The 54,407-nt window shown below is 37.1% G+C and carries 81 protein-coding genes (1 of these 81 running past the window's edge); 18 read left to right on the top strand and 63 right to left on the bottom strand.

The window, feature by feature from the left end:
• Positions 1-286: 286 nt before the first annotated feature.
• On the bottom strand, positions 287-919 hold the full coding sequence (locus F7732_RS00665) for an NADPH-dependent F420 reductase (protein ID WP_151571803.1): 633 nt from the start codon (positions 917-919) through the stop codon (positions 287-289).
• Between the two features lie 222 nt (positions 920-1,141).
• Between F7732_RS00665 and F7732_RS00660 the strand changes: the two genes are divergently transcribed.
• The 3 genes from F7732_RS00660 to F7732_RS00650 all read left to right on the top strand — a co-directional run bounded on the left by F7732_RS00660 (position 1,142) and on the right by F7732_RS00650 (position 2,684).
• Positions 1,142-1,483: a winged helix-turn-helix transcriptional regulator gene (locus F7732_RS00660; RefSeq protein ID WP_151571802.1), complete on the top strand. Its 342-nt coding sequence runs from the start codon at positions 1,142-1,144 to the stop codon at positions 1,481-1,483.
• Positions 1,484-1,818: 335 nt separating this feature from the next.
• On the top strand, positions 1,819-2,136 hold the full coding sequence (locus F7732_RS23175) for a LacI family transcriptional regulator (protein ID WP_161598817.1): 318 nt from the start codon (positions 1,819-1,821) through the stop codon (positions 2,134-2,136).
• Positions 2,106-2,684, top strand: a complete 579-nt coding sequence (locus F7732_RS00650) for a LacI family DNA-binding transcriptional regulator (RefSeq protein WP_151571800.1) — start codon at positions 2,106-2,108, stop codon at positions 2,682-2,684. The genes F7732_RS23175 and F7732_RS00650 overlap by 31 nt, the downstream gene beginning before the upstream one ends.
• A gap of 205 nt (positions 2,685-2,889) precedes the next feature.
• On the opposite strand, the gene F7732_RS23540 is transcribed toward F7732_RS00650, so the two are convergent.
• From F7732_RS23540 to F7732_RS00635, 6 genes are all read right to left on the bottom strand, one after another.
• Positions 2,890-3,390, bottom strand: a complete 501-nt coding sequence (locus F7732_RS23540) for a transposase (RefSeq protein ID WP_476727081.1) — start codon at positions 3,388-3,390, stop codon at positions 2,890-2,892.
• Between the two features lie 40 nt (positions 3,391-3,430).
• A complete protein-coding gene (locus F7732_RS23535) occupies positions 3,431-4,153 on the bottom strand; it encodes a transposase (protein ID WP_476727080.1) in 723 nt (240 codons plus the stop codon).
• The gene (locus F7732_RS23530; RefSeq protein ID WP_476727079.1) at positions 4,150-4,389 is read right to left on the bottom strand and encodes a transposase; all 240 of its coding nucleotides are present in this window, start codon (positions 4,387-4,389) and stop codon (positions 4,150-4,152) included. Before F7732_RS23530 ends, F7732_RS23535 begins: the two co-directional genes overlap by 4 nt.
• Positions 4,390-4,552: 163 nt before the next feature.
• Positions 4,553-4,741: a helix-turn-helix domain-containing protein gene (locus F7732_RS00640; RefSeq protein ID WP_151571799.1), complete on the bottom strand. Its 189-nt coding sequence runs from the start codon at positions 4,739-4,741 to the stop codon at positions 4,553-4,555.
• Complete coding sequence (locus F7732_RS23170; RefSeq protein WP_275670900.1) at positions 4,731-4,865, bottom strand: hypothetical protein; 135 nt, start codon at positions 4,863-4,865, stop codon at positions 4,731-4,733. Before F7732_RS23170 ends, F7732_RS00640 begins: the two co-directional genes overlap by 11 nt.
• Positions 4,866-4,933: 68 nt before the next feature.
• On the bottom strand, positions 4,934-5,764 hold the full coding sequence (locus F7732_RS00635) for a hypothetical protein (RefSeq protein WP_151571798.1): 831 nt from the start codon (positions 5,762-5,764) through the stop codon (positions 4,934-4,936).
• A gap of 613 nt (positions 5,765-6,377) precedes the next feature.
• Here F7732_RS00635 and F7732_RS00630 point away from each other — a divergent pair.
• From F7732_RS00630 to F7732_RS00615, 4 genes are all read left to right on the top strand, one after another.
• Entirely contained in the window at positions 6,378-7,409 is a 1,032-nt protein-coding gene (locus F7732_RS00630) for a tyrosine-type recombinase/integrase (RefSeq protein ID WP_151571797.1), read from the top strand.
• Positions 7,400-8,488 (top strand): tyrosine-type recombinase/integrase, encoded by a 1,089-nt coding sequence (locus F7732_RS00625; RefSeq protein ID WP_151571796.1) that lies wholly within the window; start codon positions 7,400-7,402, stop codon positions 8,486-8,488. Before F7732_RS00630 ends, F7732_RS00625 begins: the two co-directional genes overlap by 10 nt.
• A complete protein-coding gene (locus tag F7732_RS00620; protein WP_151571795.1) occupies positions 8,489-9,439 on the top strand; it encodes a tyrosine-type recombinase/integrase in 951 nt (316 codons plus the stop codon). It begins immediately after the preceding gene.
• A 113-nt stretch (positions 9,440-9,552) separates the two neighbouring features.
• On the top strand, positions 9,553-10,695 hold the full coding sequence (locus F7732_RS00615) for a site-specific integrase (RefSeq protein WP_151571794.1): 1,143 nt from the start codon (positions 9,553-9,555) through the stop codon (positions 10,693-10,695).
• Between the two features lie 300 nt (positions 10,696-10,995).
• Here the strand turns inward: F7732_RS00615 and F7732_RS00610 are convergent, their stop codons facing one another.
• From F7732_RS00610 to F7732_RS00600, 3 genes are read right to left on the bottom strand one after another with little or no spacing between them, the layout of a single operon-like run.
• On the bottom strand, positions 10,996-11,415 hold the full coding sequence (locus F7732_RS00610; protein ID WP_151571793.1) for a hypothetical protein: 420 nt from the start codon (positions 11,413-11,415) through the stop codon (positions 10,996-10,998).
• Entirely contained in the window at positions 11,412-11,981 is a 570-nt protein-coding gene (locus tag F7732_RS00605; protein ID WP_240056490.1) for a replication-relaxation family protein, read from the bottom strand. Before F7732_RS00605 ends, F7732_RS00610 begins: the two co-directional genes overlap by 4 nt.
• Positions 11,929-13,200 (bottom strand): FtsK/SpoIIIE domain-containing protein, encoded by a 1,272-nt coding sequence (locus F7732_RS00600; RefSeq protein ID WP_151571792.1) that lies wholly within the window; start codon positions 13,198-13,200, stop codon positions 11,929-11,931. Before F7732_RS00600 ends, F7732_RS00605 begins: the two co-directional genes overlap by 53 nt.
• 265 nt (positions 13,201-13,465) lie before the next feature.
• Here F7732_RS00600 and F7732_RS00595 point away from each other — a divergent pair, with 265 nt between their 5' ends.
• Positions 13,466-13,663 (top strand): helix-turn-helix transcriptional regulator, encoded by a 198-nt coding sequence (locus F7732_RS00595; RefSeq protein ID WP_151571791.1) that lies wholly within the window; start codon positions 13,466-13,468, stop codon positions 13,661-13,663.
• A gap of 35 nt (positions 13,664-13,698) precedes the next feature.
• Here F7732_RS00595 and F7732_RS00590 read toward each other — a convergent pair whose 3' ends face one another.
• Both F7732_RS00590 and F7732_RS00585 read right to left on the bottom strand, forming a co-directional pair.
• Entirely contained in the window at positions 13,699-13,938 is a 240-nt protein-coding gene (locus tag F7732_RS00590) for a YolD-like family protein (RefSeq protein WP_151571790.1), read from the bottom strand.
• Positions 13,939-13,940: 2 nt separating this feature from the next.
• Positions 13,941-14,159, bottom strand: coding sequence for a hypothetical protein (locus F7732_RS00585; RefSeq protein ID WP_151571789.1), 219 nt, complete (start codon positions 14,157-14,159; stop codon positions 13,941-13,943).
• 110 nt (positions 14,160-14,269) lie between these two features.
• Between F7732_RS00585 and F7732_RS00580 the strand changes: the two genes are divergently transcribed.
• Both F7732_RS00580 and F7732_RS00575 read left to right on the top strand, forming a co-directional pair.
• Positions 14,270-14,596: a YolD-like family protein gene (locus tag F7732_RS00580; protein ID WP_151571788.1), complete on the top strand. Its 327-nt coding sequence runs from the start codon at positions 14,270-14,272 to the stop codon at positions 14,594-14,596.
• A gap of 2 nt (positions 14,597-14,598) precedes the next feature.
• Positions 14,599-14,967, top strand: a complete 369-nt coding sequence (locus F7732_RS00575) for a YhjD family protein (RefSeq protein ID WP_151571787.1) — start codon at positions 14,599-14,601, stop codon at positions 14,965-14,967.
• A 10-nt stretch (positions 14,968-14,977) separates the two neighbouring features.
• On the opposite strand, the gene F7732_RS00570 is transcribed toward F7732_RS00575, so the two are convergent.
• Positions 14,978-15,409: an MAG6450 family protein gene (locus tag F7732_RS00570; protein WP_151571786.1), complete on the bottom strand. Its 432-nt coding sequence runs from the start codon at positions 15,407-15,409 to the stop codon at positions 14,978-14,980.
• A 2-nt stretch (positions 15,410-15,411) separates the two neighbouring features.
• Complete coding sequence (locus tag F7732_RS00565) at positions 15,412-15,873, bottom strand: Panacea domain-containing protein (RefSeq protein WP_151571785.1); 462 nt, start codon at positions 15,871-15,873, stop codon at positions 15,412-15,414.
• 240 nt (positions 15,874-16,113) lie between these two features.
• Between F7732_RS00565 and F7732_RS00560 the strand changes: the two genes are divergently transcribed.
• Complete coding sequence (locus F7732_RS00560; RefSeq protein WP_151571784.1) at positions 16,114-16,296, top strand: hypothetical protein; 183 nt, start codon at positions 16,114-16,116, stop codon at positions 16,294-16,296.
• 515 nt (positions 16,297-16,811) lie between these two features.
• On the opposite strand, the gene F7732_RS00555 is transcribed toward F7732_RS00560, so the two are convergent.
• From F7732_RS00555 to xerA, 5 genes are all read right to left on the bottom strand, one after another.
• Positions 16,812-17,357, bottom strand: a complete 546-nt coding sequence (locus F7732_RS00555; protein WP_151571783.1) for a hypothetical protein — start codon at positions 17,355-17,357, stop codon at positions 16,812-16,814.
• Positions 17,358-17,496: 139 nt separating this feature from the next.
• Complete coding sequence (locus F7732_RS00550; RefSeq protein ID WP_151571782.1) at positions 17,497-18,285, bottom strand: N-acetylmuramoyl-L-alanine amidase family protein; 789 nt, start codon at positions 18,283-18,285, stop codon at positions 17,497-17,499.
• A 45-nt stretch (positions 18,286-18,330) separates the two neighbouring features.
• A complete protein-coding gene (locus F7732_RS00545) occupies positions 18,331-18,564 on the bottom strand; it encodes a phage holin (RefSeq protein WP_151571781.1) in 234 nt (77 codons plus the stop codon).
• A 1-nt stretch (position 18,565) separates the two neighbouring features.
• Complete coding sequence (locus F7732_RS00540; protein ID WP_151571780.1) at positions 18,566-18,814, bottom strand: hemolysin XhlA family protein; 249 nt, start codon at positions 18,812-18,814, stop codon at positions 18,566-18,568.
• Positions 18,815-18,922: 108 nt separating this feature from the next.
• Positions 18,923-19,912, bottom strand: coding sequence for a site-specific tyrosine recombinase/integron integrase (gene xerA / locus F7732_RS00535; protein ID WP_151571779.1), 990 nt, complete (start codon positions 19,910-19,912; stop codon positions 18,923-18,925).
• 92 nt (positions 19,913-20,004) lie between these two features.
• Between xerA and F7732_RS00530 the strand changes: the two genes are divergently transcribed.
• A complete protein-coding gene (locus F7732_RS00530) occupies positions 20,005-20,223 on the top strand; it encodes a helix-turn-helix domain-containing protein (RefSeq protein WP_151571778.1) in 219 nt (72 codons plus the stop codon).
• 160 nt (positions 20,224-20,383) lie between these two features.
• Here F7732_RS00530 and F7732_RS22760 read toward each other — a convergent pair whose 3' ends face one another.
• Entirely contained in the window at positions 20,384-20,560 is a 177-nt protein-coding gene (locus F7732_RS22760) for a hypothetical protein (RefSeq protein ID WP_192912976.1), read from the bottom strand.
• A 127-nt stretch (positions 20,561-20,687) separates the two neighbouring features.
• Here F7732_RS22760 and F7732_RS00525 point away from each other — a divergent pair, with 127 nt between their 5' ends.
• A complete protein-coding gene (locus F7732_RS00525; protein WP_151571777.1) occupies positions 20,688-20,870 on the top strand; it encodes a hypothetical protein in 183 nt (60 codons plus the stop codon).
• Between the two features lie 89 nt (positions 20,871-20,959).
• Here F7732_RS00525 and F7732_RS00520 read toward each other — a convergent pair whose 3' ends face one another.
• The 27 genes from F7732_RS00520 to F7732_RS00400 all read right to left on the bottom strand — a co-directional run bounded on the left by F7732_RS00520 (position 20,960) and on the right by F7732_RS00400 (position 43,951).
• Positions 20,960-23,488, bottom strand: a complete 2,529-nt coding sequence (locus tag F7732_RS00520; RefSeq protein ID WP_151571776.1) for a hypothetical protein — start codon at positions 23,486-23,488, stop codon at positions 20,960-20,962.
• Positions 23,489-23,507: 19 nt separating this feature from the next.
• On the bottom strand, positions 23,508-23,867 hold the full coding sequence (locus F7732_RS00515; RefSeq protein ID WP_151571775.1) for a hypothetical protein: 360 nt from the start codon (positions 23,865-23,867) through the stop codon (positions 23,508-23,510).
• Positions 23,860-23,994, bottom strand: a complete 135-nt coding sequence (locus tag F7732_RS23165; protein ID WP_275670899.1) for a hypothetical protein — start codon at positions 23,992-23,994, stop codon at positions 23,860-23,862. Before F7732_RS23165 ends, F7732_RS00515 begins: the two co-directional genes overlap by 8 nt.
• 25 nt (positions 23,995-24,019) lie before the next feature.
• Positions 24,020-25,894 (bottom strand): phage tail spike protein, encoded by a 1,875-nt coding sequence (locus F7732_RS00510; RefSeq protein WP_205068208.1) that lies wholly within the window; start codon positions 25,892-25,894, stop codon positions 24,020-24,022.
• A 44-nt stretch (positions 25,895-25,938) separates the two neighbouring features.
• Positions 25,939-27,396, bottom strand: coding sequence for a distal tail protein Dit (locus tag F7732_RS00505; RefSeq protein ID WP_151571773.1), 1,458 nt, complete (start codon positions 27,394-27,396; stop codon positions 25,939-25,941).
• Positions 27,396-30,947, bottom strand: a complete 3,552-nt coding sequence (locus F7732_RS00500) for a phage tail tape measure protein (protein WP_151571772.1) — start codon at positions 30,945-30,947, stop codon at positions 27,396-27,398. Before F7732_RS00500 ends, F7732_RS00505 begins: the two co-directional genes overlap by 1 nt.
• An 18-nt stretch (positions 30,948-30,965) precedes the next feature.
• Entirely contained in the window at positions 30,966-31,196 is a 231-nt protein-coding gene (locus F7732_RS00495) for a hypothetical protein (protein ID WP_151571771.1), read from the bottom strand.
• Positions 31,197-31,285: 89 nt separating this feature from the next.
• Positions 31,286-31,684 (bottom strand): hypothetical protein, encoded by a 399-nt coding sequence (locus tag F7732_RS00490; RefSeq protein ID WP_240056489.1) that lies wholly within the window; start codon positions 31,682-31,684, stop codon positions 31,286-31,288.
• A gap of 44 nt (positions 31,685-31,728) precedes the next feature.
• The gene (locus tag F7732_RS00485) at positions 31,729-32,283 is read right to left on the bottom strand and encodes a hypothetical protein (RefSeq protein ID WP_151571770.1); all 555 of its coding nucleotides are present in this window, start codon (positions 32,281-32,283) and stop codon (positions 31,729-31,731) included.
• A 5-nt stretch (positions 32,284-32,288) separates the two neighbouring features.
• Positions 32,289-32,699, bottom strand: a complete 411-nt coding sequence (locus tag F7732_RS00480) for a minor capsid protein (protein WP_151571769.1) — start codon at positions 32,697-32,699, stop codon at positions 32,289-32,291.
• Positions 32,700-32,708: 9 nt separating this feature from the next.
• Positions 32,709-33,152, bottom strand: a complete 444-nt coding sequence (locus F7732_RS00475; RefSeq protein ID WP_151571768.1) for an HK97 gp10 family phage protein — start codon at positions 33,150-33,152, stop codon at positions 32,709-32,711.
• On the bottom strand, positions 33,145-33,462 hold the full coding sequence (locus F7732_RS00470; RefSeq protein ID WP_151571767.1) for a hypothetical protein: 318 nt from the start codon (positions 33,460-33,462) through the stop codon (positions 33,145-33,147). The genes F7732_RS00475 and F7732_RS00470 overlap by 8 nt, the downstream gene beginning before the upstream one ends.
• Positions 33,459-33,830 (bottom strand): hypothetical protein, encoded by a 372-nt coding sequence (locus F7732_RS00465; protein ID WP_151571766.1) that lies wholly within the window; start codon positions 33,828-33,830, stop codon positions 33,459-33,461. The genes F7732_RS00470 and F7732_RS00465 overlap by 4 nt, the downstream gene beginning before the upstream one ends.
• 9 nt (positions 33,831-33,839) lie before the next feature.
• On the bottom strand, positions 33,840-34,073 hold the full coding sequence (locus tag F7732_RS00460) for a DUF7210 family protein (RefSeq protein ID WP_151571765.1): 234 nt from the start codon (positions 34,071-34,073) through the stop codon (positions 33,840-33,842).
• A gap of 58 nt (positions 34,074-34,131) precedes the next feature.
• Entirely contained in the window at positions 34,132-35,202 is a 1,071-nt protein-coding gene (locus F7732_RS00455; protein ID WP_151571764.1) for a major capsid protein, read from the bottom strand.
• A gap of 30 nt (positions 35,203-35,232) precedes the next feature.
• Complete coding sequence (locus tag F7732_RS00450) at positions 35,233-35,604, bottom strand: head decoration protein (protein WP_151571763.1); 372 nt, start codon at positions 35,602-35,604, stop codon at positions 35,233-35,235.
• A gap of 15 nt (positions 35,605-35,619) precedes the next feature.
• The gene (locus tag F7732_RS00445; protein ID WP_240056488.1) at positions 35,620-36,375 is read right to left on the bottom strand and encodes a scaffolding protein; all 756 of its coding nucleotides are present in this window, start codon (positions 36,373-36,375) and stop codon (positions 35,620-35,622) included.
• A 100-nt stretch (positions 36,376-36,475) separates the two neighbouring features.
• Positions 36,476-37,528 carry a phage minor capsid protein gene (locus F7732_RS00440; protein WP_151571762.1) on the bottom strand — a complete coding sequence of 351 codons (1,053 nt, stop codon included), beginning with the start codon at positions 37,526-37,528 and terminating at the stop codon, positions 36,476-36,478.
• Between the two features lie 2 nt (positions 37,529-37,530).
• Positions 37,531-39,024, bottom strand: a complete 1,494-nt coding sequence (locus F7732_RS00435; RefSeq protein ID WP_151571761.1) for a hypothetical protein — start codon at positions 39,022-39,024, stop codon at positions 37,531-37,533.
• A 50-nt stretch (positions 39,025-39,074) separates the two neighbouring features.
• Entirely contained in the window at positions 39,075-39,410 is a 336-nt protein-coding gene (locus F7732_RS00430) for a hypothetical protein (protein WP_151571760.1), read from the bottom strand.
• Positions 39,411-39,451: 41 nt separating this feature from the next.
• Entirely contained in the window at positions 39,452-40,711 is a 1,260-nt protein-coding gene (locus F7732_RS00425) for a PBSX family phage terminase large subunit (protein ID WP_151571759.1), read from the bottom strand.
• Complete coding sequence (locus F7732_RS00420; protein WP_151571758.1) at positions 40,708-41,526, bottom strand: terminase small subunit; 819 nt, start codon at positions 41,524-41,526, stop codon at positions 40,708-40,710. The genes F7732_RS00425 and F7732_RS00420 overlap by 4 nt, the downstream gene beginning before the upstream one ends.
• Positions 41,527-41,597: 71 nt before the next feature.
• A complete protein-coding gene (locus tag F7732_RS00415) occupies positions 41,598-42,026 on the bottom strand; it encodes a DUF3908 family protein (protein ID WP_151571757.1) in 429 nt (142 codons plus the stop codon).
• 32 nt (positions 42,027-42,058) lie between these two features.
• A complete protein-coding gene (locus F7732_RS22510; protein WP_161598816.1) occupies positions 42,059-42,208 on the bottom strand; it encodes a hypothetical protein in 150 nt (49 codons plus the stop codon).
• Positions 42,209-42,272: 64 nt separating this feature from the next.
• Positions 42,273-42,479 carry a hypothetical protein gene (locus tag F7732_RS00410; protein ID WP_151571756.1) on the bottom strand — a complete coding sequence of 69 codons (207 nt, stop codon included), beginning with the start codon at positions 42,477-42,479 and terminating at the stop codon, positions 42,273-42,275.
• Positions 42,480-42,679: 200 nt separating this feature from the next.
• The gene (locus tag F7732_RS00405) at positions 42,680-43,255 is read right to left on the bottom strand and encodes a hypothetical protein (protein ID WP_151571755.1); all 576 of its coding nucleotides are present in this window, start codon (positions 43,253-43,255) and stop codon (positions 42,680-42,682) included.
• Between the two features lie 225 nt (positions 43,256-43,480).
• Complete coding sequence (locus tag F7732_RS00400) at positions 43,481-43,951, bottom strand: sigma-70 family RNA polymerase sigma factor (RefSeq protein ID WP_240056487.1); 471 nt, start codon at positions 43,949-43,951, stop codon at positions 43,481-43,483.
• Positions 43,952-44,029: 78 nt separating this feature from the next.
• On the opposite strand from F7732_RS00400, the gene F7732_RS22755 reads away from it, so the two are divergent.
• A complete protein-coding gene (locus tag F7732_RS22755; RefSeq protein WP_192912975.1) occupies positions 44,030-44,194 on the top strand; it encodes a DUF8096 family protein in 165 nt (54 codons plus the stop codon).
• Positions 44,195-44,242: 48 nt separating this feature from the next.
• Here F7732_RS22755 and F7732_RS00395 read toward each other — a convergent pair whose 3' ends face one another.
• Positions 44,243-44,584: a hypothetical protein gene (locus tag F7732_RS00395; protein ID WP_151571753.1), complete on the bottom strand. Its 342-nt coding sequence runs from the start codon at positions 44,582-44,584 to the stop codon at positions 44,243-44,245.
• 349 nt (positions 44,585-44,933) lie between these two features.
• Positions 44,934-45,215: a hypothetical protein gene (locus F7732_RS00385; RefSeq protein ID WP_151571751.1), complete on the bottom strand. Its 282-nt coding sequence runs from the start codon at positions 45,213-45,215 to the stop codon at positions 44,934-44,936.
• Between the two features lie 107 nt (positions 45,216-45,322).
• On the opposite strand from F7732_RS00385, the gene F7732_RS00380 reads away from it, so the two are divergent.
• The 3 genes from F7732_RS00380 to F7732_RS00370 all read left to right on the top strand — a co-directional run bounded on the left by F7732_RS00380 (position 45,323) and on the right by F7732_RS00370 (position 46,999).
• On the top strand, positions 45,323-45,838 hold the full coding sequence (locus F7732_RS00380; RefSeq protein ID WP_151571750.1) for a DUF3189 family protein: 516 nt from the start codon (positions 45,323-45,325) through the stop codon (positions 45,836-45,838).
• A 215-nt stretch (positions 45,839-46,053) separates the two neighbouring features.
• Positions 46,054-46,248, top strand: a complete 195-nt coding sequence (locus F7732_RS00375; RefSeq protein ID WP_151571749.1) for a hypothetical protein — start codon at positions 46,054-46,056, stop codon at positions 46,246-46,248.
• A 268-nt stretch (positions 46,249-46,516) separates the two neighbouring features.
• On the top strand, positions 46,517-46,999 hold the full coding sequence (locus tag F7732_RS00370) for a ferritin family protein (protein WP_151572557.1): 483 nt from the start codon (positions 46,517-46,519) through the stop codon (positions 46,997-46,999).
• 36 nt (positions 47,000-47,035) lie between these two features.
• On the opposite strand, the gene F7732_RS00365 is transcribed toward F7732_RS00370, so the two are convergent.
• Positions 47,036-47,302 carry a hypothetical protein gene (locus F7732_RS00365; protein ID WP_151571748.1) on the bottom strand — a complete coding sequence of 89 codons (267 nt, stop codon included), beginning with the start codon at positions 47,300-47,302 and terminating at the stop codon, positions 47,036-47,038.
• 18 nt (positions 47,303-47,320) lie between these two features.
• Entirely contained in the window at positions 47,321-47,584 is a 264-nt protein-coding gene (locus F7732_RS00360) for a hypothetical protein (RefSeq protein ID WP_151571747.1), read from the bottom strand.
• Positions 47,585-47,681: 97 nt separating this feature from the next.
• On the opposite strand from F7732_RS00360, the gene F7732_RS22505 reads away from it, so the two are divergent.
• Positions 47,682-47,840, top strand: a complete 159-nt coding sequence (locus F7732_RS22505; RefSeq protein ID WP_161598815.1) for a hypothetical protein — start codon at positions 47,682-47,684, stop codon at positions 47,838-47,840.
• 57 nt (positions 47,841-47,897) lie between these two features.
• Here F7732_RS22505 and F7732_RS00355 read toward each other — a convergent pair whose 3' ends face one another.
• The 12 genes from F7732_RS00355 to F7732_RS00305 all read right to left on the bottom strand — a co-directional run.
• Positions 47,898-48,449, bottom strand: a complete 552-nt coding sequence (locus F7732_RS00355; RefSeq protein WP_420837664.1) for a site-specific integrase — start codon at positions 48,447-48,449, stop codon at positions 47,898-47,900.
• 5 nt (positions 48,450-48,454) lie between these two features.
• A complete protein-coding gene (locus F7732_RS00350) occupies positions 48,455-48,673 on the bottom strand; it encodes a hypothetical protein (protein WP_151571745.1) in 219 nt (72 codons plus the stop codon).
• 168 nt (positions 48,674-48,841) lie between these two features.
• Positions 48,842-49,240 carry a DUF1064 domain-containing protein gene (locus F7732_RS00345; RefSeq protein ID WP_420837663.1) on the bottom strand — a complete coding sequence of 133 codons (399 nt, stop codon included), beginning with the start codon at positions 49,238-49,240 and terminating at the stop codon, positions 48,842-48,844.
• Complete coding sequence (locus F7732_RS22500) at positions 49,203-49,379, bottom strand: DUF6011 domain-containing protein (protein WP_161598814.1); 177 nt, start codon at positions 49,377-49,379, stop codon at positions 49,203-49,205. Before F7732_RS22500 ends, F7732_RS00345 begins: the two co-directional genes overlap by 38 nt.
• A complete protein-coding gene (locus F7732_RS00340) occupies positions 49,379-49,855 on the bottom strand; it encodes a dUTP diphosphatase (RefSeq protein WP_151571744.1) in 477 nt (158 codons plus the stop codon). Before F7732_RS00340 ends, F7732_RS22500 begins: the two co-directional genes overlap by 1 nt.
• On the bottom strand, positions 49,797-50,072 hold the full coding sequence (locus F7732_RS00335; RefSeq protein WP_151571743.1) for a hypothetical protein: 276 nt from the start codon (positions 50,070-50,072) through the stop codon (positions 49,797-49,799). Before F7732_RS00335 ends, F7732_RS00340 begins: the two co-directional genes overlap by 59 nt.
• A 96-nt stretch (positions 50,073-50,168) precedes the next feature.
• Positions 50,169-50,495 (bottom strand): hypothetical protein, encoded by a 327-nt coding sequence (locus F7732_RS00330; RefSeq protein ID WP_151571742.1) that lies wholly within the window; start codon positions 50,493-50,495, stop codon positions 50,169-50,171.
• A 256-nt stretch (positions 50,496-50,751) separates the two neighbouring features.
• Positions 50,752-50,955 (bottom strand): hypothetical protein, encoded by a 204-nt coding sequence (locus F7732_RS00325; protein ID WP_151571741.1) that lies wholly within the window; start codon positions 50,953-50,955, stop codon positions 50,752-50,754.
• A 2-nt stretch (positions 50,956-50,957) separates the two neighbouring features.
• Complete coding sequence (locus F7732_RS00320; protein ID WP_151571740.1) at positions 50,958-51,821, bottom strand: DnaD domain-containing protein; 864 nt, start codon at positions 51,819-51,821, stop codon at positions 50,958-50,960.
• A 51-nt stretch (positions 51,822-51,872) separates the two neighbouring features.
• The gene (locus tag F7732_RS00315) at positions 51,873-52,574 is read right to left on the bottom strand and encodes an MBL fold metallo-hydrolase (protein ID WP_151571739.1); all 702 of its coding nucleotides are present in this window, start codon (positions 52,572-52,574) and stop codon (positions 51,873-51,875) included.
• Entirely contained in the window at positions 52,574-53,479 is a 906-nt protein-coding gene (locus F7732_RS00310) for a recombinase RecT (RefSeq protein ID WP_151571738.1), read from the bottom strand. The genes F7732_RS00315 and F7732_RS00310 overlap by 1 nt, the downstream gene beginning before the upstream one ends.
• Positions 53,480-54,407: the 3' portion of an AAA family ATPase gene (locus F7732_RS00305; protein ID WP_151571737.1), read on the bottom strand. Its footprint extends 1,058 nt past the window's final position; 928 of the gene's 1,986 nt are visible here — the last part of the coding sequence; the start codon falls outside the window, past its right edge — the gene reads right to left on this strand; its stop codon occupies positions 53,480-53,482.

Raw genomic sequence — 54,407 nt, 5'->3', positions numbered from 1 at the left:
GCTGCCTGAATCGGCAGCTGATCGTATATAAATACCCTTTAGTTTACATTATATCATTTTTTTGAGAATATAAGAAAATGTCAGTCAGTTTGCTACCGTCTTAGACAAATCATCACAATTCAATTAATTTAAGATAATTTGCAATAGAACATATAATATTAAATTATTATCATCAACTTGAGCAAATGATTGTATTAAAAAATTTGATAAAAGAAACTTCAAAAAGTCTCTTTTTCATTTTGCATGATTATTATATTCTCCTTATATTGAATATCATATTACCAAATTATTTCTTCTCATATACCTTGATATTAAAAATATCAGTATCTAGAGACTGAGTTAACGCGAAATACATCATAGCAAACTGTTCTTGCCCACGAGCAGTTGTAATATCTCCAAGATCTAACTGCGACTCTGGTGACCAGCCTAAGTCATTAAGCAATTGACCTGTTATCTCCTTGGCTTCAGCGTCATTTGCTGATATGAAAACAGTAGTTGGTGCTTCCAAGATGGAAGGCTCAACCATAATCGTAGAGGTCATAGTACAAAGTGACTTCACTACTTTTACTTTCGGAAACTCTTGCTGAAGGATCTCTGCACCAGATTTTTCTTTATATTTGAGTGAAAAATCTTCTGTCATCGCAACGGAAACATCAATTAATACTTTTCCGTTTAGGGACTCTTCTCCAATCTGCTTTAAGATATCTAGAGAAACTTCACCAAGTGTAGTATTCACAATGATATCACCAAATTCGGCTGTTTCTTTTAAACTTTTAACAGGAATCTCTAGATCGTTATGTTTTTGAGGAGTACGTGAACCTAATACAACTTCATAACCTGCATCTTTCCATTTAGCACCAAGAGTTGTTCCTGCATTACCTGTTCCTAAAATTCCGATCTTTGTATTTGATTTAACCATAATTTCCTCCTTAACATGTATTCATGTTTAGTATAACTAAACTAATTTATCGTACAAGTAGGCTTTGTTTTCATACATAGTCAAAAAAAACATACTATTATATTGAATTTTCACAGAGTATAATAAGTGTTAAAGTCTAAATTAATTATTCTTGTTCAAACAAATAAACATTTTTGATTTAATTTATGGCTAGTTCACTTAAACAGGAGTTGAAATAATCTGATGAATAATGAGCTAGACAAGGGATCTGACGGAATCATAACTACGCTAAATGTTATAGGAGGAAAGTGGAAGCCGCTTATTCTATATATTCTATTATACGACGGCACAAAACGATTTGGAGAACTTAAGCGTTCCTTACCAGGAATCTCACAAGGGATGCTTACAAATCAACTAAGAGAGCTTGAAAAAGATTGTCTTGTAGAACGTAAAGTATATAAAGAAATTCCACCCAGAGTTGAATATAGTTTGACTAAACATGCTACAACTCTTACAACAGTATTGGTCGATATGTGTGATTGGGGTTTTAAACACGCGGACTTTTTAAATGAGCCTAAATCCTAGAGCACCATTTAAATTATTTCCATAAAACTGAAAGACTCTCTGTAATTAGGGAGTCCTTTGTTCTTAATATTTTTTTCTGTGGTTTCTTCCAAAAAATCTCCCGAGAAAAAGATGAATAAATCTCAATTTCATTTTTTAATTTATATCTTTGTATTTCAATAAAAGAGCTGTTTGTGCAATCGCAATATATATTAGACAAATCTAATAGAATGAATATTGTATTTTACACCTCATATCTTGCCAGTATAAACAGAATCAATAATACTGCCATAATATTCTAGATCAGAGATAAGCAACTACCATATTTATTCCCCTTTATGCAGACCAAATTCAAAATGGGAATGCCGGAATCGGCTAGAAATCTAAAAAAACGTGAATCCAAAATGTTAGGAATGGTAATACCTGATTTTTCTAATCCTGTTTATGCAAGTATTATCCATGGCGCAGAAGACCAAGCTGCTTCAGAAGGATATAATTTACTCGTCTATAGCCTAAAACAAAAGGGATTAGATAAAAGATATTTCTCTCATCTATTAGAAGATCAAATTGATGGTCTTTTAATAGCCAACTCAGAATTGGATAATAACGATATTATAAATCTTAGCAAAACAAAAAACCATTTATCCTGGTCAATCGCTTTGTTCCTGAAATAAATAATTACGTTATTCTAGATGATGTTCAAGGTGCTAAGATTGCAACCAAACATCTTACAGACCTTGGACATCAACGCATTGCTCATATATCTGGTCCTCTATATACGGGGACTGGAATAAGTAGATTCAAAGGTTACAGAGAAGGACTACAAGAAGAACGTATTACATTTAACCCAAGCTATGTACAAGAGAGTCAATATACGGTGGAAAGCGGCTATGTGTCGATGCAAAAACTTCTAGAACTACCCACTCCTCCAACTGCAATTTTTGCTTCAAACATTATGACATGTTTAGGAGCGATGAAAGCAATTCATGATCATGGTTTAATTATTCCAAGAGATATTTCTTTAATTGGATTTCATGATGTTTTTTTTACCTCGACGCTCCAACCATCTCTTACTACAGTAAAAATGCCACTTTACAATATGGGAAGAGAATCAGTTAAGAAACTAATCGCTACTATAAACGGTGAAGAAAATGAAAATGGCCTTACAATTTCCGGTGCTTCAATAGTAATTCGTGATAGTACAAGTCCTCCTTCTATATAGTGTACGAGTGATTGAAATTGTATTATGATATTTTATAATGAAAGGCTGGGACAAATAGTCTCAGTCAATGAAAAAAAAGTGATATCGCTCGTCGATTTCACTTTTTTCTTATGTATTTTGGTCTTAGGTAGGCAAGATCTTACGCTCTTGCCGCATATTTTCTTATATTCACGGCCATTTACGCGAGGCCGATTTCGTTATCGACTTATGATTGACCGCGAATCGAAAACCGAGTGAAACCCAAATTAGCCTTCAAGAATCCAAAAACTGGCTCCACGTCTGTTTTGCGTTGACGGTAAATGGCAGCCGTTTCTTCTTCCGAAAGCTTCGTCTTTACATATTCTTTTTGCTGTTCCCATTTCTCGTTGATCATGAGTTTACGATTTGTACCTTCTTGTGCTTTTGTACAAAACGGTCGCGATGGGCAGTCTGAACAGTCCTCGCATTCATAAACCTTTAATTGTCGCTTGTAACCACTTTTATCGGAACGGGTTGAATGGTATTGAAACATGACCTTTTTGTCATTCGGACAAGTGAACGTATCACTTTCCTTATCATACTCCCAGTTACTTGTTTTGAAGGGATCTTGTTTGAACTTTTTCTTTTGCTCATTTAAGTAGTGATTATACGTAATAAGCGGTGTACAGCTGCGCTTTGTCAAAATGTCATCATAATTTTGTTCGCTTCCATAACCGGCATCTGCCACAATGTATTTCGGCAGCGAAAAGAATTCCTGTTCAATTCGGTCAAGAAAGGGGAAATGTTTTGGTATCGGTCGGGTTTGGAAACACATCATAAGCCAGTGCGTATTGTCCTTCTGTCGCGATTTGCACATTATAGCCAGCCTTTAATTGCCCGTTTTGCATATAGTAATCTTTCATTCGCATGAATGTTGCATCCTGATCCGTTTTTGAATAGCTGTTTCTTGTGCCAAACATGTTAAAATCCTTTTCATACTTCTGTTTGCGGGCAATCCAATCGTTCAGTTGTTTTACCATTTGTTTTGGTGACTTCCGTTCACTCCGAAGCTGTTTACGCTCTTCTGCATCATCAGAGCTCTCAATCTTTTGTGTATAATCATCGACTACTTCATCTAGTTGTTTGGCGACTTGCTTTAACTCTTCAATCGAAAGCTGTTCTTCATTCTCTCTTTTTATTTCAGGAATGATTTCATTTTCAAGAAGCTGGCTGTATAACTGATTAGACTTTTCAATGAGATTGGCATGGAATTTTTCAATGGCTTTCTTCCATACAAACGTAAATTTATTAGCGTTCGCCTCAATTTTTGTGCCATCAATAAAGATCGCTTCTTGATCAATCAGGTTTTCCTGAACCAGCTGACATCGGAATTGGATGAAACATCGGCGTATTAATTCTTTCATTTCGGGGTGGACACTGAACCGGTTGATCGTGCGATAGCTTGGCTCATATCCTTGTGCGAGCCACTTCATGCGGATACTATCTTTCAATAAACCTTCTTTTTTACGTCCAGAGAAAGTCGATTGTGTGTACCACATAAAATAATTTTCAGCATCATACGAGGATGGTAGGATGGACAGCCTGTCTGACGGCTAAAGGAGTGAAAAGCTTCTTGAGGAATACTTTCGACTAAATGATGGATGGAAAAGGCGATATCATTTTCTTGTAGTTTCACAGCTAAATCTAAAAGCAAAATAATTTGATTCATGTTATAATCTTTAAACATAAGGACCCTTCTTTCTGATTAAATTTGTTGTGGTGACTTTATTTTATCAGAAGTGGTCCTTATTTTTATTTATAAATGATAAAAGCCGGTGAAATTTTACAATGAGTAAAATTTCACCGGCTTTTTTATCTTGGAGGTAGGTTTTGTCCCAGCCTCACTAAGTTCATGATAAATTCCTTAACCATTCGAAAAAATCATCTCTCAATACTCTCTTACATCTACCAATTTGTACAAGTGGAAAATCGCTTCTTTTCATTAGTTCATAGGATGAAGGCTTTGATATTTTTAAGATTTTACTTATCTCCTTTGCTGTTAAAACTATCGGATATTCAAGTCTATCCTTATTTTCCATTTTTTTTATCCTCTGTATCAGTATTACTTTCTTGAGGTTTACCCGTAGAGTTCTGATTATTCTCATCTAGTTGACGCATCCATACATCAATCATATTAATTAATACCTTCCGCTTATGATTCACAAAAAAACCTCCTTTACTTTTGGTAATAGGAGGTTTTACAGAAAAGTATTTATTTTTACACAAACATTTTATAAAATGTTTACTTGCTTACTTCTGTATCGTAATTTAAACTCTTTGAGATATTCATTTAGTTCATATTTTTCTTTTTGAGAATCCCGATACGTACCAAATAATGTTAATTTATACACATCTCTAAGAAGTGCATCAGAGTAATAAATATGGCTTACTTTACTATCGAGTAGCTCGTTTAACTTTTTTAACATATGATTATCGAATGCTAGATAGGAATTAATAAATATTTCAAAGCTAAAAAAATTCACTTGTTTATCAACTCGAACTATTAATTCTCTACTATTTATTCTTGATAAAAACAAATTAGAATTATCCACTCTATATCCATTAATAATCCTATGTCGTGGACTGTTTAATGTTTCTTTACATACTTTTTTCATATCGACTACTTCACGACATGTTTTTTTATACTCATAAAAGCTGTTTATATCTACATTACGTTCAATTGGATTATCAAACATTAAAAATTCCACTGGAACATCAAAAAGAATCGCCAACTCATAATAAAAGAAACTTGTATTAATTTCTTCTTCTAGGTCATCTTTAAAATACCTTTGAATACCACTAGAAAAATCCATTAATTTGATATCCTTCTCTGTTAACCCCTGGACCTCTTTTAATGCCTTAAACCGAGAACCAATAGGTAGTTTCATAATAAATGAGTTAAACAAAAAAGTATCCCTTACAACAAATTTCATTTCTTCCCATTTTTCACGATCTTTTATCTTGTGTTTTATATAAAATTCTTCTCTCGTTAAACTCCCATACGCAAATTGCTTAATTACTCGAATTAAATCAATTGTAAAACCTTGTGGCTCGATTGCCATACTGGATCACCAGTTTGATTATAACTAGGAGAAATATCAGCAGAATGTAATACATGTTGAAACATGTAAAAAACATGCCCACTCTTTTTCACTAGACTTCCTCCTAAATTATTTACCTTCTTGAAAAGGTAAATGTAATTATTACCGATGTATTGTACAAAATTTTTATACAATAACACATCGCCTCCTTTTATATTTTACGATGGGTTTTTAAAGATTTTTAATTCCCACCACGCAAAATTGAAGCACTAAAGTTTCTTACTTATAAAACCTTTGCTGCTCAATTTGATTATTAAGGAAACGGGTTCCATCCTTTTGCCTAATCACCCTTTATTCAACTAAAGGATTTTGTCGTATTACCGAAATAATACGCAATATTTTGTATAAATATGGGTTGATTTGACAAAACTTCTCTTAAAGGCAATAAAAAAACCTTTCGAGATGATTTTTAGACACACTTGTTGTGTGTACAAAAATCAGCCCAAAAGGCTGGAGTCATTGTTACTTACTGGCCCGCGTCCTTTAAAAAGGAGCAAAAAAATGATTAATAATAATCATGATCAGATTATACATTTAATCCAAAAAATTGTAAACCAAAAAGGAGTCAAAATTAATGACTATTCCAAATCCGATATCTACTCCAAATGAAGTACAGAATAATTTCGTTTCATCTAACAAGAAAATTCCTAAAAAAGTCGAAAGAAAGAAAAAAGTTCCTAAATCAATCATTCTTGATTTAGGAAACTATTTATCAATTCTAAACTATGCCAGCGCGAAATCTTATATGGAACGTGCAGATGAATTTTTGAAATATCTTTTAACCAAAGAAAAAGTACAAGTCTGTTCTTTAAATGAAGGTCATTTAATAACCCAGGATCGCATTGCTCATTTTGAAAGCTATTTAAAAGTGCGCATATTAAATGATGAAATTACTGCACATACTGCATACAAAAAATTACAAGCAGTGAGAGTACTTTGTAAGTTTCTAGATTTTAAAAATATTACTTCTTTAAATTACTCAATACCGAAAAATATGATCCATGCTTCAAATGAGTCTAATTATTATTTTGAGTCTGAAAGGATTTTAGAGTTAATTAATAGTATAGCTTCTTCAACAAGCCCCACAAGATCAAGGGATATAGCTATTTTATTAATTTTAGTGGATACAGGCTGCAGACCAATCGAAATAGCAAACATTTCACTTGAAGATATAAGTTTATCTGAACGAACCGTATATTTATATTGCAGGAAATCTGGAAAAAGAAAGTTAAGTCTAAGTTTTGAGGTTATTTCCTTTATTAAACATTATTTAGATATTAGACCTTACTTTCAACCTACATGTGTCTTTTTATTTATTAATAAAATTGGTGGCCAACTAACATCGAAATCTATAAGAAACATAATACGGTCTGCAAACATTGAAGCATTTGGAACTTCTAAAATTAACGCAAGAGGGCTAAGACATACATATACTACTAATGCTCTTGAAAATGATAATGATTTTGATAAAGTTTCAAAAAGTCTTGGACATGCACATTGGAAATCCACATTACGATATTTAGAAAAAAGTAAAAAACGTCTAAAGAATAATACCTTACAACATAATCCTTTACAAGCTGGGATGGTGAATGATTTATGCCAATAGAATTAAAACTATCAATGGATCATAAAAAATTTTGTGAAGAACTAGGGATTAGCCAAGAGCAGTTACTTAATCTATTAAATCAAAATCAAAACAGGAACACACAGAGTCCAAAAAGCTCACCAAATGCATTAGTTGTAATCGAACAATTTCTAATAAACCTTGAAAAACAAGAGGTGTCAAAGATAAAAGCTAAAAACAGCTTCAAATATTACAAAAGCTTTTTGTCTCGATTTAAAAATTTTTTGCTAAGTACTTCGCCAGATTTACTTTTAGAAGATCTTAACCAAGAACACCTATATGACTTTTTACAGATTTGTAAACCTAGAAAATCAAATGGTGTATCTCTTGGTACGCAAAATACTTATATAGCCATATTGAAAAAGCTAGTATCTTTCTCCTTAGAGCAAGGACTTATTTCAAAAGACATAAGATATCGTTTTGAAAAAACGTCATATAGCCTCTTACCTCGTTATTTTAGTCCGAAGCAGTTAAGGACTATATTGACAAAGGCTAAAAAAAGAACACATGGATATTTATGGAGTGCAATCTTTATAACTCTATTAGGTACTGGTTTACGTGTTCATGAGTTAGTCAATCTACGTATTAAGGATTTTAATCTTCAAACACAATTAATTTATACAAAAGGTAAAGGTCAAAAAGAAAGATACGTGCCTATATATCCTGAAATAGCTAGTGTTGTTTTAAAATATTTAAAAACAACTGGTATGAAGACATGGGACATAAACAACGAAGGATACCTATTCTCACGAGATTTTGGAGTTAATAGAAACAAGGCAATATCTATTAGAAGTATCCAATATAATATGAAACAAATTATCAATGAAATGCAGCTCGAAAATCATTTTTCTGTTCATTCTTTCCGACACACTTTTGCAGTTAACGCTCTTAAAGCAAATATGCGTTTGGAATATTTATGTCAAATACTTGGACATTCATCTCCAGACACAACTGCTATTTACACCAAACTTGTCCCAAACGATTTACTCGAAGAAGTCACTCAACGTTTTCCTTTTCACTTGGAAAATTTAATTCTAGATTATTTATCGGAGGAAATATAAATGAGGATATGTGAGGAAGAAATTGAGACTTTTTTAATCCAATCGAATTATGCTAATCGTACAAAAACACAGTATAAATCCCATCTCAAAATATTTGCTAACTTTCTTTCCATCTATTCAGATACACCAAAGGAGGAACTTTATCTCAATAAAATTTATACAGTATTGGATATAAACGCAGAAATAATTGCATATAAGCCAATAAACTCCAACCTAATTGATGAATATTTTTTTCAAAATATACATAGAGGCTCTAGTTGGTTGACTATGAGCAGAAAAGCTATAGGAAGTTTTTTTAAATACTTATATAGGAAATATGATTTTGCTGACCCAACATTCACTCTCAAATTTAATATTAATAACTACCGTACAGACCGTATGCCAATAAAAATTCTAAACAAACATCAAATACTAAAACTTTTTAATTCTATCGTTACTCACAGTGAAGATATTGAATTTGAGCTTTTATTATTTACAACTCTATTAACGACCGGATGCAGAGTATCCGAGTTAATAAAGATTAAACATAGAGATATTCACTTTGAGGAAAGTACAATTGAGCTACATGACACTAAGACTAGAGTTGAACGGGTTATTGTTTTACCAATAAATTTAACAAAGGCCATCAAACTTTATATTCAAAAAATGAACACTCAATCAACCGATTTTTTATTTCCAATTGGTACCGAAGATGTTAGAAAACGCCTAAGAAGATATTTAGAATTAGGCAATCTACCTATTGTCAACGTTCACTCCTTACGGCACGCTTTTGCTACCATGTTGTTTGAGGCGGGTACTGAAATAACTTTTATTAAGCAATTATTAGGGCATAGTAAAATCTCATCAACAAAAGAATACATTCATTCAAACCATATTAGGAATCATGAAATCAGTATTCCCCAAAATGAGTCACTATTTAAAAATGCATTGAAAATTTTAAAATCTTTATAAGTTATTATTCTCATTAACAAATCAACACATTATAAATAGATAAGCAATTGGTCAAAATTATAAAAGACCACTTGCTTTCCAATGCTTAATTAATCAACTAGGAGGAAAGCAAGATGAAAGGCAGCATCAAAAAAAGAGGAAACACATACACATTTATTACAGATGGACCTAGAGATTCTATTACAGGAAAGAGAAAGCAAATATCAAGAGGTGGATTTAAAAGAAAAAAAGACGCTGAAGTCGCCTTGAGGAAATTATTATCTGAATTAGATGAAAATCAATATGCAGAAATTTCAAATGAAACATTAGCATATTATTTAAATTTCTGGTTCTCGACGCATTATCAAAAGCGTGTGAAAGAGACAACAGTAGCCAGTAGGCGATATATGATGCAAAAGCATTTAATTGATGAAAATCCTTTTTCGAAGAAGAAACTGTCAGTTATCACAACCTTTGATATAGATGCTCTCTACAATCAAAAAATTGATGAAGATTATAGCACAAGTTATATACGGAAAATTCATCAAATGTTAAACCAAGCTTTTGAACAGGCAAAGAAATGGAAGAAGGTCCTAGAGAACCCCGTAAGTGAGGCATCACCACCTTCTCTAAAAAAAGAAGAAATTAAAATCTGGTCCTTCCAAGAAGTTCATTCCTTTTTAGCCAATTGTCAAGAAGAGTGGCATAAAATTGTTTTTCATTTAGCCCTTTACACTGGGATGCGACGTGGAGAAATCCTTGGACTAAAGTGGAGTGATATAAATTTTGACAAGAAGATTATAAGCGTGAATCATTCTTTAGCGTTTGTCCCAGGTCAAGGATATAAACTATCTTCACTTAAAACCAAGAATGCAAAACGAAAAATCCCAGTCTCTACACAATTAGCTGAAATGCTCTCATTGCATAAACAGAAACAAGAAGAGCATAGAACCTTAATGGACGGCTGCTATAACGAACAAGAGCTCGTCATTTGCAGCCATCTCGGTACGACTCAAGATCCACAGAATGTTTTAAGAGTAATGAAACGGATTATTCAAACATCCGGAGTCCCACCCATTCGCTTTCACGATCTGCGGCACACACACGCTTCGATTTTAATTTCTGAGGGTGTCGATTTAGTTAAGGTGTCAAAACGGTTAGGACACGCAAACGCCAAAATCACGTTAGAGTATTACGCCCATCTAATGCCAAACGAGGATGATCAAGTAGCCGATATTTTCGATCAAGCAATGAACCGAACAAAAGAGACGTTGTGAGCATTTTGTGAGCATTTCCGATAATTGACGAGAAAACCGAGGATTCTCAAACCTTTCTGAACATAATAAAAAAGCTCCAAAACCTTGTTACACAAGGTTTTGGAACTTCCTAAAAAGTGATGATTCCGGAGGGGCTCGAACCCACGACCTCTACCCTGTCAAGGTGGCAAACATAACAGGAATGATTAAGAAGAAAAAGGATAAACCCTTGTGTAGCAAGGCTTCTCCATGATTCAAACAAGTTCTTACCGGATTAAAAAGGTGCATTGTTGACCGTGTTCGTCAACAATTCGTCAACATTTAAATTGCGCTACCAATTTCCTTAAGCACACCTAAGAGCATTGGCATGATTTGAATCAACACATATCCCAATCCTGCATTTTGAATCCCACTCCATCCACGCTCGCTTTTGCCGAGCATAAAGAAAAAACAAGAACCTACTATAATAATAGAACAAACAGGAAAACTAAGGGCTAACATTAAATCAATTAATGGATTCAAAGCATGAGCAATAACTTCTAAAGTTTTTTCACCAATAAATTGAGTTGCTGCAACAGGCACTGCTTCAGGAGTAGCTGCAAACGCTGGCTTAGCTGCTATTAAAGGGAATGCTATAGATGTGCCTATCCTTCTTGCTAATTGCCCATATTTCTTCTTAGGCTTTTCTTTCTTATAGCTGCCCGTCATAAATGCACTGATCGACATAGTTTGTGTTTTCACTTCAAATCCTCCCTTAAATAAACTTTATATTTTAACCCTTCACATAGCTGTTCTAATTTGTTCTTCCTAAAATCCGTTGTAGTTACCCAGATAAGCACAAATTGTGGATTATAAGTGGATAACTTCTTGTATTTCTTTATTTTTTGAATGTTTTGGGACATTGTTTGTTTGTAGTCAATTTCAACAAAGTGGTGGAGTTTATTGGAGATAAAGGCTGCATCTGCTATAAGGGATATGTCGTTAATGGTTATTTTTACTTCATTCTGCCAGCTGATTGGGCGGCCGCATACGATGTACAGATCGTTTCTCATTAGATAATGATTTACTTGAGCTGTCTTTTTGCGCACTTTCTCAGACAGCACCATTTCACGACCTGCTGAATTTAAATAGTAAACCTTCACTTTATTTTCCAAGAAGTGAGACAAGTATTCTTCCATGCCACTTAGGATCCGCTGGGCATTTCGCTCTTGACCAAGGCGGTGCATGCGCTGCAGTTGTTCCCTTGATAGGTAATCACATTTCTTCAAGCTTAAAAGTATTTCCTCTATTCGTTTCTGATTTTTCAATGGTTGGCGACTCCTCTCTTGGTCTAATGTTTATATAAGGCTCAATTTTCTTTTGTATTTCTTTATTGCTGATAAATGGCGTCTGCACGACTTGTGTTTTGACGTTTTTATAAATGCCGCGACCAGGTATCATTGGTAAAGATTCAGCTCCAGTTTGACCAAGCGCAGTATTAGATGCTGTAGCATCATCAAGTACATAACAAAGCCGCACAGGAATATTTCTCTTAGTCTGCTGTGGGATGGATTGGCTGGATGGATACTGGGTCCCGTAGACCAAATAGTACCCAGCTCCCCTGCCTTTTCTTGCTATATCCGTTACAACCTCCATCGCGGCCGAATCATCTGCTATGTCAGCTGCTTCATCGATTATGATAAAATGCCGATCTTTTATGCCAGATTCCTTTATATCTTCAGACCCTAGGTCAACAATTTCTTTATATGTGATATCCATTTGGCTCTGTATTTCTTTTAAAATCCCCTTGGCTGCTGCCGGCTCCCGAGTGAAATTTTTCGTTTGTTTTAGATCCTTGTAACGTTGAAAAGCAGATCCACCTTTTAAATCAATTAAGTGCAGATGAACATTTTCAGGCTGCTGGCAGATTAGAGTTGTAACTATAAGTTTTAATAGCACGCTCTTGCCAAAACCGGTTGATCCAGCAACAATTAAATGTTTGTGCTCATCAAAATCATGCCGCACAATAGAAGATCTTGTTTTTCCGACTGGAACGGACCAGGTATTCTTTTTAAGGTAAGATTCATTCCATTCATATTTGCTCTGTAACCCCTCGCTAAATATACGAATTCGCAGCATGCCGTCAAATTCAATGTCAATTTCCTTCTGAGATTTTGTACTGGTTAATAACTCCTTTAATTGTTTGAGTAATGTTTTATCAAGCTTGAGGTTCAGAATGTCGGAAAACTGGAGTTGAAAGGTTTTTTCCTTAATGTTCAAGCCATCCTCCAATACATTTTTCTTCGCAATTACTTCTTCTGATGACATTCCTAACGGTAGCTGATAAACATACTCCATTCCTCCATCAATTCTCCTTTTGCGCTGAAGCCGAATAGTTTTTACTTTGCCATCCTCTCTGATCGTCATGCCAGCGTTGTTAAAAATTCTTTGGATTTTATCTGCATCATTGGATATGCCAGTCTTTTTTAAATATGAATAACCAGCTAAACCACCCATTAAAGTTGAAGTAAGAATTTCAAAAATCAACGCCACCCCTCCTTTTAGTATTACGTAGTAATAGTTGCAAGGTAAACGAATAACAAAATACTGAAGAAATCCTTGGTAATACTAGCATTTTTGATGTCGGGTTACTGTGCACATAGAGAATTTTAAAACGACTGCAATTAGCGAATGTAAAACCGTATATCTTGCTGAATGGTAATAGATATGTGATTAAATGTTTGTCCTAACACACAAAAATTTAGAGGACAAGCATATTTTTTGAAGAATTTATAAAGCGAGGTGATTTTTCATGGAAACTAAGCTGCAGAAATATCATAAAGAGACGGGGATTAAGCAAGCCTTTATCGCTCAAAAAGTGAACCTAACACCAGGCGCATACAGTAAAATTGTTCGTGGAGAATCAATGCCTACGCTGCCAGTTGCTATCAAAATAGCCAGATTGCTTAATAAAACAGTGGAAAGTTTATGGGGAGATTTAGTGGAATAAAAAAGCTCTTCTCAAATGAGAGGAGCTTTACTTGTTTATAGTATAGAAACCTTCATTATGTCCATAAACGGGACTTTAGTAATCTCGGTGTTTTTTTCAATGTGAATTAACTTTGTGCGACTATCCATCTTTACTATATTCCCTTGAACAGGTTCTTTTTCCCAAACAATCAAGTGTACTTCTGATTTCTCAGTATGTGCCTCTGTAAGTGAATTACCAATCTCCTCTAGTTCAAATTCGTCTCTAGTTGGTCTTTTTTTCTTTACTTTAGCCATTTTTAAGCTCCTCTCCTCATTTTACGTGTTGGTGCGATCGATAAAGTGTTATTCAATTTAAATGTACGCTGCTGCCGTCGAATGAAACAATAAGCACGAAAAGAATCTTCATTAACAGTTAAAACCTTGATTTTTCGCTGACTGATATTCCCTTTGTTGTCCTGGTAAATCATTTCTAATTCTTCACCAGTTTCTGCAGCTCTCTTCAATAACCCTTTCATCGATCATACCTCCTTTGTTGTTACCATTAATTATATACGAACTTTTGTTCGTTTTCAATTGAATGAAGAACTAACGTTCGCATATAATATTGGTTAAAGGAGATGGGAATATGTTGCGTGATCGTGGTCTTAAAAAGTGGCAGGGATTTTTCATGCATGAGCACACTGGCTTACTAAAAACCACTGCCAAGGAAGAAGAAAAGCAGGATAAGCCGCAACTGGACGAACAAGAACTTGAGGAAATAGGCATTATTGTTATGGAATCGCTGAATTACACACTAGAAATAAAGATTACTGTATGGCAAGAAGGATATTTTAATGATCACATTGGAATCGTTGGCAAGGTTGATTATTTAATGAAGTATATAATTTTGGAGAAAGACGATGATAATATCCGCATAATGATTGTTGATATTACAGCTGTTGAGAGGTTATAGGCATGACAAGGATTCCAGAGGAAGATCGAGATTTAATTGAGAAGGCAATGTATCTGCCAATGGTTGTTGTAATTCTCGAAAAAGATTTTAAGGTGATTGAAAAAGCTCCTTTTAAGCTTCGACAACCATATCTAGATCTGGTGGATGAAACACTTAGGGCGGTGCAACGGGATTTAAAAGGAGTTAAGGATCAAATGAGGAAAAAACAAATGAAGGTGCAGCAGACTTCCCATGATGAGTCTTTTACGCAATTTAGCTTCATCTGGAAGGGTTATGAGGAAAAACACAACTATTTCAATCCAGCTATACGTAACAGAGTTGAAGCATTATTGAACTATTATTTGAAAAAAATAAAAACCCCTCTCACTTGAGAAGGGTTTTTTAAGCTGGACAAACAGAGTGTGTGGGGTCAAACCAAATCACATAAAAGGTGGCACGATTTTGGAATCCCCATAACCTATGGCCATCAGAAACTCTCATTTCAAATATTTCCTCTTCCTCTGAAACACTTGCAGGTAAAGAATATGCAAGACTATAGGTAGGAATCTTTTTCATTTTTATTCCATCGCTATTTCTAATTTGAGACCAAGTCATACAAGAAATTCTTTTTAGGAACTTAGAAAGTTGCTTTAAGTCTTGTTTGCCAAGATCTTGTAATTGACAGTTTTTTTCACATAGATGCAAAAAAGAAATAGTCGGGTTCTCATTAATTGTAGATACCAGCACTTCGGGTTCAGGTATTCTAGTACTGCCTTTTCTGCTTTTTGTTGTGGGTTCTTTAATTCGTTTTCTTTTATCCTTTTTCCCAGCCATTATTAATCCTCTAATTGATCCCTGTAATAAATCTTCATATGGTTGACATCTATAATATTATTACATCGTTCAGTAGGATCGTAGCCATCCCTTGCATCTATCCATGGATCTTCTTGGTGCGTGAGCTCTTCTAAGAATTTCCCATCATACTTTCCGTAGATTTCCCAGATCTCTTCTAAATGATCGAGTTGTTCTTGGGTAAAGATAGAATCTTCGAATTCTGTTACTGGTCGTAAACTTTGCCATTGATGATCTCTATATTTCTGAAAAAGGTCAGGACACACCGGTCCGTGTACCCAGGCTTCAAAGCGCTCATTAAATAATTTATTGTCCTCCAAAGCAAGATACCACGCTTGTGCATAGTAACATAACTTTTGTAACTTTAAATGAGTAATTGAGCTACCCAGTTCGGTTTTAACTCGATTTAGGAAGAAGTCAGCAACATTAAATACAGTAATTGCCATGTTATCACTCCCTTGTATTACCGTGTATTTAATTGCACTATATCATAAAAAATGATTATTGTTGCAACATTATTTATTGAAAATATAATATTATTTTTTCCAATTCTATATATTGATTCCAATTTTGTTTTTATAACTAAATGTTGATTTATTATATTTATTTTAATAATTCTATTCATAATTTTGTCACAAGGGATATTCTCCTATTTGTCTAATTAATTGGTAAAAGGAGGGATTAAATTGAAAACACCAGTTACTTTTGAAGCGAATGGATTTAAGTATGTAATAATTGCTACTAATAATCGTGTGGAAGTATCAGCGCACAGACACAACAGTGGATTTATTGGCAGAGGGAAGACTTTTCATGAGGCACTATCGAATTTAAACGAAGCAATGGAAAAAGCAGCCCCTCTCAGCGATTGAGAAGGGCTTCTTGGTGTGGAGTCATGATGTAAGAGTACTATTCCTTTTTTCCTTCAATATATCCGCAATCTAGGGAAACAAACGCAGGTCTTAAACCACCTCTAATTAACAATTACTTATTGAAATATTCCTCTCCCCAGATATGGTCAAATAAATATACCCAGATAATAATATATATAATAATAATTATTAAAATAAGATAAAATAACTGTGAAAAATTCCTCATTTTGTAAAAACATTTCCACCTAAGCATTTATAATTCTATACTATGTTATAATTATTAAAAATGAGAAAAGGAGTTTTCGATTTGTTTAAACGCCCTCTTTTACTCTTCGTCCTGCTTTTTCCAGCATTTTCTTTATTGGATTACTTTAAAAGTAACGATCCTCAACTTACGGAAAATTTAATTCGAACAGTGATTTTTGTTATCTTATATGAATTAGTTATGTGGATTATTAAAATTACTAAACCAAACAAAAAAAAGACTTCTACTGATCAGTAGAAGTCTTTTTTTGTTAACCATGCTCTATCATACAACCTATAAACATTGTAGCTAGGGTAACCCCTGTTCCTACTACACTGCCTCTAAAACCAGCACTAATAATTTTTTTTGCTGCTGTTGTATACTGCTTATCTAAAATTGCATCTACAATACCAGCTAAAGCGGCCCCAGTAACAAGAGGTCCAAAGTTATCAACAATTCCTTCATTTACACACTTGTTCATATTGTCATGATACTCAGTATGATGCATAGGTTGAATAATATTACTATCTTTAGTTTGACAAGACGCAATAATCTCATCTTCTAATCCAGCAAATTCTTCTATATCCCCAAATTCTTCTCTTAGTTTTTCTACATCAATACCTACAGTGTTTCCATACTCATCCTTAATTACTGCTTCTTCATAAACAACTTTTAAAACATTTGCTAATTCTTCTACATCTTCTTCATTAACTTGTTGTTCATTAGCTAAAGACACGGAGGGAAAGATAGTTGCCAATCCAAAAAACATTACCAATGCCAAAATCATCTGCCTGCCCATAAACTTGTTTCTAATCATAATATCACTCCTAAAAAAAATTAAGGATTTATTACCCTTATTTGTAAGTAATTTGACAAAAATACTAAAACTCCTCCAAATTTTTGGAAAAAATTTTATATTTTTTAAAACTATACTTTTGTACTACTAATTTATCACCCTATTTACCTTGAATAAATCCACGATCCACGGCTACATATAATAAACCTACTGCATCAGAGATTGTTAGTTCACCATCTCTTTGTTTATCTCTCCATTCCTTAGAGAGCGCTGGATCCTTCTGCTCGAACCTGCTTAAGACTGTGGAAACTGAATTTTTTATTGTTTGACTCGTAGGATTAAACGGCTGTGACATGATATCATCCTCCTGTTTTTGAGAGTTAGATTTTTCACTTTGCTTGAGCTTCAAACCAAAAGCAGTAACTAATCCATTTACATGGCCGCGAGCAATTGCATCTAAGAATTTATCATTTTTAAGCAATTTTGCATCTGCAGCACGGTCAATGAATAAGTTTTCAGTTAAAACTCCCGGCATATTGGACTCCCTTAACATGTGGAAATTTGCTGACTTTGCCCCACGGTCGAATACGTTATAATCTTTAATCTCAACCATTACACTACCGTGGATAGCTCTTTGAACCTTTGCTGTTCTACTGGAAACAGAAACTTTGTTGAATCTAAAATCTTCATAACCTGTACCACCGCCTGCATTGATGTGGATGGAAAATAAAAAGTCAGCTCCCCATGCGTTGGCCATGTCTGTACGTTGCTTTAAGCTTAGTGTTTTATCTGTCTCACGTGTTAAACTGACTTGCACGTCTTGGTATTGCAGCAGCATATCTCTAATCTTCTTAGAAATTGTGAGTGTTAGATCTTTTTCTCGCAAACCGTTTCCTACAGCTCCCGGATCTGTTCCGCCGTGCCCAGGATCCACCTTAATCTTAACCATTAGAAGTCAACTCCTTAATAAAATTTAAAGCCGCCCTCAGGCAGCTCATTTAGTGAGATTTTCTCTTGTTAATACTTCTTTTTGCGCTTTTCCACGTGCAGTTACATAGTTGTTTTTAAACCATGCCCATACTGCTGCAGCGCCAGTAAAGACTGTGCTGATTATTTGTCCCCAAACATCTTCACTACCTGGTATAGGATTTAGATCAGCTGCTACTAACAACTGATTGATTAAAGCTAAAATTAACACCAATGTGCGAATTAATGTACCTTTGTCCATCTCATGCTCCTCCTTTTAATACGTTATAAAAAATAGCGATTGCTCCGCCTAATACTCCGGTGCAAGTCGCTGTAATAATGGCTGCTGTTATTGTCCTTTTGAGCCACTTAGTGTCATCCTTAATTTCTTTTAGTGTGATTTGTATATTTGTAATCTGATGATCTTGTAGTAGTGTTTTTTCTTGAAGATTACGAATGTCCTGTTTCATTTCAATAATGTCCTTGTTGACCGTTTCTTTCCATAAATCCATCTGTGATCCCTCCAAGGCACTTTCCCCCTTCAAAACATTTCTATCTATCTATCTATCTATTAAAGAAAGTTGATAATAAAACTTTCATATCAAAGGCAATCACCGCCTTTAAGCGTGAAATCTTTTATGTGCTTGTTTTTTTCTTTCTTCAGACACATGTGCATAGATCATTGTTGTTGCTGGATCCTCGTGTCCCAATAGATGTTGAACGTCAGCCAGGTCTGCTCCTCTCTCCATTGCTAAAGTTGCAAAGGTATGCCGGAAGACATGAGGAGTTATTTTTTTGTTTAAGTTAGCTCTCTTTTCGATATTGTCGATTATTTCTTGAATATACCTGGTGCTAATTTTCCGGATCGGTCTGCGCTCTGTCGCAAATAAAGAACCACAGTCATCAGTCCGAGAATTCAAATACTTTTTCAGATGGTGAAGGCTAATAAAGGATAGGTAAACAGTCCTCTCCTTGTCTCCTTTTCCAATAACTTTCAAGCTCATGTTTTGGATACTTATGTCTGATCTTCTCATATTTGCAATTTCAGATAATCTGCATGCAGTAGAGTACATTACCTCAATTAAGGCTCTTTCTCTAAGAGACCTGCATGAATCCCTAACAATCTCTAATTCTTCTAGACTTAATGCTTTAGGCAGCCTTTTAGGTTTCTTGGGTGGATTGATTTTCAAAGTAGGATCTTTTAGCAGAATCTCTTCTTTAACAAGCCAACCGAAAAAACTTTTCAATACAGACAATTTACGATCAGTAGTACTAAGCATTAAAGAAGAGTCATAAGCAAGATACTTTCTAATATCCACTGTAGTTACATGCGATACTGCTTTGTCAGTAAAATTAGCAAATAAATTTAATTCTGTTTTATAACCTTCGAGTGTTAATTGTGATAAACCCTCAATTTTACGTGCATCCAAATACAGTTCTATCTTTTCTCTTAAGTCATTTTCAAGTTCCTTCTGCGATCTTCTCTCAATGTGAAAGTTTGCTAAAACTTCTTCAATCCTTAATGATAAACGTGTTAAATCTATATCTGGTTCAATCGTACAAATCGTGCTAATAAGATCGTTTGATAAGCGAGCTCCATCATTAACCATATGATCCTCTCCTTATTGATACGTTAAACGTATTGATATTTACATTGTAATGTAATACGCTATTCGTATCAATGTTAAAAAGGAGGTAAAATATGCCATATATAATCATTCGTTTAGATAAAATACTTAAAGAACGTAATATATCGCAACAGGAGTTTGCTCGAATGACCGACATAAGACAACCATCAATTAACGATATGTGCAGAAATAAAACAGTTCGATTGCCATTAGATAATTTAGCAAAGATATGCGATGTATTAAATCTAGATATCACCGATATTTTAGAATTAAAAAAAGAGTCTAAGGAATAATTCCTCAGGCTCTTCTTTATGACATTTCACAATCTTTTCTTACCGCGCAATTTCCTCCTAAGTGCTTGCATTGATACAAATACTGATAAATCACCGTTTGTAACCACTTCTTAACACTCATGCTTACAATTGCGCACTAATTACACATATAAAAAAGCACTCATTTTTCTGAGCGCTTTTTCATTCGGTATTCTTCAATCATTTGTTCCTCTTCAATAAATTCATCCAGCTTCGCATTCACCCAAGTTGAAAACTTAATTCCCTTCTTTGCTGCTAAACGATAAAACTCTTCTAGTTTGTCGGGATCAACTGTGATGTTTACTCTTTTGACTGCCATTAGACATCACCCCTTAGGGTAATTGTCTGACATTTACAAATAAATAGCAATACACACAAATGTAAACTTTAAGTCAAATGCCCAAGTCATTATGCATACACTACTCTTATAAAAGGAGCTGATGTTAATGAAATGGGATGGAGTAATCCTAGAATTTAAAGGTCTTAAATTAGAATTATTGGGAGAACCAATACTGGATTTTATCCACAATGATTTTTACCATTGTACAGCAAAAGCCATTGATGGCTATTATTACGATTTATCAGTTAGTCTCGATGAAAAAACCGTATATGACATTGCTCTAATTTAGTAACCTATTTATTCTAGGTTACTTTTTTGTTTGCCGATGCAATTATACACACTAATATACATTAATGCGCAATTTCCTCCGATAGTTGATTAACTTCTAAATTTGAAATGTGCTTTCATGCCCCAAATTTCATTTGCGTTTACAACCTTTCCATCTCCATAACTGAAATATAACTTATTGTAAGAAACGGAATTTGAAACGTTAAACTTTTTACTGATTGCATCGTCATCATATTCAACCTTCACATCAGCATAGTATCCAGAAATTTTGCCCCACAATTTAGCGTAATGTACATTGTTGACAAGTTTTCCACTTATAGGTGTATTGTGACCGTCTTGACTAACATCATAGGTATTATAATCAAAGTCCGTAATTATGCGATCAGTTATCTGCTTTGATGTATTATTGCCCTGTACAGCAAACCTTTTCGCTGAAAGCATTGCAACATTTCCAGAAGCTATTGTTAATGTTTGTAGCCATTTAAACTGCTGTCTAAGAGTAACACCATCTTTATTGAATCTGTAGTGTCTCGCTACATTCGCAATCGCTTCACTCGTTGTTCCCTGTTTGATTAATCTTGATTTATAGATTATCTCAAATTCTACACAATCGAAAAGTTTATCCACTGAGAAAGTTGTTTCGATTCCATTCACAAAATAAGTGATACTATCCATCAACTCATATCCGTGATATGTTCCTGAAAAATCAGGATAGCCGTCTACTTTAATAGCGGTTTCCCACGCTCCGCCATTTAGGAACTCATCTATTTGCGTAAAGGTTGTGCCATTAAATGTACCGAAATACCCTTTTACCAACCGCCATAAATCGAAGTTCTGATAAGTTCCTCCGTCTGTAAAAACAGGGGAATTGTAATACTTAAATTCCGTTTTGAAAAATTTATTATCTTCTCCACTTTTCAAGAAAACATCAAATTGTTTACCTGTCTCGGAATAGTTAACATACACGCTTTTTAAACCAATCCCAAGGTCTGATATATCATTTTGAATCTGTGTCACAGAGGCGTTTGTTGCTTCTATTTTATCAATAGTCTCTTTGAGTGTATAAAGAGGTTTAGTGCCATCAAACCAACCGTTAGGGTATTTAAAAAGAAGTTTTTCTAATTCTGCTTTCGTTGGCTCATTCCCCGCCCCGAACACTTTAGTTAAATTCAATACAATGAAGTTTTTAACTACAACTGGTGTCCAGTTTGATGTACGATAATCTGATATTCTAGCCCTTACGTAACTAAGGTTCGTGTCTGCAGGAAGTGCAATAATGCCAGATAACTTCTCATAATTTCCACTTCCGCTATGACGGACTTCAAGTGAAGCAACACCACTTTTATGTTGCATATTTAAAAGAACATTTGTTGTATCTGCTTTAATATCCGCTTTAACATAGATCATATCCCCAACGGCAACATCTGTTAACAATTGATATATAAAACCATAACTTCCGACAAATGTAATGTTCAATTCGTTGTTTGCGATTGTTTGCACATTGCTACTTGTGTTTTGTCCCCAACTGGTAAACCCGTTACTGAAATCTCCATTTTTAATTATATTTGTCGCTGGCATACCATCTGATATAGTACCTTGATATACTGCACCTGCAACCCACGCTGTATCATTCCAGTAATACCACTTTCCGTCAGCTGTTACTACATAAATATTGCCGTTCCCGTTTGGGTAAGCAGTTTGTAAAGCAGTTAATGTTGCATATGTTCCTTTAGGAGAACCACTGGCGACTGCTTCAACCTTTGTGTCTATATACTCCTGTGTCGGTCTTTGTGTCAATTGCGCGGTAACTTCATTCAGCCTGGAATCAAATTGTGCAGCATCTACATTCATCAAACGCTCGGTTTCTGTCTTGGCTATATCCCCCTGCGCCTTAGCATAATCAGCTTGTAGAGTAGCATTATTAGCAGCGTTATTTGCGTCTTGTGCTGCATTTTCTGCGTTAAATGCTTGTTGATCAGCTTCTGTTGCTGCATCAAGTGCTGTTTGGGTCGCTGTTTGGGCACTTGTTTTCAAAACAGAAAGATTTTCAGCCTCAGTTGCTGCTATCGTTCCTTGCTCTTGTGCAAATTCCCCCTGTGTTTTCGCAAAAATCGCTTGAGTATTGGCTGCAGTTGCTGCATTATCTGCTGATTCAACCGAAGAGGCAACACCCTCAGTTACTTCAACTGCTGCATCAATGGCTTCGGTTAATTCCTTTTCCTTAGCTTCCATCTTCGCCATAAAGAACTCTAAGGAATAGCTTGTAATACCGTGTGAAAGATCGTTAAGATTTCTATCAATGACAAATTTATAGTATCCACTTGAAGGGATAATAAGTTTATCACCCTCTGAATCTACCACATGAATTTCAAGCCTCATATCACCATAGCCCGTGACATCAGAATCATCAAAATTAAAATAAATAACGCCTTCTTCGTCGGTGTCGAGAACAGGCGCTTTTTCAAGGATTTTACCTATTTGATTTGCGATGATTACTTTCACATCAAGGCCTTCTAGACTAAGAGGATTATCGTTGAAATCAAGTAGTTTGAACTTAAATTCTGTCTTGGTATCTCCCTGTTTTAGGGTGTTGAATTGATTGAGAATCTCTATTCTCATAAACGGATCACCTCTTTAGTTAGGCTGACTGTACTGGAGCAATCATCTTCAATAGATTTTTGTTTATAATTACGTCACCTACCGCGACAAACAAGTTCTTCTGGTCATTAAGTTTATTGCCAAGATCAGTTGAGTTAAAGTTTTCATCGTATGCCTCAACAACCAATCCGTTTTGATAGGAAATGTATAAATTACTATCAGTTTCTCTGCTTTCAGGAGAAATGGACTGTATAACGTTTTTATTAACCAATACATTCCCGATGGTCATAATCTGAATTCTTTGGTTGTTTAGAGTTGCTTCTATGTCGGCAGGATTGTAAGCTTTGTCATCTGCGGTGAGACTCGTACCATCATGCAACATTACTTTCATTCTAATCATTATGGTTTCCTCCTCTATGTTTCAGTGCTACCAGATCAATTTGTTTTGCTTCAATTTTAATTTCTTCTGGAGTAATGACTACTCTTGTCATATTTCCACTCTCATCTGAAATAGTTGTTGAAATCATAATTATCGGCCTCCTAAAAATTTGTTTAATTCCATGCTAGCGCTCCTATAGGTGAGCCATTTATGGTGATTACCATACGTCCGGTACTATTATCTCTATACAGTCCAACGTTTTGACTGAATCGATCTTGGACATATGTCCCATAGTGGCTGTGACCGCTTCTACTAAAGTCGCTTGCAGTATAGCCGTTTAATGTTTGTGCGTTACCTGCATTTGTAGCATAAGCCGCATTTGTTGGCCCATGGGTTCCCCAAGTAATTCCGGAAGCTCTTGAAAAGTCCACCTGTCCACTCTGAAATTGAAACGAATCACCTTGGAATTGGAGGTTTACTAAGGCTCCACCCATGTATAAGTTACCAGCTTGTCCTCCAACATGTTTAATCTCTGAGTATCCATAGCCAGAAGCATATTCGCCAAACATAATACCGCCCTCATACATACCACCTTCTGCAACATCTAAAGCTAGCCAACGTCCTATTTTAATATCCTCAGAAGTGACTTTTCCTCTTAAGGCGATTTTCTCCGCTTCAATTTCAATGGCTGTTGCCGTTTGGTTAATCAAAGAATTAATCGTATTGCCGTTATAATCCTCATACGAAACCTTAGAACTGATTTGTCCCGCTTGGATAGAAACAAGAGATTCTACTGAACCAATGCGCGAATCCATATTAGAAGCCGAAAGCTCGATTCCATCAATATCAAGGTTAATCTGATTGATTAATGTTGCTTGCTCCTCAGCTGTTTCTTGTATAGATATTACCTGCGCATTCCACGACTCTTCAGTTTGTTCAATGATCAGCTGCGCACGTTGTACAGCATTTTTTTCTGCGTTGTTCCAGCTTTCTTTGTTTTTGTTGATCAGCTTTTGAAGATCTCTAATGTATTTATAGGTTTTAATATCCACTTCAACATAATCACCAAGAGTGTACTGATTTCTCGATGGGTCCGTGTAGCTTCGATCAATCCTTATTACTCTTGCTTCTAAATAAAGTGCTGGTGTAAAGCCCTGATCTTTTATTCTGACGGTGTCACCTAGATTGACCGCTTCATGCTCCATTCCAAAGACATCGTAAAAATCAACCCCATCAACCTTGTACTGTACAACTGAGTTGATCCGTCTGAAGAGTTCAGCTTGAGTTAGCGCAAACAGTTCTTGAGGTGTTATATTTTCTCTGTCGACAGAAGGCATGAATATATCATAACGGTGCTCCCCATCTTTTCCCCACCGCTCCAAAGCAGCTCGGTTTTCAATGTAAGGCTTCCCTCCATTAGCCGCTGCAACAGTCATATAATTTCCGTTATCGTCAGCTGGTCCAATTCCATAGAGTGCAGTGACAATTCCGCTTGAATCTTCAAGTCTTTCTATGTTCTGAAGGTCTTTACCGAAAAGAATCTCTTTCCCCGCATCCAGTCCGCTTTTTTCAACAAAATCAACATAACGCCTGGAGACTCTGCTGTTTAGAAACTCAACGCGAAAGCGTAACTCCAACTCAAACTCGTTCGCTATCAATCTCAAATACTTTAAGACATTCATGTACTCATCGATTGGAATGCTTTTAACTTTTAGATTGCCGACTTCACCAACCTGCCAACGTGTTCCCTGTAGACCAAAAGAGAGAGCCGTCTCTGGCGTCTGTCCTTCCAGTATTTGAGGTTCTAACACTTTGGTATACCTAAGTTCTAAAAACTCTGCATCACACTCATATCGGATAGTACGGCTGTAATTCGCCACCTTATTTGCCCTCTGAACGATGAAGGGAACAAGTTCTTTACTTGGTGTCCTTAGAACGATGGTTGAATTTATAGGAATTTCAACATCGGTGGTGAATTCAAATGTCTCGATTCCTTCCTTTAGGTCTTGGATATGCTGATCATCCCAATAGGCTTTTTCCTTATTCATTTCAAGTGTATTAGCAATAGAACTAACGCTATTTAATACATAGATCATAAATATCGCTCCCTAAAAGAGACCGTTACAATGCCTGCATCACTCGGCAGAAAGGAAACGGGATTCTTACCTGGTTTCAACGCAAAAAAATTGCTGGCAAAGTCTTTCAACCCGAGCAGCAATTCTCCGTTTTTCTTTATGGTGTTTTTGTAATGATCAAACTCCAATACATCACCAGCATTGGCCACATATATGATGTAATTGACCGGCTGCTTGTTTAACTCCCAAATTTTTAGGTCGTTTACTTTCATGCCGGCTCTTTCTGTTTCAGGGTAAATCCGGAAAGCAACCTGTACCTGAGTAATTGGTTCATCAAACTCCCCAGCTACATCAAAGTATGTTAGGGATCCGTCCGATCCTCTTGGATAGGTGTGCTCTCCTTTGGCATCGATCGGACTAAAATAAACAGTCCAGCGCTTATCCTTTCGCTGGATCCGCAGCATTCCTTTAAAGTTTGTCCACCATTCCGGCTGTCGCGCTTCCTCTGTTGCAATCCACCTGCCAGAATCTGAATCTCCTATTCTAGCTTTAGCAATCACATTCTCTTTAACAGCCTGCCTGTCCTCAATACCGATCTTAGCGATGGTTTGGTTTGAGCTACCTAAGAAATAAATCTCCAGCATACCAGTCCTGCTGCCTCGATTTTCAATCTCAACCAATGCCTCCGCTCGAAAATCCTCAAGAGCCTTGCTGATTGATTTTTTTACTGATGGACCCTGCCATTGAGGAGGCTTAATTACAGTCCCATAGGTTTCTGGAATGAAAGAAGATCCGTTGCTGATAATGTTTCCAGCTATATAACCATTATCAACGTATGTCGCCTGCCCCCAGCCGGTTGTGGTTGCCATGTTGTCGCTGAAAACAAGTGTTTCTGGGTCAACTATGGTTTGATCAACCTCAGCATCTTCGCCAATTTGCAGATAATCATCACCGGTAACCAGCGCAAAAAAGTTCAATTTCTTTTGCACTTCAACCCTCGTGACAGGGTACGTTTCAATATTGCCCATGACTTCAACATTTTGAATGATTGCAGAAGGATTTGGAAATAACCTAATTGATTTAATATCCGAATACTTGTAAGGATCCGGGCAGATAAATCGAATCGTACCATATCCTCGCATCACCAACTCTGTGGGGTCAAATTCTCCCTCCACTAAAGCGAAGTACGTTCTATCCCTCTCATCATCAAAAACTAAAGGAGCAGGCTCATCTGTGATTAGCCATCTTGCTAATTCTTCTGCCCTTTTCCTTAAATCTTCTTGACTAACACCCTCAACCTCTATGTCAATGGATAGCTCCCTAACTCCAATCTTTGAATGCATTAACCTTGAACCAGGTACCTTTGGGATATCCAATAGAGAACGCTGTATAGGCGGCCAATAGGTTCTCTTTTTTGATATAGTCATGACAAAATCTTTTCTTTCGCCATTAAACGAAAATCCATTTGAAAGCATTACAAATTCTCCCCTCTAAACTTAAGTTGAGAATAATTTCTATTCCGCTGCAATTCCGTCAAGTGGGGATCAACCGCTTTAGCTGCCTCTCGTCCGTCCATCATGATTGTTGCATTCAATCCATTCGCAAGGCCTCTTTCGATTTCTCTAAGCAGCTCAACGACCTCTGGATCAAATCCTGGCTGACCTCCAGCTCCTGCGAAGCCAGCATCGATCATACGGAACAGATTAGCTTGCTGTGACTCGGTTAAGATCATTTCATTCGGTAAAGCACGAATATCCACCTCATTATGCATGGGTGGGTCGATAATCCATGACGGTAAGCCGCCGGTATGAAACTTTGGTGGTTCGACTATTCCTCCGGTGTGGTGTTCAGGGATTCGGCCAGAACCACCTCTTGCAGAGAACACACGCTCATACCTTTGTTGATTTATAATAATCTCTTTATTAATTGTTCTACCTAATTCAGAATTAAGCACAGCAGATGATTGGATTAATTCACTTATTTTGCTTTTAACATTTTCTAATTCTGTGATCTGACTTTCAATTGCATCTACCGATCGTCTGTATTCCTCAGTATTCCGCTGATTAACAGGTGTGGTTTTCTCTAGTTCGGCTCTTTTCGATATTAGCTTTTGAATTTCGGTCTCAACGATTTGGATTTCTTCACCACGTTTAGCATTGATTCCGACTTGCTGCAATTCAAGTTCCACCATTTGACGTTTAACTTCATCAAGAGCACCAATTTGCTTTTGAATCTCATCTAATTCAAGTGATTTATCATAAACTAATTGATGTGATTCAGCTCTATTTTTCTTAATACTTTCTAGTTTACCTTCTTCCAGCAATAACATATTATTAAGATTTTCAATTTCGAGAGTGTCTTGATTTTGTTTTGCTTTTGCTAAATCTGATTCTAATGTCCCTATCCTTCTTAGGTGTTCCTCTTCTTCTTTATCATAACTAAGCAGCAATGCTTTTTCCTCATTAATAGATTTCATTAGACGTTCTTCGTCTTGTAAATATTCAGTCATATTCGCTTCTGCTTGAGCCTTTTTCGCTTCCAACTCCAAACGAATCATTTCAATTTGTTCAGCATTAAATGATTTAGCTTTGTCTGTATTTTCAAGAAGAATATTCCCTTGCTCAGATAGGACAGTATTGGATTCAGGGACAGTTTCGATGATCTGGCCATTAAGGTCGATCAGTCGACTCAATTCGTCATTTGATAATCCAGATTTTTCTCGGATGCCATCTTGCTCCTCTTTTAAACGGGCAAGAATTTCGGGATCGACCGTCTGCTGCATAAGAGAATTTATATCTACAAATCTAGCTAGTTCATCGGCAGATAGCTTTGTTTTTTCTCTTAAACTATCGTATTCGTTAATATTAGCTTCCAATGCCTTTTGTGATTCTTGCATGGCTATAACGTTATCAAGAGTTATTTCTTCAAGTTCATTGTGATAAACTAGCGAGCTAGCGATCGCTCCACCAAGGAGAGAAACACCAGTAATTATCCAACCCATAGGACCCATTGCAGCTATAGCTAGTCCTAATCTTCCGATTGTTGAAATAAACAAACCTAGAGCTCCTGTCACTCCGGCAAATGCTAAAGTAGAATTTATGGTAGCAGAATCTATTTCATTAAATATATTAACAACTTCTGCACCTTTTCTAGCTATATCAGTTAAATAAGGCAAGAAACCACTTCCTACACTAATGCCGAAAGACTCTAATGCACCCATTAATTCCTCGAATGCACCTTTAAAATTATTCATCATGATATCTGCTGCTTCTTCGGCTGCACCAGCTGAATTTTCCAGTGCTTCGGTGTATTCATCAAGCTGTGCAACACCGCCCTCCATGAGTGAGATCATACCAGATGATGCTTCGGTACCCACAAGCTTAGCGACAGTAGCGACCTTCTCAGCATCAGTCATTTCATTAGTAGCTTTGATGAGATCGCCGATTACATCAGAGAGACTTTTTGCTTCTCCGCTACTATCACGCATGGAAAAGCCTAATTCTGCCATCATTTCCGCTTGTGCTTCAGCTGGATTATTTAGAGCAAGCAACGCCGCACGTAACGCAGTACCAGCACTACTACCATCTAGACCGGCATTTGTCATAATACCGACTGCTGCTGAAACTTCTTCTAAACTCATTCCTAGTGTGTTTGCAACTGGTCCAACATACTTTAAGGCATATCCCATATCGTTAACGCTTGCCGCCGATACGTTTGCAGTCATAGCCAGAACATCTGCCACTTTAGTTGCCTCTGCCGCCTCAAGTTGAAAAGAATTTAATGCGGCGGCCACAACACCAGATGTTAAAGCTAAGTCACTTCCAGAGGCTTCAGCCGCCGCAATAACGCCGGGCATTGCTGCCAAAATATCATTTGCATTAAAGCCCATTGCTGCCATGTCTTCAAAAGCAACGGCTACTTCACTAGCTGATTTAGAAGTATTGGCACCTAGATCAAGCGCTGTTTTATTCAAGTCTTCGAATTCCTCATCAGTGGCGCCGCTTATCGCTCTAACTCTAGACATTTGATATTCGAAATCTGCTGCCGTTTTAATACTAAAACCGGTTGCCGCAGTAAATGCTGCCATAAATGCAAGGGCAGCTGTTTGCAAACGGTCTAAGTCTTCGCTTAATTGTTGGGTAGAAGAAGAAGTGTTTCCGAGTTGTTGTTGACTCTGCTGCAAGTTTTGGTTCATCTGCTGAGTTGCATTTCCCGTTTGCCCTGCTTGCGTTTGGGTTTGCTGCAGATTTGTATTTAATTGCTGAGCAGAGTTACTTGCCTGGTTAGCTTGAGACTGTGTTTGTTGCAAATTCTGATTCAGCTGTTGAGTAGAGTTGGCAGTCTGATTGGCTTGAGTTTGCGTCTGTTGTAAGTTTTGATTAAGCTGTTGTGTTGTGGTACCAGTTTGGTTTATTTGTGTTTGAGCCTGTTGCATGCTCTGATTTAATTGTTGAGTTGAATCGTCAGTTTGGCTGATCTGCGATTGAGTCTGCTGTAATGTTTCCCCAGCTTGTTCTGCGGAAGCAGCCAGGTTACTCAACTGTTCATTTGATTGCTGTAAATTTTCGCTTAATTGCTGAGTTGTGTCACTGGCTGCGCCTATTGAAGATTCGGTTGCCTCTATACTTTCACCAGTTTGCTGTGCGGAAGTAGACGTATTATCTAATTGCTGCTGGGTCTGTTGCAAATCTTGGTTTAAAGATTGTGCAGAACTACCAGCCGTATTGATCTGCGCCTGCGTTTCTTCTAAGCTTTGCGCAACTTGTTCGACAGAATCACTTGTTTGAGCCATTTGGTTTTGTGACTGCTGCATACCTTGGTTCAACTGTTGCAAGTTCGAGTTTAACTGTTGCGTAGAATCGCCTGTTTGATTGAATTGATTTTGTGTTTGTTGCATGCTTTGATTGACTTGCTGAGCTGTACCTTCAATTGAGCCTAACTGTTGTCGAGCTTCATCCATACTTTGGCTAAATTGTTGTGCTTCCAGTAAAAGGCGGGCACGTAAATCCCCTAAGTCTGTTGCCATTTATGTGCTACCTCCTTTCTAGCGAAACCGATTGGCGCCCATATTGGTGATATGACGTAACTTCTCGAATTTCTCGCGGTCAAACCTCTCTTCTTTCTGCTCTTTTGGCGTGATATTCCGCATGAAGTTCTTGTATTCTTCGTCAGGCATATATCTTTCGTTTGTCGCTAAACGGATCATGATTTGCTGCAGTAATTTATTTTGATGCTCCTTAGCTTTTTCTTCTAAGAGAGATGGGATATCTATCATGTAAAACTCATCTTCAATAGATTTTTGGGAGACGCCTAATGCAAAGGCAGCCTTAGTCAAAAACTCTTCAGTCGAAATAAAAGAGCCCTCTACTCCGTCTTTTTCTTGGGTAGAAGGCTTTTTACGTTTTTTACAATTTCATTGAGGTTGTTTTTCTGCGCAGTTTTCATAAGATACGCAATGATTTCGTCTACGCCTGCCTTATCCGATATGTATTGCTTATCAATACCGGATAACACAGCTGTAATTTCTACAACCTCATCTAACGCTACATCACAGGCCATAAGTACATAACTATAAAAATCTTTTTTCGGCGCAAGCATTACTTGCATGATTAATCCTGGTAGCTTATCTATGGTGCCAAATAATTGTTTCCACAGGGTAGGGGTTAGTTTTTTCACTTCGGCTTTTTTATCACCCAAATAAATTTCATTGTCCCCCAGCATGCTTTTCTTCAAGGTCATTTTTTGTTTCAGTGATTTTAGCATTCTATAAACCTCCAAAAAAGGAGAGCATTTAGCTCCCCTCTGTTTTAAACTGCCCCGGTGATCGTTACAGCTTCATCACCCAGGAAGTAAAGAAGACCGTCTTTATCCGGATAACCAGCAATGATGATATTTGCAACACGTTCATTATCTGAGTTATATGTCCATTGGATTTCCGGCATCGGGCTACCTAATGGGATTGTGATGTAATCGTTCGGTGTAGTGCCAGGTGTTGTAGGTTTGACAACTACTTTTTCAGCTGCCTTTAGTAGATCAAACCCCGCTTTAGCATATACATTTAAACGTTTCTTAACTTCATCAGGATTTGTTGCATCCTCGGCATATACGCTTCCCGGTGTAACTCTGTTGAGCTTTTCAAGATCATGCAAAGCAAACGGAACCGCCAGCTGACAAGTACCGCCTTTAAGAATAGATTTAACTGGAGTATCACCAAATTGGTCTACAGTGATATCCTGCTTGGAAAAGTTTGCTGTAAAAACAATTCCGCCCTTAGTAATATCAAATGTAATAGGTGAAGTATCACCAAATTCAACAACTGCTGGGCCGATTGGAACGTCAATAATCTGTGTGTTATCTGCCATGTTTCTTATGCCTCCTTATAGGGCTGTATTTTAAAAGTAAAATTGGTTGAAAAGACAGGTCTTCCCATAGTGTCAACTCCTATAGGGATAGGGTTGGATTGCATGGACTTGCTAAGGTAAACATGATTTCTACCGATCTCATATCCAATCTTGTTATCTAAGAATCTAATAAGATTTTTTGCAATGACTTCTGTTTTATCCATCTGTGTTAAATCAGATTTGTAGTTTTCACCCTTTACAATTACTTGAAATGAAGGAAATTGAATTGGTAAATCCGGATCTGATTGACTGCCTCCGTTGCCAAAAACAAAAAGAGCCGGCAATTGGCTCTCTTCTAAATCCGGCATGTAGTTAGCATCGGGATAAACATTAAAACCATTGGCTGTGAGATAATCAATAAACTCTTTCGATCTCATAAAAACACCTCAAAAACTTAGAGCATTTCGTAATTCTGTAATAATCAGCTGTTCATTAATGGCTATAGCATTTTCAAGATATTTTCTGCCCGGCATGTACCCTTTATGTGGTGCTTTACTTTGAGTTTTTGGACCAGGAGTCAATTGGACTACTTCGCCGCTGCTGGTTCTACGGAACCCCTCATGCTGGACGACAGCATAATCATTAACTTCTGGACTGGTACCAAACTCAATATACTTGGTCCTCAATAGGTTTTTCACTTCTCCAACAACTAACGCCGCTTCTAAATCCCCTGAATCAATCGGAGCTAACTTCTTAGCATCTAAAATGATCTTTTCTGCTAATCTAGTTAACACTTGATCAATCCTTTGCTCCATTTCGCGTTCGATTTGATCTAGCTGATTAATCATCAATTGGATTCCTTGGAGTGAAAAATTCGATTGATTAGCCATATACAATCACCTTTTTCACATCATCTGTACCAATGTTCTTTTTCACCTCGATATGCTTGATATCATAACGATTTTCTTTCCCTAGAGCATTTGTATACAAAATGTAATCATTGAATTTAATGTCCTGTGGGCCTTCCAGATGGATTTCCGAAATGCTAAGGACATCTTCACCTTTATCGTTCTTGATAAGCTTTTGTTCTTCGACTACTTTTGCCTTTTTACTAATAGACTCGTAGCCAATAACACGATTCCAATTGTCTAATTTAGCTGATTTATGAATGACATCTGCTGGATAACCAAATAGACTCATAACAATGTCCCACCAAACAACGGAGGACTTGATTCTTCTTCCTCTTCAATTTCATAAAGTGGAGTGCCCAAAATCATCCTCACATCTGGAGCAATTACATCTCTAGGATTATAATCAATACGATCAGATCCATCTGAAACCGACTTAACTCCTTGCTTCTGATACTTAAGGGCAGGATCAAGACCTTGCAGCTCCCAAATCGCTTGATACGCAATCAGTTCATCCGTTAGTGCTGCCTCAGAATATGAACGGCTAAGCGTTCGGTTAGCTTGAACGAATGCAACATACTTACGCTCTGAACTTGTCCACGCTTGCGAATCTAAGACATTAAATCGAATCCAGGCATCTACTGATTCTACTGTAGGCATTTAGATCACCTACTTCTTTTCAGAATCTTTATTTTGTTCAGCCTCAGCCTTTTTACGATTAGCTTCTTCAGCTTTTTTCTTCGCTTCCTCTTCTTCTTTCATGCGCTGGGCCACTTCATCGATCTTGGCAACACCTTGCTCAATAAGGCGCTCGCCATCTTCTTTCTTTAACTTTTTGATTTGATCACCAGTATTAAACCATTTGCCGTTGTGTTTTACCGTTCCAGTGGCAACTAAGTCCATTGAGATCACCCTTTCAGAAAATAATAAAAGGCGCCAGCAACAATGCTGACACCCCTAGTTAAATAACTGTTGCAGTAACAACAGAATCGTTGTAGCCAAACGCAGGGAACGCTAGATTTACACCGATAGTTTCCACGCGGATTGGATGCTCGTTAACCTTACGGAAAACAAAGATACCGTTAGAATCTGTTTCAACTGCTTCAATTTCATTCATCATTTCTTCTGTTGTCTGCGCCCATAGATAGTTACCTAATGGACCATCAGGAAGAAGAACAAAACGATCTTGCGGCATCATACGAACAGAACTGAATGAAGGTCGACCGTTTGTTAAAGCTCTATTTTCAACTCTAGCTTGTGTATCGTATTCCACGATTGCTGGCAATCCTTGAGTCTCCATTAACGAGTTTAATTGCCCTGTATTCAACATAGGAGGAATAGCAGTACCTGATGGATCACCATGGTAAGCTTTACGTAAAGATAAATTCTGCTTTAAAAGGGAAACGATTTGTCTTGATGCCATGGCTCTCGATAGAACGATTCCCTTATCTTGCGCTTCTCCTACCCACTTTTGAATGTCATCAAGTGGTGTTGAATTTTGTGTATCGCTCCATAGATCAGTGCCGCTTAATACTGGTTTTTGATCATTTGTATAACCAAAATCAGTTGTAAACTGAACTCCACCTTCTGAATACGTCACTCGGCCAGTACCAATCGCCTGCATCGCAACCCATTCTTTACGTGCTCTAATCGCATCAACAGCATATGCAGCATCATTTAATTGAGTACGGCGGATTTCAGCGAATTCATTGGAACGTAATCCGTTCTGCAGCAGTAAACGAACAAGCTTTTCATCCATTGCACGACCACGCTGGATTTTAGGGATTTGGATGCGATCTCCTGTCATCCCTTCACGGCTGCCATACTCCACTTGCGTGCCAAGATCAGCAATTTGTGCCATTACTGGTAATCGAGATCCTTCACGGATAACATCAACCGTTAACTCAGATGTTTCTTGTGGTGGAAAAAACAAATCAGCCAAATAGTTTTGCGGTGTTGCTAGATTACGAGAGTAAGTTAATAGCTCTTGTCCTGTAAGAGCTTGTTCAAGATTTAATAATTCTTGAGGCATTTATATCATCCTTTCAAATATAGGGTTAGATTAAGAGAATTGAATAAAAGGCATTTTTGCTTTTAAATCAGCAGTTACTTCAACAGGTAAACGTTCTGAAATCACTTTCGCCATTTCATATCCGCCAACAATATGATCACCTTCTGTGACATCCACATTGTGCTTAAGGATAACTGTTGGGTTCTCGCTACCGTCCGTTCCTGCGGCGTCATAAGGAACGTATTTACCATTCGCAAGCTTTGCCATTGGCATGCCTTTTTGAATGGTTTTACGCCCATCTGTGGCTGTTACAACACTTGAATCGATTGTGATTCCATTAACCACTTCACGGATTGCTTCGTAAGACGCTAAAATTTCAGCTTCTTCAGTTACTTCAAATTTTTTAGTCGGTTGTAAATTCAATGTGATTTCCTCCTCTTATCGCTTCCATGGATCGTTGGCAGCTGTTGCCTGGACACCACGGGTTTGAGCGAGCTTTTTAATGTTTTCTAAATTCTCTTTTTGTTGCTTTTGAACATTAGGGATGTTTGCACCGAATTGATTACCGCTAGATTGCTTTAGCAAATGCGGTTTCTTTTCAGCTAATGATTTCAAAGCTTCAGCAACACCAGTGATATTGCCTTTGTCATCCTCTTTGACTTCCGCTAGATCAGCTAGGGCAAGAGCATCTTCCCAATCGGCAAACCCGAGTTCGTTCGCCACAACTTTTACCTCTGAATTAACAAGGCGCTTAAATGTTTTCGCCTGTTCTTCTTTTAGCTTCGCTGATACCAGAGCATCTACATCAACATGTTCTCCTTCTTTACCTGGTTCTTGCTTCTTAGCAGGTGGTTTCTTAATAGCCTCCTGCATTTCTTCAACAGTTTCATAGCCAAGTGAAAGTGCGAGCGCCTTTTGACCTTTCTTTTCTGCTCTAGATAATCGTTTATTAAGATCATCTTGAGTTTTAAACGTAGCAAACGGTCCATCTTCACCTGCGCCAGCACCGCCATCGCCGCCTGAACCATCACCGCCGTCTCCGCCACCATCTCCACCCTCACCAGCGAATAATTGCAGATCCAAAGGAATCAACGGTTTAAATGCCTTTTCTGTCTTCTCAACCTCTTTTTCTTTGGCAAAGAGTAGCCAAAATGAAGCCAATAATGAAACGATGTATGTTTTTAATCTGATCATGTTTTCCTCCTATTTTTAAGCCTTAGTTGGCTGATTCCGTGTTGTTCTTTATAGCGCCTACAGCACGTAAAAAGGCAAAATAAAAACACTCAAGCGAGTGCTAATTTGATCTGCTCTTGATTTCATAACCGAAACGGCGGAAATCTTCCATCCATCCTTGATATTTCTTAGTGTTTCTAGCCTTATGACTAGCGAAGGTTCTCAAATCTGGCATACCTGGCATTCTGGCCTTATAACGGATCCATTGTTTCCTTGTTTCGTTCTTCTGAGAGGTTTCTCTCTGCATTTCCTCATACTTCTTCTTGTTAGCAGCTGTCCTGTTGTCTTCAAAAGGACGGTTAGAATCAGCAATAGCTTTTCCGATCTCCTCTTCATCCATATATTCCTCAGTCCACACGGAAACATTATGGACACAATGACCATGATATGGTGGTCTTTGTTCAAGTGGAGGAAAACGACTGTCATTACCACTTACGCTGTAAACTCTTCCTTGAAAAATCGCGCAAACAGGGCAAGTAATACCAACATGATTTACATAAACAAGATCACGTTTGTTATCAACCAGGCGATTAACCACTCCATCAACATGTGCTTTGCGCTGGTGATATTGGATAACGTTAGCCATGTACTTTTCAGCAGGAATTTCAGCACCATTCTTTGCGATCATGCCTGTAATACCCTTCTGATTCATTTCAGCAACAGCATCTTTTGTAGCTTGTCTTCGGGATACACCCTCAATTAAGGACCTTCTGTTTGCCTCTTGAACAACGTTTTTAATCCGCTTTTTAGCATCCCCTGTCATGTGATCGCTGTTCTCAAGTATCCTGTAAAACGTCTCATCAACTATCTCTTGCACTGCCCTGACATGGATTACTGTGGTTACAGTAGTTGCTACCGCCGACCTTTGCACTCCTTGCGAGAGTAATGTGTTTATAGCTTCTTCTGAGCCGTTCATATAGGCTTGCGTAATGATGCTGTTTGCAGATTCACCAGCTGTTTCTGTTAATTGATTAATGATTGCCTGGATTTCCCTAAGCAGCTTCTCTTGCGCTTTCCTCGATAACCCTCTATCAACTAAAACATTAATAAGCTCTTGAATGTTTTCAGATGCCACTGTGTACATTTCTATAAGCCTTTGAATCTCTTTATCCATGATTATTCATCCTCGGTGCTGATAGCTGTTCTGGGCGGTTGTAAAAGAGTAGGGGATAAACTATCTGCTTGTATTTTTCCAACCTCGGCTTGAATAGCGTCCTCTGACCAATCCGGATGAAGATTACGAACAGTTGTCTCAAGCGACTGCACACCGCCTTCGTATTTTTTGATTTCCTCATCATCAACTTCCCCGTCTGCCTTTGGTAGCATATCAGCCCACTCAACGACTGGATCATTAATAGAAAAATTCGTACCTCCCAAGGTGTTTTCGAGGATTACACATTTACGAATAGCATCTTTGATTGTTGCGTCAAACTTCTCTCTAATAGCCTCTGCCTTGATAACCGACTGGACCCACTCATACAAAATAGCTTTTGCAGACATATTTCCACTGGCAGTATCTGCCCCTACTGCTTGGGCAGATGTTTTAGAAATAGCCATCATATTTTGAATTAATCTCTCTACGTGTTTAAAGGCTTGCTCCGTTTGTGCATTCCATGTGATATACATTGGCACCGCACCATTCTTTTCGTCATAACTGACAACTTCCAGATCAGCATTGCGAACAAAGCGATCACCGTAGTAAGTTTGGTTTTTATTGGCTACTGAATCCCACAGCATACGAGGAATAGCAAGTTTAGGCTTCCCATGCTTTTCAAATACGATGGAATCCCGGGTAACTGTCCAGTTGATTTCCTCTTGAATGACATCAATATTCCGTAGAGCTGACCGCCCACGAGGATTCAGCAGCGTTTCATCATTGGCGATATAGCCACACATCAATTCAGTGACACCAGGCAGTACTTGATTATCGGGAATATTTAAGCCAAATTGATTAGCATACTCTTTTATATTCCATTCCTCTTTCACACTATCTTCCGCTAATAAAAAGACCAACTGCTCGATTTGCAATTGATCATTCTCAAGGCGCTGGCGTTCAACGCGCAAATATTTTTCATCTTCATGGGTTTCAATCCACGAAACGTCTGCTCCTAATCCATCTTCATGCTCAAAATAAAGATCCGCAGGCTTCCATTCAAACCAGGTGCCCTTTGCGTCTTTCCTAATTCGATAAGCCACACCACAGTCCACCTGATGTTGCACAATGGCTGCCCAGATGTTTTGCTTAAGCTTTGAAGTCTTTACGACACCTTCAATAAATTCCAAAAGGTCCTTTTCATTCTCAGTATCTGCAGAGATATTGCCAAGTGATCGATTAATCAAGTCAGCTGGTAACTCTGCGATAACGGATGAAAAGTTAACAATCACATAATGATGTAAGGAAGTTTTCTCGATTGGTTGCTTCTTTCTAAGATAAGCTTTACGTGGCCGCCTTAATACCTCAGTAACGTTTGATTCCTTTGCCAGCTCTTGAGCCCGAGGAAAGATGTTTTCATGATTACCTTCGTACAAATCACGATAGTATCTTATCTGCTCCACTTCTTCATCAAACGGAGCTGGGGGGAATTTCTGTTTAAGATAAACGATTGTCATAATTTCACCTGCCTTTTTGTGCAATATAAAAAAACACTGCAATGAGTGTTTTAATTGGAGTTATTATCATAGTTAAAGAGCATCTTATATTCAGCAGAAAGAGATTTTATTTTAGCTGCGTTATCATCCATTTCTTTGTAGATAGCTTCCAGTGGTACTAAATCCACGGTGTTAGGTATCTTCTTCTTTAGCACCTTCTGTCTTTTCACCAGCTCATTGATTTCGTCGCTTTCCACATTCGTAGGATACTTTTTATGACAGTGAGGGCAGCTAAAGTAATGGACAAAAACCTTACCTTTGTCACCGTCTTCGTACATCTTTTTCTTAGTGGATTTCAACTTGAAATCCTGTTTGCATTTGTCGCAGTTTACGCTTGCACTGGTCAATTTACTCACCCTTTACTAAACAGATACTTTTAATTATTGTATCACCATCCAGCAGGACGTTGGTTACTGTATTCCATTTCCGGTCTTCTCAACGGCTCAGCAGAATATCTAAGTGCAGCCATAGCATCATCAAAAACTTCAACTGGTTCATCTAAATATAATCCTGTCTTTTTATCCTTTTTCCATGACCATTGCTGAATCTCTTTTGCTGTATTTACGCATTTAGGATGAATATAAATTCTACGCTGCTTTAAATAATCAATCTGCGCCTGCACGCTGCCTGGCTCTTTTACAACGGCTGTCGCTCTGTATCCTGCATTATTCCACATCTGAATTCGATCTGGCTCAGCAGAATCGCAGTACATGGTCAAATATTTATTTAATCCATGACGATTAGCAAGCTCGATGATTTCGCTTGTGTCTTTCTCATGCACATAAATTTCATCACAGACATAAAAGTCTCCATCCTTAACACCAACAGTTAAAATTGCATTGGCATGGTTAAAACCAAAGTCCTGAGCATGATGCATGGAGTCGAACATATTAAAGGCTGTATCAAATTCCACAACTTTAAAGTTTTTAAGAATGAGACCGCCTGTTTCTCCCCAATTGCCAAGTCCGTATATTTCATAACCTTCCGGATCTTGCTCTTTTCTCAGCATCATCCTGCGATGATAGGCATCATCTATGAATCTATTTTGCAGATAGGTAGAATGATGGGCCATAACATCTGGATTGACGAAATCAAAGTATTTACGTTTAATCCAGTGGGTTGCTGATACAGGGTTAAATGTGAAAGTGATCTGGTAATAGAGATTAGGATTGACTAAAATACCACGCAAACGGTCATCTAGAATATCAACATCAGATTCCTGCAGCTCCGTTGCTTCCTCTATCCAAATCCAAACCAATTTACCGTGGGCAAAGTTAATGGATTTTAATTTTTCTCGGTCCCGGGCATCATTTACACCACGGAAAATAACCTCGTTTCCAGTAACGCGGCTTTTTAAAGATAAAGGAGATTGGCGCATTTCCCAAAATTCTTCGGCCCTATCCCCATATATTCGATTGATGGCACCAGTTAATTCTGCATAGGTACTATTACGGTTGGTCTCATTTACTTTACGGACACACAAAAGATTGGCGCCTTTATATTTAGGATCGCTGAGTTTTAAAATAAAGTCCTGAGCGATATTGACTGACTTCCCCGATCCAGCACTTCCTCTAAGGGCACGATAACGACAGTGAGTTTGATTAACAGCTTTAAAGTGCCTGTTAAATTGAACTGTTACTGCGCTCATTCTTCATCACCATAATCAACGATGATTTTGAGTGGGCCTTTATCGGAATCCTTCGTTAAGCTTTTTACTTCTACCTTAGACTTCTCAATATCCATTTTGAGCTTTTCTTCCTGCAACCTTTTCTTATCATTGTCAGAAAGAAGGTCAAAGTATTTAGACAGCATTTCGAGAGCTTTCATCTTGTCAGCAAGCTTGACTGATACACCGTCTTTGCCCTTTTTCACTTCAGTTACAATCGATCCATCAATTTCAGTAGAGTTTTTGAAATCAACATAATTAATTTCAACCATTACTGGATTTCCTTCTTCATCCATCATTGGCCCAAAAGGGCCCATTGCTTCAACTTCCTTTTTGCCAAAGGTAGCGAAATCTGTAATATCAGCAAAAGCGATATCAATGTACTTCTGGAGTATGTCTTTTGCATCTAAGAATATACCCTGCTGCCTTTCACGCTTCAATCTTTCAATCTCAGTGACTATCTTAGGATTTCTTAGATGTCTATGCCCTTCTACCATTGCAGTGGAATAAGCACACTCATAAGCTTTCTGATAAGCCTTGGTTGCATTGAAATACTTAATATAATAAAGGCAAAACAACTCCTGCTTATCCGTTAAATCAGTTGATTCAATAACAGGTTCCAGGGTTGCAACCTTTTTCTTTTTGGTTGCATCCTTTTTAGGGGATCCTCTTGACCAACCTTCACGGCTTTTTCTGCTCTTTAACGTCCCTATTTTAATACCATGTTTTTCAGCAAGCGCCTTTAATGTGATTTTTGATGTTTCAAATTCTTTTCTGATTTCATCCCAATTAGCCATCTACATCACCTGCCACCCCCGGCTATTTGTATTTGTTTGGACAAAAGAAAAAGCACCCCTAAGGATGCCCATTATGTCAATGTTTTATAAATCTCATTTAGCGAATTGATATAAGTATCATTCCACATTGGATTAGAATCTTCTAAACTGTTAAAAATAATGTCCTCTCTATTATTGAAACTTAACTTTAATACTGCACTTGCTGTTCCATTTTGAGCAGGAATAAAAGTAATTTCAAAAATAGGTTGGTTTATGTTTTTAAATTGCATTTGTTTATTTACTATACTTAACTCAATCAGTTTATCTCTTAAAAAGAAGTAGAATTGCTTATCCTCATCAAAATCTTTGACCATATTTTTAGCATAGAACGCAATTACTTTTTCAGTATCTATGCTCTTCTCAATCTGAATAGGTAACATTTTTGTTAATGACAACGGTAGTGGAACATCTCTTTTTCTTAAATCATCCAAGAAGTCCTCAACAGTATAACTTTCATTCATTAAAAGATACCACCTTTATAATCTTCATGCACTTAGCCAACCTTGTGTCCTCCGATAGGTGGGTCAAAGTAATTTCCTCCACCGCCTGGATCGCTATGCCAACCACCTAAAGGTGGATTCATTCGAAATCCACCGCCACCAGGATCTTTCATAACTCCGCCACCGCCAGGATCAAGTCTCACATTCAATTCCTCCCTAAATTTTATTAAGGAGTAATTTCTACAAATAATTACAAATTCCTGCACATTAAAATAAAATATCAAACATCATATACATTCCATATAACATTGCTGCTATTGCTACAAAGTTTGAAAGTCCTTGCGGTAATCTTATTTTAACCAACACAAAATTAATAACTAGTCCTCCAATTAGGGGTATGAATAGTATCAGTGCTAACTGTAAAACCATTTCGTTCATTTGTCCTTGAAACGGACTAAAATCTAACTTTTCCATTATTTCACCTCATAAATCTTATCGGTTAATAATGAATATATTAAAGAAAAAGCACCCTAATGGATGCTTAGTTACATTATCTAGAATTTTGGCTAGGAGGCTTAGGTGGTCTAGGTGATTTTGGTGGCGGCTTTAGTCCATGGTTAATCTTGGTTCCCGGAGTGATTTTAGGTCCTTTATTTGACATATACATTTCCTCCTTAATCAATTTCAACGATTATTTTTGAACAAACATCAAAACTTAAATATATAAAGTCTTTCTCATATAACTCTTTTAAATCATCATCGTCTTTGTCCTTATATACCTTGACCTGAGATAAAATCAATTCTCTTTTATCATCCTTTTGTGAGTAAGATGATACAGCTCCTTGATAAACCAATTTAGACTCAGGATCTCTTACAGTGACCCACTCAACATCATTAGATCCAAATAAGAAGTCCCAAACATCGTCTTCTCCATGTTTATTAGAAATATTTAAGTGATTTGCTAGTTTATAGATGTATTTCTTGTTTATAATAACTACTAAAATTATCGCTAACACTATGCCTATCATTGTTGCAAAAAAGACTTCACTTACTTTAATATTTTCTTTGCTATTTAACAAAGATTTTAGAAACGTTACTTCCCAAGTGGGAGTTTTATCATTAATTTCAAGAATTTTATTGTTTAAAAACACAATAAATAGCAATAACCCATAAGAAGATACACCAATTAAATACGAATGCAAAAGAAACTGATATGCCTGTCTTTTTCTGTGAGTTGTTAATAAGTCCATTATTACTGTTGCTGTTATACCAGGCAAAAATAAAAATATTATTCTAACTGCTAAGTCTGAAATATCTATAACAATTCCCCCTTTATATAATTATAAATGAATCTCTGAAAATAAATAATATATTTTCAGAGATTTCTAAAGAATGACACCGAAAGGTTACATCAAAAGGAGGAATTATGGCTTACCAACCAAATAGAGCTTTTCCGCTCCGTCCTGCCTCCCATTTTACACTGCCAATTTTTCTCCATGCAAAAGTTTGGAAAAAGTCGTATTTGTGCCGATTTGCGCCTTTATGTCGGAACGCAGCTTATCCACTGAATCACGTGAGATTTCTAAATGAACAGCAATTGCTTGCCTTGTCATTCCTTCTAGCATGCAGTCGTAAACGATCTTAAGAATTTCCTTATCTAAATAATCTCCAGCACTTTCAATGGCATATACACGGCGTTGGTACTCTTCAAGACGGGCGATCTGTTTTTGTTCTCTGATATCCATATCCCTTAACTCAGCTTGACTCTTTCCAGCAGATCCATGAGGTAAAGTAGCCTCTATTCCATATTGTGCAACACCCCATGAACGCATAGGCATTGTTTGTCCAAATAATATTTTCTGGAGGCGATCGATCTCCCGTTTCATCATTCTATAATCTCGAATTAATTCTGAGATATTTACTGTAAGCCTGGCAGCTTCTTTCAAGTGGACCCCTCCCATGGTAAAATATAATTGGGTGGCCGGGAGAGATCCTGGCTTTTACTTTGTTTAAAGGGTGATACCGTGGAAAAAGAAATCGATCTAGACATTATTTACGAATATAAAGATTATCCTGATGAGAATAGTGGCCGCTGCGACAACTGTGATTCAGCCACTTTTAAGAGTACTGTTGGTGGCGGTAAGTACATCCGTGAATGCCAAAAATGCGGCATGAAGAAAAATATATAGGTTAGCATTTACCCTTGGCCATGTTCAAGGGTTTTTAATTTACTGGCTCTATCTTGTGTTTCCTAACTTTGCGTAATCCCTGCTGTTTATTGCAACATCTCCTATTGTTCCGCATTGTGGGCAATGAACTTTGTTTGGATCTCTAACTTCTTCGATATGAAATCGTTCATCACAATAGGTGCACCAATATGTTATAAGACTTTCAATAAAATCACTTTTAGTTTTCATTTCTCTTTTTTCCTGCTGCTGGTGCACGGCATATTCGATTAACAGTTTTTCTCCTTCTGCTTGGTCAATTACAATCGGAATTGATCCTGGTAAGCTTTGAGCATAAATTCTCTCTTCAGCATCTATATGCAGGATTGATCCATCCTTTAATATTGCTTCCAAATTAACTCCTCCTACCTTGTGTTTACTAAAAACAAATTTGAAACCTCTTAACAAATTAAACGTAAATAAATTGAGGTGATAAAATGACAACCAAACAAATTTGTAAGATATGTGGTAATGATAAATTTGTTCAAGGTCAATTAGGTAACGGCCATACTAGTCTTGTCCCTATTGATAAAATTCTAGGTAGTTCTCTCCTCATATTTACTTTTTGCAAAAAATGTGGAGAAGTGGCTTCAATCAAAGTTAAGAATCCTTCAAAATTTTAGATACAAACTAGTCAATTGATTTCGACCGAATAATCGGTCTTTTTTGTTTGGAGAAACACTCCTATCATTTTGTTTCTTTATTAGACTTCTTGGAAATACCCTATTTCTTTGTAAATCTCATAAACCTCTGAAAAATTCTTCGCTTCGTTTAGCGATTCGATCTCATCTTTTCCAACTAGAAATTTTACAGTTTTTATTTCTTTATAGTCTCGTTTATATCCGTGCAGAACCACACTGCCGTCTATGCGACCTTCGGTATTTGTCATTACTAAATTTCCTTCGATTCCTATTAACGCTCTGACAACATTAACCCTCATAGACTGTTGCTCAAATTCTATTTGCTTTTCTAAATCTTCAAACATGCCGATTCCTCCTTAATTAACTCTTTGCTTACTTTGTTTCCTATTTAATGTTTAATTTTACTAATACTGAGCAGACTATAATCAGCATTACTTGAAAGGCTGATTATATGATATTTATTTACAATGACTATGGCGGCACTCATACTACTTCTTTAGCTGCAGCTATTCATTTACAAATAATTAAACCCTCATCTTTCCCATTGACTAAAGAAGAGATACTTTCTGTTCCTTATTTCAATAAGTTGACCAAAAAGGATTTTGGAAAATTGATTTTCCATGGTAAAGATCATGAAGGCAATCCTGTGTATTCTATAGGAAGAAAATCTCAAAAGCTTGTTATTCCCTCACTTGAAAGCTTAGGAACAATGTTATTTGAACATTTTCAAATTGATGAGCGTTTGGTTTTTTCAAACACTTCACCTACAGTTCCAATGCTTCTGTCCATGGGCGGATTTTTCTCAAGAGGGCTGCATTTAGATAGCATAGGCGTGCCATTATTAGTTAAAGGTGCAAAACAATGTGTAGGTAACATTTATGACCTAGTTGAAAGTACCAAACAAGTTGCTCATACAACCACTACGGATAAAATTATTGTGTTGGATAATAGTCAATTTCAAACTTAAGAAACCTTCACCTTTCTAGAACTAAAACATAATATAAATTACCGTAAAAAAAATATTGTCCATTATCAGATAACACTCCTTTAGCGAGTGTTATTTTGTTTTTAGTCAACTTACACTTCTGTTTTTTAGTCCTTAATAACTTCTCTACAAAAAACTTCCTCCACCAATCACAATTTTTCACCCATTTTAATATCCTAATAAAAAAGGTGATATTGATGATTTCGGAGTCAAATATTATAGATGAAGTTCTTCCACTCTTGGATATTATTACAATACTAATCATTGAAGATGATCCAATTATCGGCATTGTTCTAGTTACACTGCTTAAACTTGTTACCGAGGACAGAATTGCAAGAATTTCTTTAATTCTATTAGTAATAGTCCTAGGTATAATTAATTTTGAGTATTAAGAAATTTTTCAATCGCTTGCCCAATATCCTTCTGCATATAAAATCCACCACTGGGTATTATAACCAATTTATTTGATACAGGCTCCATTCCCATTTAGTTGAATAAATTATCCATAGATAAAGGAGGGATAATATGCCAACAATAACAACTGGATTAAATGGACCAATATACGAAGGTTATCCAGGCATTCCAAATGCATTTTACGGTCCATGGCATCAAATTGTTCATACGAATACTAGCCCATATCATATACATGTCGGGCATCAAATGTATTACTTAATACCGTATGCAGGTGGATTTTATCAATCAGATGGTGCACCATCAGTTCCCTTTTCAATAAGGAACAATTTAAATACAACATTAAAAACTGATATTGAAAAAGCACTAGATGGTGAGTATTCCGCAATTTACTGTTATGAAATTCTTGAAAAGCTTGCTACATCTTCATATGATAAGTCTGTTATTAGAGAAATCAGAAAAGATGAAGAAAGTCATTACAATGTATTTTCAAGCATATATTTCAATTTGACCAAGCAACATTATCAACCAAAAATCACTGAGAGTTGTCCAAATACCTATCATGAAGGTCTAGTGAGCGCCTTTAAGGATGAACAAAATACGGTTGATTTTTATTTAAAGATTTCTGATAAAACATCTGATCAAATTATAAAGAATCAATTTAATAGGATTGCCAAAGATGAACAAAACCATGCTGTTTGGTTTTTGTACCTAATGAATAGAGGAAATTAATTCTCTATTTTTTTTACATATTTACTCTTGTGTTAATTACAACTGGATCCACCGATTATTGGGCAGTTCATCTGCTGTATCAAGAACTCTGTCTCTAAACGGATGTACTCGCCCTCGGCAGATTTCATAAAACCTTAATTTTGTTCCATGCTTTATTGCAAATGAAGGTTCTTCTAAGCAAGCTATTTTATCCGGCAAATATACTGCAGCAATTTCAAAATTAGGATCATATCCTTTAGCCAGGCTGATCACATCATCGATTTTTGCATCTCTTTCGAATGAAAATAGATCAAGCTGCTTCATAGCTTCCTCCTACTGAAGTTAAATTTCTAATTTAAGCTGACCTGTTATTTCTTCCACATGATCACTCCAAGCGATATGACCATGAATATTGCTAGACTCAGCTGGAATAAAATATGCTTGTTTTATAGATCTGCTTAAACCATTGCTTCCGTACCATTTCGAAATTCGTTTCAATTTAGTACCAGGCTTCCAGCCATACCACTTCTCATAATGTGGGGATGTGTTGTCCAACAATACATATTCCGTTTGTTCTTCTGGAGGAATTCTATCTTTTGCGTCCATTACATCACCGCCTAATAAACTTAATAATTCTTTTGTTAATTTTTATTGAAACTCACGTTGCGTCATATTTTATACTCATAATTAGGAGGTGATAATTTTGAAAAAATATTTTCAAAAGAAAAATATAATTATTGGTAAGATCGATCAAGAACATCCTCATTCATTAGAAATAAGCAAAGAAATAGATAAAACCTTATCATCTGTTACTAATATGGTTAATGACTTAGCATCATTCTCTGACAGTAAACACAAATAACTGTACCTTTTTGAATGGCACTAACGGTGCCTTTTTTTATGCAACATATTACAAAATCTATAAACTAAACCCATCGACCTTTTCATCGATAATGTCCTGAGTGATCCCGATGTACCGCATTGTCACCGCTGGACTACTGTGGTTAAATATCTGCTGCAGGACTGCCACGTCTTTATATCGCTGGTAAAAGTGATACCCGAATGTCTTACGAAGTGTATGCGTTCCGATCTCTTCTAAACCAACCTCACGGGCAGCTGCGTTTAATATCTTCCATGCCTGCACCCGATGTATCCGATCACGGCCGCGCCTGGATTGAAACAGGTATGCAGCCACTTCCTTATCAATTGTAAAATTGCTTATATGATCCTGGAGCTCGCTATTGATCTTAAACCGTTTCAATTTCCCAGTTTTCTGTTCTGTGATTATGATGTGGCTTTTGTTCCTAACATCACCGACTCTAAGTGCCAGCAAATCACTGATCCTCAAACCTGTATTGATTCCCAAAACGAATAGAAAGTAATTTCTGTAATGCTGTTGCATCAAGACCTCTTTCATTGCCGCGATTTTTGCCACGTCCCGTATGGGTTGTACGGTTTTCAATTTTGACATCTCCCTTATTTATTTGGTTTTGTTAAAAAGTGTTGTCTGACCTTTTCTGCAGTCTGAGGACCAATGCCAGGTATTTGTTCTAAACTCTGTAGTAGATTCCATACATGCTCAACATCAGCCTTTTTCTGCTCCCCGGCACCAGCCATATATCCCTTATCGTATGCTGCTTCAAACTTTTGCATCGGTGACTTATTCTTTTTTAACTGCCTAAGCGCGCTTCCCATATGGGTACCTCACTTTTGGAATCTCGGATCCACCTAAGTGATTACATGCCGTGCCCATTCTAGAAGAGCATCTTTTATAAAGACTGCAGCGTAAGAAGCAAGACATCATCTTATCTTCCTTTCTCATCCATGCTGGCCGATCATCAGCGATCAACACATTTTGCATGACTACACCTCCACAAATTGACCATTCACGTATTTTAAGAGTGTGATAGATTCTGTATATTGCATTTCAAACAATTTTCTTTTAATCTGGAAGTCTTTTGTGAGAGCACCTTTTATATCAATGATCTGGACTTTGCCGTCTAGATCAACAACCTTAAAGTCAGCCTTATATGTGATGGACCGAAAGCTTACACCGTTCTTTACAAACCCTTCTTGCAAAACAAATTTCGGCTGCAGTTCGAAGCTTTTAATCTGCTTTGCCTGCTTAAGCCATTTAAGCTGACCATAGTAGATGGCCTCAGCTTTTGAATCGAAAGTGATGCCATCTACAACAGTCTTCTGGTTGCCGTACTTAGAGCGCTTTTTAGGCTTTCTGTATTCTTGGTAAGACATTCTTTGCATTTGTATCTAACTCCATTTTTAGTTGATCTTCATCAGCAGTATCTTGTAATTCAGATAACTTACGAGCACATACAGGTCCAATTCCTGCCGAAATGCTTTTGGCACTTTTCAAAGGACGGTTGCACATTGGGCAATTCATCAATAGCCATCCTCCTGCCGTTGGTGATTGACAGCATTCTTAGCTAGATACGCTTCTTCAATCTGAGTCTGTGTAAAGCCAAGCATTTTTCCAAGTCCCAGGAAGGTTTCAATCAATTCAACAAAATTACTTTCAGTAGGTCTCTTGTATAAAATGGTTACACACTCATAAAGCGCAAGAAATTGCTCAGTAACCGTGTGATATTCTTGGGAAGAGATTTGCCAAGCGTCGTGATCAAATTCGATTTCTAGACCACATTCAAGCACTAAATGTAGACCATCCACATATTCAACAAGTGCATTTTCAAAGTTGTTATCCTTTTGACTCCAAAATTTAAAAATCTCAGGAAGTTCATTAGCACATTCACCAATTTCTACTTTCAAAGCAAGAATCAGTTTTTCAAATCGGTCAGCATTGTTATACGCAATGCGCTCTCGCAACACTTTTTGAATTGCGAACACCTTTTTCAGATTCATAGTTAGCATCCCTCCTCAATACTGCAATCCAGCAACTGTTAAAATTGTTCTGAACAAAGATTTTGCGATTGTAACTGTCGGTCTTAAATACTTTCCCTTCACTTCCGTATTCTTTTAAAGGGGTAACAATCTCAAACCCTCTCTTTAACAAATCCTGTATTGCCTGCTCTGCTTCGTGTTTGCGCCTTCTGGTGATCTTTGTTTGTTGGAAAGCCATCGACAATCCTCCTAATCAATTCATCCTGAGCCTCGGATGTCTTTTCTGTGAATCTTGCTATGTAGAGCAGCTGGCTCAGGGTTGCATTGCTTAAATTCATTTGCCAGTGCCCTCCAAGGTCAACAAATCTAGGGCGATTTGAATGTAATCTTTAGATTCAGTTTCATCTGCTCGCAAACCAGCTTTTAGAATTTCCACAATATAAGCTTTTCGCTCTCTAGCACATTGGCGATATTTTAAAAAATCAGCTATTTCTTCATCAGCCATAGCGTCCCAATCATAATTAAGATAAGACTGCAAGGCTTCTCCGTACTTTTTGACTCCAACATCATCTTGCTTATACATGACAACCTGCAAATGACTTAAAGCCTTTTCTGATACCTCATGTTTGGGCATATCTTCAAAATTAATATTTCTTGTCATAAAGCAACTTCCCCTCATGATGACCTGTATTTAAGTTGATAACACTCCATGCATGGACCTGGTACCACATAACCATTTGGCTTACCGCATTCTTTGCAATTAAGAGAGTGTGTAGTCCATTCAAATTTGCATTCATCATCTTGGCAGCGCATTTCAAGCAAACCTTTATTCGTTCTCAGAACTTGACCTATACATTGGCATTTAGGACAACGTTTTGCTGGTTTTACATTTTTGATTGACATTTAAACTGCTCCTTTCAAAACCATGTATTTTCTGTTCTTTCGGTGTCTATGTCACGAAACGAAGCAAGAACATATTCGTATTTCAATTCTTCATAACTTAGCTGATCAAGGGGTATGCCTTGCTGACTGAGCTGGATCCCTAAAGCTTGCAATCTCTCAAGAATGAAATTCTTTTTTAAGCGTTTTTCGGCAACAGCAGCCTTATAAAGGACACCCATTCTTACCCACTCCCACGTAATCTTTCTAAAGCATCGTTCATTTTGGCTCTTTTAGCTTCTTCATCATTGACCGGTTTAGGGTTGCTGTTATTCTCCTGTTTATCATCAAACCATCCTGGTACCATTTCTGTTCTAATGCCTTTTCTGGGAGAAAAGTTGCTTTGCTGTTTACGTTGATTGTGTTGTTCTTGCTCTCTCTCAACGTCGGACATGCTCTTAACTCCTTGCTTTGCCCACCTGTTCAAAATGCTCCTAGCATACGCATATTTAGCTCCGGCTTCGGCAGCCTTTCTGAATGCAGTGCATACAACGTCAACCTCTAACTCATCTTGATCAATAAAACTATTAATCTCTTGAATCTGAATTGGATTAGGTTGTCCAGAAAAGCAAATCATGTATTCGTCAAAATAATTCGCGTGCGTAGCAGTAGCTGTTTTTATTGTTTCGTTTTGTTTAGTTTCTTTTAGTTTATTTAATGCGGAACTATCTCCGGCACTACCTACGGAACGACCCTCGGCACTATCCGTGACACTAACTGCGGAATTTATTTCCGTAGGTATGAAAGGCGCGGAATTATTTTCCGTAGAGAAGAAAGATATCAACTTATAAATAGGAGCTCTTCCGCCCTTTCTAGAGATAAAATCTATTCTGTTTTTCTGCTTAAGTTCATTTCTAACTTTTCGAAGGGTTCGATCGGTTAAACCTGTCTTAACGCAAAGCACCGATTCAGCTACCGTAAATGTTTCTGCCCATGCAGCCTTATTATTTATGTGCATTAATGCGTACCATAAATTAATTGCTGATGGAGACAGTTCATTTAGTTCGAGCCAATCATAGAAAGCGTTAAGCTCCTTAATGTAATTCATGTTGACCTATCCCCCTCCTTTACAGTTTCTTGTTATATACAAAGCTGGTGTTTATGGAATAAAAACTAACTTTCCAGTTAATGATTGTATTTCTCGTTTAAATAGTTCCTCATTGCTATTTGTGTCACTAAGATGCAGCAACCAAATTTCCTGCACCTGGCTAAGATCATTCGCTTTAAAAAACTCTTTGACGTTTTCTAAGCTGAAATGAGACTGTTCTAATCGTTTTTTCATTACTTTAGGGACTCGGCCGTCAATAATGTTTTGGACTAAAATATCCCTTGAGTAATTGCACTCCACCATGATGTGTGTAAGACCTTCAAACTTGTATTTGATGTAGTAAGTATCAGTGGCGAATAAAAGCTTTTCTCCCTCTTCGTTCGCCAACAGGAAACCAAATGGTTCACTCACATCATGCTGGACATCAAAGGGCAGGATCGTCCAAGTACCAATTTGAAATTGCTTCAAAGGATTCACTTTATTTATGCGATGGTGATCAATTTTAAGCCCTTCTGCAGTACCGCTGGACATGTAACAATTCATACCGCCTTTTAATACTTCTCTAATGCTCTTCGAGTGATCTCCATGTTCATGGGTTATTAGGCATCCAGCAACCTCTGACAGTCGGAAATTAAACGCTCTTTGGATTTCTTTGTAGTTGATACCGCATTCCAGCAGAAGGGGAGTATGACCGTCTGTAACACGGTAGCAGTTCCCCTTACTTCCAGATGCGATTGAAGTGATCTCAATCATTACCAGCTCGGACCATCAGAGGTAGCATGCTCCTGTTGTCTTTCATCAGTGTACTGATCTTGTTTCTTTTCTTCTGAAGCATCAATAATCACAGGCTGCTTTTTTAAAGGTTCATTTCTCTTAATATCAATAACTTCTTGATTTGCATTTTGCTCTATTTCCTTTTGAGTAGCATATTCAGGGTTAATTTCTTTACGATCATCTTCATACTCATGTTCTGTTGACCTATTAATGGCATCTACAAGTAAATCACTATCATCAGATGTGTTAATAAAGGATTTAGCAGCACGATTAATTACTGTACGTTTAGCCATTTCTTGAGGGAATTTGTTTTGCACGTTCTTTGTTTTTGCTTGGCTCCAGGAAGTATCGATTTCTTTTCTAGTCATTACAGTTAGTATTTCTTCATCGTCATTTGTTTTTACAACCGCATAGGCACCCAAGATATCGTTATCCCTATTTAGGAAATTCGTTTCATGCTTTATGAGTTTTTCTCGACCGCCTTCGATTGCATAGTCAAATACATCGCCTTCAAAGATCACGTTTGCCCAGATATCTTTGACGTTTGTTAATCGCTTAAGAACTGCCTGTGTACCGAAATAGGAGCGATTCAATTGCAATTGGCTGCCGTAAACAATGAAATAGCATTGTGTCTTTGCTGGACTTAGCCCCTGTGTAACCATGTCCAAGAGAGTATTTGCAATTGATTCCCTTGTACAAACATCTAACGCTGGCTTCCCGTTTTTATCTCTTACTTCTCGTAATTTGAAAAATGCACTCTTTAAAGCATTGCTTGCATTGTAACTAGGAGGCAGGACTAAACCTTCATCCTGCAACCTTGTTAAGCTTTTATTCACATCATCTGTAATATCTTTCTGAATAATTGTGACTTGATTGTTACTCAATTAAATTGCCTCCTTCATATCTTCAGGATCCACTTCTACCCTCAGCTGCTTATCTTGCTCAGAGACCACAAGGCTAACTGTTTGTGACTTTGTATCAATTAATTTGGTTACTGCCTCGCTGTTATCGATAAAGATTGGAGCGAAGAAACCGTAATGTTCAGAAAGGGTATTGATAATGTCTAAGCCAACATTTATCTTTGCAGCATTATTAAGACCGCTGGAGTAAGGAACCCCTTTATATGTGGTTTCACAAACTTCTGTTAGACCGCCATTTATTTGAGTTTCAAATAATTTAAAGCGTGCATATTTGAAACGGCTGTTAATCTTCTCTTCCAGAAGATCAACCTTAGTGCGAATAAATTGATCAGCTAGATAAAGTTCATGCTCAATGCTCTCAAATTCAGCCGCCAATTCCCGTTCCTGTTCTGACAGCTCAGTAATTCGAGCCTTCGCTTGTTCAACAACGGAAAATTCACCGATCTGCCCTTGAACTTCGTCACGCTTATCGCGCAATTTCATAATTTCAATCTGGATATCTTTTACTGATTCCTCAGCTAGTTCCTGCACCTGTTTAATCCCTTCTTCTAATGTCTGCTTTTCTTTGAGTTTTTCAACATATGCAGGGTTATCAAGGACGTCAGTTACAAGGCTTTCTTGTTGTTCTAATTGAGTCTCTAGCTTCCCTAGCACTTCTTCCTTCTCGGTAACTTGGGAGCCGAGTTTTTCATAGTCTTTTTTCAATTTTTCATTATCACTATTTAGAGATTCCTTACGAGCCTTCGCTTGTTTTCCTCTCGCGTCGATCCCTTCTAACTTTCGTGCCTTTTCAAGGTTAAATTGTTCCAGTGCTTTCTCTCGTGCAGCACTTACTTGTTCTTCTGGCAGTGCTTGTCCACATGAAGGGCATTCACATTCCGAATTATGAGTA

It is taken from the genome of Bacillus mesophilum (assembly GCF_008923265.1).
Classification (GTDB): Bacteria; Bacillota; Bacilli; order Bacillales; family Cytobacillaceae; genus Cytobacillus; species Cytobacillus mesophilum.
This window is presented reverse-complemented; position numbering and strand designations above follow the sequence as displayed.

Coding starts and splice junctions, on each gene's coding strand:
- F7732_RS00665 (WP_151571803.1), bottom strand. CDS start 919: ATGGTTAAATCAAATACAAAGATCGGAATTTTAGGAACAGGTAATGCA.
- F7732_RS00660 (WP_151571802.1), top strand. CDS start 1,142: ATGAATAATGAGCTAGACAAGGGATCTGACGGAATCATAACTACGCTA.
- F7732_RS23175 (WP_161598817.1), top strand. CDS start 1,819: ATGGGAATGCCGGAATCGGCTAGAAATCTAAAAAAACGTGAATCCAAA.
- F7732_RS23530 (WP_476727079.1), bottom strand. CDS start 4,389: ATGTTTAAAGATTATAACATGAATCAAATTATTTTGCTTTTAGATTTA.
- F7732_RS00640 (WP_151571799.1), bottom strand. CDS start 4,741: ATGGAAAATAAGGATAGACTTGAATATCCGATAGTTTTAACAGCAAAG.
- F7732_RS00635 (WP_151571798.1), bottom strand. CDS start 5,764: ATGGCAATCGAGCCACAAGGTTTTACAATTGATTTAATTCGAGTAATT.
- F7732_RS00630 (WP_151571797.1), top strand. CDS start 6,378: ATGACTATTCCAAATCCGATATCTACTCCAAATGAAGTACAGAATAAT.
- F7732_RS00625 (WP_151571796.1), top strand. CDS start 7,400: ATGCCAATAGAATTAAAACTATCAATGGATCATAAAAAATTTTGTGAA.
- F7732_RS00620 (WP_151571795.1), top strand. CDS start 8,489: ATGAGGATATGTGAGGAAGAAATTGAGACTTTTTTAATCCAATCGAAT.
- F7732_RS00615 (WP_151571794.1), top strand. CDS start 9,553: ATGAAAGGCAGCATCAAAAAAAGAGGAAACACATACACATTTATTACA.
- F7732_RS00595 (WP_151571791.1), top strand. CDS start 13,466: ATGGAAACTAAGCTGCAGAAATATCATAAAGAGACGGGGATTAAGCAA.
- F7732_RS00590 (WP_151571790.1), bottom strand. CDS start 13,938: ATGGCTAAAGTAAAGAAAAAAAGACCAACTAGAGACGAATTTGAACTA.
- F7732_RS00585 (WP_151571789.1), bottom strand. CDS start 14,159: ATGAAAGGGTTATTGAAGAGAGCTGCAGAAACTGGTGAAGAATTAGAA.
- F7732_RS00580 (WP_151571788.1), top strand. CDS start 14,270: ATGTTGCGTGATCGTGGTCTTAAAAAGTGGCAGGGATTTTTCATGCAT.
- F7732_RS00575 (WP_151571787.1), top strand. CDS start 14,599: ATGACAAGGATTCCAGAGGAAGATCGAGATTTAATTGAGAAGGCAATG.
- F7732_RS00570 (WP_151571786.1), bottom strand. CDS start 15,409: ATGGCTGGGAAAAAGGATAAAAGAAAACGAATTAAAGAACCCACAACA.
- F7732_RS00565 (WP_151571785.1), bottom strand. CDS start 15,873: ATGGCAATTACTGTATTTAATGTTGCTGACTTCTTCCTAAATCGAGTT.
- F7732_RS00555 (WP_151571783.1), bottom strand. CDS start 17,357: ATGATTAGAAACAAGTTTATGGGCAGGCAGATGATTTTGGCATTGGTA.
- F7732_RS00550 (WP_151571782.1), bottom strand. CDS start 18,285: ATGGTTAAGATTAAGGTGGATCCTGGGCACGGCGGAACAGATCCGGGA.
- F7732_RS00545 (WP_151571781.1), bottom strand. CDS start 18,564: ATGGACAAAGGTACATTAATTCGCACATTGGTGTTAATTTTAGCTTTA.
- F7732_RS00540 (WP_151571780.1), bottom strand. CDS start 18,814: ATGGATTTATGGAAAGAAACGGTCAACAAGGACATTATTGAAATGAAA.
- xerA (WP_151571779.1), bottom strand. CDS start 19,912: ATGGTTAATGATGGAGCTCGCTTATCAAACGATCTTATTAGCACGATT.
- F7732_RS00530 (WP_151571778.1), top strand. CDS start 20,005: ATGCCATATATAATCATTCGTTTAGATAAAATACTTAAAGAACGTAAT.
- F7732_RS22760 (WP_192912976.1), bottom strand. CDS start 20,560: ATGGCAGTCAAAAGAGTAAACATCACAGTTGATCCCGACAAACTAGAA.
- F7732_RS00525 (WP_151571777.1), top strand. CDS start 20,688: ATGAAATGGGATGGAGTAATCCTAGAATTTAAAGGTCTTAAATTAGAA.
- F7732_RS00520 (WP_151571776.1), bottom strand. CDS start 23,488: ATGAGAATAGAGATTCTCAATCAATTCAACACCCTAAAACAGGGAGAT.
- F7732_RS00515 (WP_151571775.1), bottom strand. CDS start 23,867: ATGATTAGAATGAAAGTAATGTTGCATGATGGTACGAGTCTCACCGCA.
- F7732_RS23165 (WP_275670899.1), bottom strand. CDS start 23,994: ATGATTTCAACAACTATTTCAGATGAGAGTGGAAATATGACAAGAGTA.
- F7732_RS00510 (WP_205068208.1), bottom strand. CDS start 25,894: ATGAATAAGGAAAAAGCCTATTGGGATGATCAGCATATCCAAGACCTA.
- F7732_RS00505 (WP_151571773.1), bottom strand. CDS start 27,396: ATGCTTTCAAATGGATTTTCGTTTAATGGCGAAAGAAAAGATTTTGTC.
- F7732_RS00500 (WP_151571772.1), bottom strand. CDS start 30,947: ATGGCAACAGACTTAGGGGATTTACGTGCCCGCCTTTTACTGGAAGCA.
- F7732_RS00495 (WP_151571771.1), bottom strand. CDS start 31,196: ATGATAGATATCCCATCTCTCTTAGAAGAAAAAGCTAAGGAGCATCAA.
- F7732_RS00490 (WP_240056489.1), bottom strand. CDS start 31,684: ATGCTAAAATCACTGAAACAAAAAATGACCTTGAAGAAAAGCATGCTG.
- F7732_RS00485 (WP_151571770.1), bottom strand. CDS start 32,283: ATGGCAGATAACACACAGATTATTGACGTTCCAATCGGCCCAGCAGTT.
- F7732_RS00480 (WP_151571769.1), bottom strand. CDS start 32,699: ATGAGATCGAAAGAGTTTATTGATTATCTCACAGCCAATGGTTTTAAT.
- F7732_RS00475 (WP_151571768.1), bottom strand. CDS start 33,152: ATGGCTAATCAATCGAATTTTTCACTCCAAGGAATCCAATTGATGATT.
- F7732_RS00470 (WP_151571767.1), bottom strand. CDS start 33,462: ATGAGTCTATTTGGTTATCCAGCAGATGTCATTCATAAATCAGCTAAA.
- F7732_RS00465 (WP_151571766.1), bottom strand. CDS start 33,830: ATGCCTACAGTAGAATCAGTAGATGCCTGGATTCGATTTAATGTCTTA.
- F7732_RS00460 (WP_151571765.1), bottom strand. CDS start 34,073: ATGGACTTAGTTGCCACTGGAACGGTAAAACACAACGGCAAATGGTTT.
- F7732_RS00455 (WP_151571764.1), bottom strand. CDS start 35,202: ATGCCTCAAGAATTATTAAATCTTGAACAAGCTCTTACAGGACAAGAG.
- F7732_RS00445 (WP_240056488.1), bottom strand. CDS start 36,375: ATGATCAGATTAAAAACATACATCGTTTCATTATTGGCTTCATTTTGG.
- F7732_RS00440 (WP_151571762.1), bottom strand. CDS start 37,528: ATGGATAAAGAGATTCAAAGGCTTATAGAAATGTACACAGTGGCATCT.
- F7732_RS00435 (WP_151571761.1), bottom strand. CDS start 39,024: ATGACAATCGTTTATCTTAAACAGAAATTCCCCCCAGCTCCGTTTGAT.
- F7732_RS00425 (WP_151571759.1), bottom strand. CDS start 40,711: ATGAGCGCAGTAACAGTTCAATTTAACAGGCACTTTAAAGCTGTTAAT.
- F7732_RS00420 (WP_151571758.1), bottom strand. CDS start 41,526: ATGGCTAATTGGGATGAAATCAGAAAAGAATTTGAAACATCAAAAATC.
- F7732_RS00415 (WP_151571757.1), bottom strand. CDS start 42,026: ATGAATGAAAGTTATACTGTTGAGGACTTCTTGGATGATTTAAGAAAA.
- F7732_RS00410 (WP_151571756.1), bottom strand. CDS start 42,479: ATGGAAAAGTTAGATTTTAGTCCGTTTCAAGGACAAATGAACGAAATG.
- F7732_RS00405 (WP_151571755.1), bottom strand. CDS start 43,255: ATGGACTTATTAACAACTCACAGAAAAAGACAGGCATATCAGTTTCTT.
- F7732_RS00385 (WP_151571751.1), bottom strand. CDS start 45,215: ATGTTTGAAGATTTAGAAAAGCAAATAGAATTTGAGCAACAGTCTATG.
- F7732_RS00380 (WP_151571750.1), top strand. CDS start 45,323: ATGATATTTATTTACAATGACTATGGCGGCACTCATACTACTTCTTTA.
- F7732_RS00375 (WP_151571749.1), top strand. CDS start 46,054: ATGATTTCGGAGTCAAATATTATAGATGAAGTTCTTCCACTCTTGGAT.
- F7732_RS00370 (WP_151572557.1), top strand. CDS start 46,517: ATGTATTACTTAATACCGTATGCAGGTGGATTTTATCAATCAGATGGT.
- F7732_RS00365 (WP_151571748.1), bottom strand. CDS start 47,302: ATGAAGCAGCTTGATCTATTTTCATTCGAAAGAGATGCAAAAATCGAT.
- F7732_RS00360 (WP_151571747.1), bottom strand. CDS start 47,584: ATGGACGCAAAAGATAGAATTCCTCCAGAAGAACAAACGGAATATGTA.
- F7732_RS00355 (WP_420837664.1), bottom strand. CDS start 48,449: ATGTCAAAATTGAAAACCGTACAACCCATACGGGACGTGGCAAAAATC.
- F7732_RS00350 (WP_151571745.1), bottom strand. CDS start 48,673: ATGGGAAGCGCGCTTAGGCAGTTAAAAAAGAATAAGTCACCGATGCAA.
- F7732_RS00345 (WP_420837663.1), bottom strand. CDS start 49,240: ATGCAAAGAATGTCTTACCAAGAATACAGAAAGCCTAAAAAGCGCTCT.
- F7732_RS22500 (WP_161598814.1), bottom strand. CDS start 49,379: ATGAATTGCCCAATGTGCAACCGTCCTTTGAAAAGTGCCAAAAGCATT.
- F7732_RS00340 (WP_151571744.1), bottom strand. CDS start 49,855: ATGAATCTGAAAAAGGTGTTCGCAATTCAAAAAGTGTTGCGAGAGCGC.
- F7732_RS00335 (WP_151571743.1), bottom strand. CDS start 50,072: ATGGCTTTCCAACAAACAAAGATCACCAGAAGGCGCAAACACGAAGCA.
- F7732_RS00330 (WP_151571742.1), bottom strand. CDS start 50,495: ATGACAAGAAATATTAATTTTGAAGATATGCCCAAACATGAGGTATCA.
- F7732_RS00325 (WP_151571741.1), bottom strand. CDS start 50,955: ATGGGTGTCCTTTATAAGGCTGCTGTTGCCGAAAAACGCTTAAAAAAG.
- F7732_RS00320 (WP_151571740.1), bottom strand. CDS start 51,821: ATGAATTACATTAAGGAGCTTAACGCTTTCTATGATTGGCTCGAACTA.
- F7732_RS00315 (WP_151571739.1), bottom strand. CDS start 52,574: ATGATTGAGATCACTTCAATCGCATCTGGAAGTAAGGGGAACTGCTAC.